Source organism: Streptosporangium sp. NPDC000239 (genome assembly GCF_040300765.1).
Classification (GTDB): Bacteria; Actinomycetota; Actinomycetes; order Streptosporangiales; family Streptosporangiaceae; genus Streptosporangium.
Window position 1 is genome coordinate 1 of record NZ_JBEPEI010000001.1, and the last position, 57,292, is coordinate 57,292.

General features: G+C 70.5%; 46 protein-coding genes and 1 rRNA gene (1 of these 47 cut by a window edge). 22 read left to right on the top strand and 25 right to left on the bottom strand.

The window, feature by feature from the left end:
• The first annotated feature begins 208 nt into the window (after positions 1 to 208).
• Positions 209 to 325, top strand: a 5S ribosomal RNA gene (gene rrf, locus ABT340_RS00010).
• Positions 326 to 749: 424 nt separating this feature from the next.
• Here rrf and ABT340_RS00015 read toward each other — a convergent pair.
• The 3 genes from ABT340_RS00015 to ABT340_RS00025 all read right to left on the bottom strand — a co-directional run bounded on the left by ABT340_RS00015 (position 750) and on the right by ABT340_RS00025 (position 4,463).
• Complete coding sequence (locus tag ABT340_RS00015) at positions 750 to 2,213, bottom strand: phosphodiester glycosidase family protein (protein WP_352008387.1); 1,464 nt, start codon at positions 2,211 to 2,213, stop codon at positions 750 to 752.
• Positions 2,214 to 2,432: 219 nt separating this feature from the next.
• Complete coding sequence (locus tag ABT340_RS00020) at positions 2,433 to 2,828, bottom strand: cupin domain-containing protein (RefSeq protein ID WP_352008388.1); 396 nt, start codon at positions 2,826 to 2,828, stop codon at positions 2,433 to 2,435.
• Between the two features lie 9 nt (positions 2,829 to 2,837).
• Positions 2,838 to 4,463: a PucR family transcriptional regulator gene (locus tag ABT340_RS00025; RefSeq protein WP_352008389.1), complete on the bottom strand. Its 1,626-nt coding sequence runs from the start codon at positions 4,461 to 4,463 to the stop codon at positions 2,838 to 2,840.
• A gap of 196 nt (positions 4,464 to 4,659) precedes the next feature.
• On the opposite strand from ABT340_RS00025, the gene ABT340_RS00030 reads away from it, so the two are divergent.
• Positions 4,660 to 8,589, top strand: coding sequence for a hybrid sensor histidine kinase/response regulator (locus ABT340_RS00030; RefSeq protein WP_352008390.1), 3,930 nt, complete (start codon positions 4,660 to 4,662; stop codon positions 8,587 to 8,589).
• A 6-nt stretch (positions 8,590 to 8,595) separates the two neighbouring features.
• Here the strand turns inward: ABT340_RS00030 and ABT340_RS00035 are convergent, their stop codons facing one another.
• Positions 8,596 to 9,309 (bottom strand): TetR/AcrR family transcriptional regulator C-terminal domain-containing protein, encoded by a 714-nt coding sequence (locus tag ABT340_RS00035; RefSeq protein ID WP_352008391.1) that lies wholly within the window; start codon positions 9,307 to 9,309, stop codon positions 8,596 to 8,598.
• Between the two features lie 507 nt (positions 9,310 to 9,816).
• Here ABT340_RS00035 and ABT340_RS00040 point away from each other — a divergent pair.
• From ABT340_RS00040 to ABT340_RS00055, 4 genes are all read left to right on the top strand, one after another.
• Positions 9,817 to 11,115, top strand: coding sequence for an aspartate aminotransferase family protein (locus ABT340_RS00040; RefSeq protein WP_352008392.1), 1,299 nt, complete (start codon positions 9,817 to 9,819; stop codon positions 11,113 to 11,115).
• Positions 11,112 to 12,623: a CoA-acylating methylmalonate-semialdehyde dehydrogenase gene (locus ABT340_RS00045; RefSeq protein WP_352008393.1), complete on the top strand. Its 1,512-nt coding sequence runs from the start codon at positions 11,112 to 11,114 to the stop codon at positions 12,621 to 12,623. The genes ABT340_RS00040 and ABT340_RS00045 overlap by 4 nt, the downstream gene beginning before the upstream one ends.
• 121 nt (positions 12,624 to 12,744) lie before the next feature.
• Positions 12,745 to 13,932 (top strand): extracellular solute-binding protein, encoded by a 1,188-nt coding sequence (locus tag ABT340_RS00050; protein ID WP_352008394.1) that lies wholly within the window; start codon positions 12,745 to 12,747, stop codon positions 13,930 to 13,932.
• 161 nt (positions 13,933 to 14,093) lie between these two features.
• Complete coding sequence (locus ABT340_RS00055) at positions 14,094 to 15,320, top strand: saccharopine dehydrogenase family protein (protein WP_352008395.1); 1,227 nt, start codon at positions 14,094 to 14,096, stop codon at positions 15,318 to 15,320.
• A 19-nt stretch (positions 15,321 to 15,339) separates the two neighbouring features.
• On the opposite strand, the gene ABT340_RS00060 is transcribed toward ABT340_RS00055, so the two are convergent.
• Together ABT340_RS00060 and gabT are read right to left on the bottom strand one after the other, a co-directional pair.
• Entirely contained in the window at positions 15,340 to 15,585 is a 246-nt protein-coding gene (locus ABT340_RS00060) for a hypothetical protein (protein ID WP_352008396.1), read from the bottom strand.
• A 179-nt stretch (positions 15,586 to 15,764) separates the two neighbouring features.
• Complete coding sequence (gene gabT, locus ABT340_RS00065; RefSeq protein ID WP_352008397.1) at positions 15,765 to 17,117, bottom strand: 4-aminobutyrate--2-oxoglutarate transaminase; 1,353 nt, start codon at positions 17,115 to 17,117, stop codon at positions 15,765 to 15,767.
• Positions 17,118 to 17,215: 98 nt separating this feature from the next.
• Here gabT and ABT340_RS00070 point away from each other — a divergent pair, with 98 nt between their 5' ends.
• On the top strand, positions 17,216 to 18,697 hold the full coding sequence (locus tag ABT340_RS00070; protein ID WP_502992423.1) for a PucR family transcriptional regulator: 1,482 nt from the start codon (positions 17,216 to 17,218) through the stop codon (positions 18,695 to 18,697).
• Between the two features lie 16 nt (positions 18,698 to 18,713).
• Here ABT340_RS00070 and ABT340_RS00075 read toward each other — a convergent pair whose 3' ends face one another.
• On the bottom strand, positions 18,714 to 19,340 hold the full coding sequence (locus tag ABT340_RS00075) for a TetR/AcrR family transcriptional regulator (RefSeq protein WP_352008399.1): 627 nt from the start codon (positions 19,338 to 19,340) through the stop codon (positions 18,714 to 18,716).
• 214 nt (positions 19,341 to 19,554) lie between these two features.
• Here ABT340_RS00075 and ABT340_RS00080 point away from each other — a divergent pair, with 214 nt between their 5' ends.
• Positions 19,555 to 20,982 (top strand): aldehyde dehydrogenase family protein, encoded by a 1,428-nt coding sequence (locus ABT340_RS00080; RefSeq protein ID WP_352008400.1) that lies wholly within the window; start codon positions 19,555 to 19,557, stop codon positions 20,980 to 20,982.
• A 45-nt stretch (positions 20,983 to 21,027) separates the two neighbouring features.
• Here the strand turns inward: ABT340_RS00080 and ABT340_RS00085 are convergent, their stop codons facing one another.
• On the bottom strand, positions 21,028 to 22,146 hold the full coding sequence (locus ABT340_RS00085; RefSeq protein ID WP_352008401.1) for a trypsin-like serine peptidase: 1,119 nt from the start codon (positions 22,144 to 22,146) through the stop codon (positions 21,028 to 21,030).
• Between the two features lie 124 nt (positions 22,147 to 22,270).
• On the opposite strand from ABT340_RS00085, the gene dxr reads away from it, so the two are divergent.
• From dxr to ABT340_RS00105, 4 genes are all read left to right on the top strand, one after another.
• On the top strand, positions 22,271 to 23,455 hold the full coding sequence (gene dxr, locus ABT340_RS00090; RefSeq protein WP_352008402.1) for a 1-deoxy-D-xylulose-5-phosphate reductoisomerase: 1,185 nt from the start codon (positions 22,271 to 22,273) through the stop codon (positions 23,453 to 23,455).
• A 34-nt stretch (positions 23,456 to 23,489) separates the two neighbouring features.
• Positions 23,490 to 24,659, top strand: a complete 1,170-nt coding sequence (gene ispG, locus ABT340_RS00095) for a flavodoxin-dependent (E)-4-hydroxy-3-methylbut-2-enyl-diphosphate synthase (RefSeq protein WP_352008403.1) — start codon at positions 23,490 to 23,492, stop codon at positions 24,657 to 24,659.
• 40 nt (positions 24,660 to 24,699) lie between these two features.
• The gene (locus ABT340_RS00100) at positions 24,700 to 25,203 is read left to right on the top strand and encodes a GNAT family N-acetyltransferase (protein WP_352008404.1); all 504 of its coding nucleotides are present in this window, start codon (positions 24,700 to 24,702) and stop codon (positions 25,201 to 25,203) included.
• A 201-nt stretch (positions 25,204 to 25,404) separates the two neighbouring features.
• Positions 25,405 to 25,866 (top strand): hypothetical protein, encoded by a 462-nt coding sequence (locus ABT340_RS00105; RefSeq protein ID WP_352008405.1) that lies wholly within the window; start codon positions 25,405 to 25,407, stop codon positions 25,864 to 25,866.
• Between the two features lie 83 nt (positions 25,867 to 25,949).
• On the opposite strand, the gene ABT340_RS00110 is transcribed toward ABT340_RS00105, so the two are convergent.
• Positions 25,950 to 26,333: a RidA family protein gene (locus ABT340_RS00110; protein WP_352008406.1), complete on the bottom strand. Its 384-nt coding sequence runs from the start codon at positions 26,331 to 26,333 to the stop codon at positions 25,950 to 25,952.
• A gap of 132 nt (positions 26,334 to 26,465) precedes the next feature.
• On the opposite strand from ABT340_RS00110, the gene ABT340_RS00115 reads away from it, so the two are divergent.
• Positions 26,466 to 28,025: an alpha/beta hydrolase gene (locus ABT340_RS00115; protein WP_352008407.1), complete on the top strand. Its 1,560-nt coding sequence runs from the start codon at positions 26,466 to 26,468 to the stop codon at positions 28,023 to 28,025.
• A gap of 82 nt (positions 28,026 to 28,107) precedes the next feature.
• Positions 28,108 to 28,950, top strand: a complete 843-nt coding sequence (locus ABT340_RS00120; protein WP_352009434.1) for a GNAT family N-acetyltransferase — start codon at positions 28,108 to 28,110, stop codon at positions 28,948 to 28,950.
• 9 nt (positions 28,951 to 28,959) lie between these two features.
• Here the strand turns inward: ABT340_RS00120 and ABT340_RS00125 are convergent, their stop codons facing one another.
• Entirely contained in the window at positions 28,960 to 29,337 is a 378-nt protein-coding gene (locus ABT340_RS00125) for a DUF3037 domain-containing protein (RefSeq protein WP_352008408.1), read from the bottom strand.
• Positions 29,334 to 30,155: a HipA family kinase gene (locus ABT340_RS00130; protein ID WP_352008409.1), complete on the bottom strand. Its 822-nt coding sequence runs from the start codon at positions 30,153 to 30,155 to the stop codon at positions 29,334 to 29,336. Before ABT340_RS00130 ends, ABT340_RS00125 begins: the two co-directional genes overlap by 4 nt.
• Before the next feature lie 154 nt (positions 30,156 to 30,309).
• Here ABT340_RS00130 and ABT340_RS00135 point away from each other — a divergent pair, with 154 nt between their 5' ends.
• The gene (locus ABT340_RS00135; RefSeq protein ID WP_352008410.1) at positions 30,310 to 32,106 is read left to right on the top strand and encodes a trypsin-like peptidase domain-containing protein; all 1,797 of its coding nucleotides are present in this window, start codon (positions 30,310 to 30,312) and stop codon (positions 32,104 to 32,106) included.
• A gap of 8 nt (positions 32,107 to 32,114) precedes the next feature.
• On the opposite strand, the gene ABT340_RS00140 is transcribed toward ABT340_RS00135, so the two are convergent.
• Positions 32,115 to 33,785, bottom strand: a complete 1,671-nt coding sequence (locus ABT340_RS00140; RefSeq protein WP_352008411.1) for a CHAP domain-containing protein — start codon at positions 33,783 to 33,785, stop codon at positions 32,115 to 32,117.
• A 315-nt stretch (positions 33,786 to 34,100) separates the two neighbouring features.
• Complete coding sequence (locus ABT340_RS00145) at positions 34,101 to 34,703, bottom strand: TetR/AcrR family transcriptional regulator (RefSeq protein ID WP_352008412.1); 603 nt, start codon at positions 34,701 to 34,703, stop codon at positions 34,101 to 34,103.
• 100 nt (positions 34,704 to 34,803) lie between these two features.
• On the opposite strand from ABT340_RS00145, the gene ABT340_RS00150 reads away from it, so the two are divergent.
• A complete protein-coding gene (locus ABT340_RS00150) occupies positions 34,804 to 35,742 on the top strand; it encodes a zinc-binding dehydrogenase (protein WP_352008413.1) in 939 nt (312 codons plus the stop codon).
• Here the strand turns inward: ABT340_RS00150 and ABT340_RS00155 are convergent.
• The 6 genes from ABT340_RS00155 to ABT340_RS00180 all read right to left on the bottom strand — a co-directional run bounded on the left by ABT340_RS00155 (position 35,727) and on the right by ABT340_RS00180 (position 42,486).
• Positions 35,727 to 36,092 (bottom strand): VOC family protein, encoded by a 366-nt coding sequence (locus ABT340_RS00155; RefSeq protein WP_352008414.1) that lies wholly within the window; start codon positions 36,090 to 36,092, stop codon positions 35,727 to 35,729. The genes ABT340_RS00150 and ABT340_RS00155 overlap by 16 nt on opposite strands.
• Entirely contained in the window at positions 36,089 to 38,392 is a 2,304-nt protein-coding gene (locus ABT340_RS00160) for a serine/threonine-protein kinase (protein WP_352008415.1), read from the bottom strand. Before ABT340_RS00160 ends, ABT340_RS00155 begins: the two co-directional genes overlap by 4 nt.
• Positions 38,393 to 38,497: 105 nt before the next feature.
• Positions 38,498 to 39,772 carry a serine hydrolase domain-containing protein gene (locus tag ABT340_RS00165; protein ID WP_352008416.1) on the bottom strand — a complete coding sequence of 425 codons (1,275 nt, stop codon included), beginning with the start codon at positions 39,770 to 39,772 and terminating at the stop codon, positions 38,498 to 38,500.
• Between the two features lie 84 nt (positions 39,773 to 39,856).
• Positions 39,857 to 40,126, bottom strand: coding sequence for a winged helix-turn-helix domain-containing protein (locus ABT340_RS00170; protein ID WP_352008417.1), 270 nt, complete (start codon positions 40,124 to 40,126; stop codon positions 39,857 to 39,859).
• Between the two features lie 81 nt (positions 40,127 to 40,207).
• A complete protein-coding gene (bluB, locus tag ABT340_RS00175) occupies positions 40,208 to 40,834 on the bottom strand; it encodes a 5,6-dimethylbenzimidazole synthase (RefSeq protein WP_352008418.1) in 627 nt (208 codons plus the stop codon).
• Positions 40,835 to 41,049: 215 nt separating this feature from the next.
• Positions 41,050 to 42,486 carry a BTAD domain-containing putative transcriptional regulator gene (locus ABT340_RS00180; RefSeq protein WP_352008419.1) on the bottom strand — a complete coding sequence of 479 codons (1,437 nt, stop codon included), beginning with the start codon at positions 42,484 to 42,486 and terminating at the stop codon, positions 41,050 to 41,052.
• A gap of 335 nt (positions 42,487 to 42,821) precedes the next feature.
• Here ABT340_RS00180 and ABT340_RS00185 point away from each other — a divergent pair, with 335 nt between their 5' ends.
• On the top strand, positions 42,822 to 44,120 hold the full coding sequence (locus tag ABT340_RS00185) for an alpha/beta fold hydrolase (RefSeq protein WP_352008420.1): 1,299 nt from the start codon (positions 42,822 to 42,824) through the stop codon (positions 44,118 to 44,120).
• Positions 44,121 to 44,145: 25 nt separating this feature from the next.
• Here the strand turns inward: ABT340_RS00185 and ABT340_RS00190 are convergent, their stop codons facing one another.
• The 5 genes from ABT340_RS00190 to ABT340_RS00210 all read right to left on the bottom strand — a co-directional run bounded on the left by ABT340_RS00190 (position 44,146) and on the right by ABT340_RS00210 (position 50,320).
• Positions 44,146 to 45,564 (bottom strand): ATP-binding protein, encoded by a 1,419-nt coding sequence (locus tag ABT340_RS00190; protein ID WP_352008421.1) that lies wholly within the window; start codon positions 45,562 to 45,564, stop codon positions 44,146 to 44,148.
• A gap of 10 nt (positions 45,565 to 45,574) precedes the next feature.
• Positions 45,575 to 47,260, bottom strand: a complete 1,686-nt coding sequence (locus tag ABT340_RS00195; protein WP_352008422.1) for an NAD(P)/FAD-dependent oxidoreductase — start codon at positions 47,258 to 47,260, stop codon at positions 45,575 to 45,577.
• 77 nt (positions 47,261 to 47,337) lie between these two features.
• Positions 47,338 to 48,189: a TrmB family transcriptional regulator gene (locus ABT340_RS00200; RefSeq protein ID WP_352008423.1), complete on the bottom strand. Its 852-nt coding sequence runs from the start codon at positions 48,187 to 48,189 to the stop codon at positions 47,338 to 47,340.
• A gap of 282 nt (positions 48,190 to 48,471) precedes the next feature.
• Complete coding sequence (gene glnII, locus ABT340_RS00205; RefSeq protein WP_352008424.1) at positions 48,472 to 49,485, bottom strand: glutamine synthetase; 1,014 nt, start codon at positions 49,483 to 49,485, stop codon at positions 48,472 to 48,474.
• Positions 49,486 to 49,651: 166 nt separating this feature from the next.
• Positions 49,652 to 50,320, bottom strand: coding sequence for a MerR family transcriptional regulator (locus ABT340_RS00210; protein ID WP_352008425.1), 669 nt, complete (start codon positions 50,318 to 50,320; stop codon positions 49,652 to 49,654).
• 154 nt (positions 50,321 to 50,474) lie between these two features.
• Between ABT340_RS00210 and ngcE the strand changes: the two genes are divergently transcribed.
• From ngcE to ABT340_RS00230, 4 genes are all read left to right on the top strand, one after another.
• On the top strand, positions 50,475 to 51,842 hold the full coding sequence (ngcE, locus tag ABT340_RS00215; protein WP_352008426.1) for an N-acetylglucosamine/diacetylchitobiose ABC transporter substrate-binding protein: 1,368 nt from the start codon (positions 50,475 to 50,477) through the stop codon (positions 51,840 to 51,842).
• A gap of 6 nt (positions 51,843 to 51,848) precedes the next feature.
• A complete protein-coding gene (locus ABT340_RS00220) occupies positions 51,849 to 52,763 on the top strand; it encodes a carbohydrate ABC transporter permease (protein ID WP_352008427.1) in 915 nt (304 codons plus the stop codon).
• Positions 52,760 to 53,626: a carbohydrate ABC transporter permease gene (locus ABT340_RS00225; protein WP_352008428.1), complete on the top strand. Its 867-nt coding sequence runs from the start codon at positions 52,760 to 52,762 to the stop codon at positions 53,624 to 53,626. The genes ABT340_RS00220 and ABT340_RS00225 overlap by 4 nt, the downstream gene beginning before the upstream one ends.
• Before the next feature lie 80 nt (positions 53,627 to 53,706).
• Positions 53,707 to 54,582 (top strand): chitosanase, encoded by an 876-nt coding sequence (locus tag ABT340_RS00230; protein WP_352008429.1) that lies wholly within the window; start codon positions 53,707 to 53,709, stop codon positions 54,580 to 54,582.
• A gap of 9 nt (positions 54,583 to 54,591) precedes the next feature.
• On the opposite strand, the gene ABT340_RS00235 is transcribed toward ABT340_RS00230, so the two are convergent.
• A complete protein-coding gene (locus ABT340_RS00235; protein ID WP_386190096.1) occupies positions 54,592 to 55,275 on the bottom strand; it encodes a TetR/AcrR family transcriptional regulator in 684 nt (227 codons plus the stop codon).
• 589 nt (positions 55,276 to 55,864) lie between these two features.
• Here ABT340_RS00235 and ABT340_RS00240 point away from each other — a divergent pair.
• Positions 55,865 to 57,292, top strand: the 5' portion of a protein-coding gene (locus ABT340_RS00240) for a glycoside hydrolase family 3 protein (RefSeq protein WP_352008431.1). 78 nt of this gene lie beyond the right edge of the window; 1,428 of the gene's 1,506 nt are visible here — the first part of the coding sequence; it begins with the start codon at positions 55,865 to 55,867; its stop codon lies off the right edge, out of view.

Below are 57,292 nucleotides of genomic sequence, written 5' to 3' on the forward strand. Positions count from 1 at the left end.
GGTTGATAGGCCGGGTGTGGAAGCGCGGTAACGTGTGGAGCTGACCGGTACTAATAGGCCGAGGACTTGACCTCAAGGTTTCTTTTGTGTCCATCGCAGACCATGGCTTTGGTTGTGGTGTGGTGGGGTTTTGCTCGCGTCCACTAGGCAATTCTGAGGCAACAGACACCCGTGTTGGCACGGTGGTTGTTTGTGTGTTTCATAGTGTTACGGCGGTTATGGCGAAGGGGAAACACCCGGTTACATTCCGAACCCGGAAGTTAAGCTCTTCAGCGCCGATGGTACTGCACCGGGGACGGTGTGGGAGAGTAGGTCGCCGCCGGACAATCTTTTGTGGGGGGTCATCCTTTGGGGTGGCCCCCCTTTTTTTGTTTGTGCCTGGCCTGGGAGTTGGTGCCTGGCCTGGGAGTGCGGGGGTGGTTGAGGGGTAGCGGGGCTGCCCCTTTTTTGTGCCTGGCTCCGGGGTTTTCGGGGGTGTTTGGTGCGGGTGGGGTTGCGTTCCAGGCGGGGTGCCTGGGGCGCGGGGTGGCCGGCGACTGCCCCCTTTTTTTTCGTGTTTGTGCCCGGCCTGGGAGTGCGGGGGTGTTTGAGGGGCGGCGGGGGCCGCCCCTTTCTGGGTTTCGAGGGTGGGCAGTGGGAGGGTTGGGCGGCGCCGTACGGGGTGTGCTCCGGTGCTTGGAGGAGTGCTTCTCGTAGCGGAAATGACAACGCCCTGGTCGGAGCGACCAGGGCGTTGAAGTCAAACAGGTTCAGGGGGTGACGAACAGGCCGTCGCCGACCGGACGTTCGGCACCGTCCGAGGGCTGGTTGACGACCTTCCCACGGACCACCATCGCGCTCGATCCGCCTCCGTCGAGATTGATGGCCTGCTTGGCGCCCAGCCAGCGCATCAACTGAGCGGCCTCGACCATCGACGCTCCCACGGTGACGCCCGGGATGCGGCCGTCGATGGTGGCCAGGATCAGTCCGCCGTTCTTGGTGACGCCCGCCATCGTCCGAGGGTGACGGCGGAGCATCATGTTGAGGGAGGCCTGCCCGTCGGCGAGAGCGGTGATGTGGATTCGGCCGTTCTTGACCAGGCCTACGCCGCCCGCCATGACGTATGTCTCGGGGGTGAGGGGAACGGCCCGCCGGGTCCGCAGATCGATGACCTTGGTGTCCACCTTCACCGTCGCGGTCTCCGCGGCGTGTTCGAGTAGCCAGTCGGACATGAGGCCGGTGCCGTGCAGTACGGAGAAACCGCGCGGGACGACGCCACCCGCCTGACGGGCCGAGACGACCCTTCCCTGGGGGTCGATCACGGCCTCGGTGCCGCCGTCGGCCGCGGTCTTGGTGCCGAACTCCTCGGTGTAGAGGACGAGTTCGTCGGCGGCCGGCGCCCGGTTGACTCCCTGGATCGCGGTCTTCTCCCCGTCGGATGAAGTGGCTGTGACAGCCGACCTCAACTCGGTGATCTTGACCTTCCTGCCGTTCAGGATCAGTCCGGTCCGGCCTTCCACGGCCTCGCTGAGGAGTTTGCCGCCGACCACGGAGATCCCCATCGGATCTCCCTTGATCTCCTTGACCGTGTGGATGTTGAAGAAGCCGCCGTTGACGCCGGCGATGGCACCGACGAGCTTGCCCATCGAACTGGTGGTCTCGCGCTTGGCGATGGACTTGCCGATGCTCGTTTTGAACGATCCCCGGAAGGTTCTGGGGTCGATCGTCAGCACACGCAGGTTCCAGGGGCCGGTCGTCTCCAGGCCGTCGTCACCGAGGTAGTCGGCCTTGGCCTTGATGTCGAATCCCTTGAGTTCCTTGACCACCTTGTCCGCCTCGGCGCGCTTCTTGAACGGCCACTGCCCGACGCGGACCAGATAGCGTTCCACGGAGGGGGCGTCAGCGGCGGCGGGTTGGACGACCTTCTGGACCTCCGGGGTGAATCCGGCGGACTCGACCTCGGAGGCCTTCGCCTGGGCGGTGGCCAGACTGCCGTCCTCGTGCCCGTTGGGCATCAGCACGGCCACGGTCCAGCCCTGGGTGGATGTGCCGTGCCTTACGGTGAAAAGGTCGACTCCGGGGGCCACGTTGCGTTGCTTCGTCACCGGGGCCACTCGTTCGCCGAGCGGGAACGCTGAGGAGGGGAAGGGCAGGGTCGCCTGTCCCGCCTGGGCGGGCATCGCTGTCGCTACGAGTGTGATGGCGGAAAGCCCGACGACGAGACGTCGTGACATGAATATCTCTCCCCGTTGGTGATCAGACTGCGGCGTACCATCGTGCCGAAGATCTACCTACCGGGGTGGGCGAAACACGCTAAACGTATTGAGAAAGTGTTCTTTCCCACACGGTGTCTTTGCGGGCGAAGCTCCTCAGACCCTCTGTTACGCGAGGGACCTGCGCCAAGCGAATGGGCCGTATGGAAATCCACTTTCCATACGGCCCGTAGCCGGGACTCAGGACACGGAGTGATACACCTTGCGAAGGGTCTCGTGGACGATCCAGGTCGTTTTGGTCCCTGCGGAGAGCAGGCAGACCGAGCCCGGAGTGAGTTCGATGCTGGTGCCGTTCTCGACTTCGAGGGTCGCGCGGCCGGCCAGGACCACGAAGATCTCGTCGTTCTCCACGTCGGTCACGGTTCCGGGGGTTATCTCCCAGATTCCCCGGCTCTGCGAGCCGTCGGGCGACGACCAGAGCTCCACGGAGGAGACCTGGGGCGAGCCCGCGAGGATCTGGGCGGGGTCCAACTCGTCGGGCGACAGCCGTACGTCTCCGGCGGGGACGGCGAAGACGCCTGCGGCGCCGACCATGCGGGCAAGGTCGGCGGCCTCGGGGACGAGGATCTCGGGCATGGGGGCCTTTCAGGTGCGGGGGTTGTCTCTCCGGAACGACTCCAGCGCCAGAAGCGCCACGTGGAGGGAGAGACAGGACTCGACATCGTCCAGGTCGATGTCGAGAACACGTTCCAGCCTACGGAGCCGGTCGTAGAAGGCGGGCCTCGACAGGTGGGCCTTCTGCGCGGCGACGGCCTTGTTGCGGCCCGCGGCCAGGTAGACGCGCAGGATTCCGGTCAGGTCGCCGCCGCGCTGGGCGTCGTGGGCCAGCAGGGAGCCGAGCTCGCGTTCGGCGAAGGTCTGCAGGCGGGCGTCGTCCCGGAGCAGGTGCAGAAGGCCACGTAGACGCAGGTCCGGCAGCCGGTAGAAGGGGCGTCCGTCGGGTTGTCTGACGGCCACGTCCGCGACCTGCTCGGCTTCGAGGAAGCTGCGCCGTACGTCGCGGAGCGAGTCGACCACGGATCCGGCGGCCAGGACGAAGGGTGTGGCGAAGGTCATTCGCAGGCGGTCGGCGAGTGCGGTCAGCGAGGGCTCGGCGAGGGTCCGCGGGGGCAGGGGGAGCAGGACGCCGACGCGGTCCTGGTCCAGGGCGCCGACAAGGGCGGGGAGGCGGGCGTCGCGGCAGGCGGAGGCGGCGGCCTCGGCCAGCTCGTCGAGCCTCACGAGCCGCTCCTGCCCTTCGAGGGAGTCGTCCTGTGGATCACACAGGCGTAGCACCACGCTGATCAGCTTGCGTCCGGTGAGCGGCACGCCGACCGCCCTGGCGCGGGCGGCGGCCTCCTCCGGGTCGGCGTAGGAGTGGGTCAGGATGCCGGTGATGATCGTGCCGTGGGCCTGGCGCTCAAGGGACTCCTGATGGCGTTCCAGCAGGCGGCCCAGGGCGAGGGTGGTCGCGGCGCGCTCGGCGAGCACGACGTCACGCGGCCCCGGGATGCCCTCGCAGAGCAGGATCAGGCGGCCCCAGTCCTGGCCGCGCGCGCCGACCGTGGTGACCAGCCAGCCGGAGGAGGAGTCGTAGGCGGTCCTGCCCTCGGGGGCGACCGCCCGTGAGCGGGTCTCCCAGCTGGCCAGCAGCGTCCCGGTGTCGCGGCCCGCCGTCTCACAGGCGAGCACCTGGTGGGCGAGGTTCTCCAGCAGCACGGGGCGCCCGGAGAGGCGTGCGACCTGGCTGAGGACCTCCGCCGGGGAGGCGCCCTCGACCGACAGCTCGGTGAACACCTCGTGGAGCTGCTCTGAGGCGCGCAGCTCCTCAAGCTGGATGTCGATGATCCTGGCGTGCACCGACTCGGTGATCTGCACGAAGGGGGTCTCGCGGGCGAGAGTGACCAGGGGCAGGCCGTGCTTCTCCGCGGCGTTGATCACCGATCGGGGCAGCTCCCTGATGAACTTGCGGCCCAGTTCGACGATCAGGCCGGACGCGCCGACGGCGGCCAGCTCGGCGACGTAGGCCGTCAGGCCCTCCTGGTCGTCGGGCAGCGCGATGCCGGTGGTGAGAACGAGTTCTCCGCCGCGCAGCAGGTGGGCGATGTCGGTGACCTCGCCGACGTGGACCCAGCGGACCCGGGTGCCGAGCCGGTCGGCTCCCGCGACCACCCGTGGGTTGCCCCGGCGGACGGTGTCCAGGGCGAGAACGTCGGCGATGGTTGGGAGCACTCGTTGAGAGTATCCGATCAGCCTGTAAGTTAGAATGCCGCCTGCTTTACAGCCTGAAAGGTCAACTCCCTCTTTGAGTGGACCTTTCTCTGCGTTCAGGCGGATTTCCCGCCTAATCATCAACCGCCCGGCCTCCCCGTCCACTGGCCTTAGGATGACTTGACCTTTTCTCGGCCGAACGAACGCGGTGGTGAACATGGTTGAGACTACGGACGGAACGAGACGTGGTTCCACACAGGCCGCCGGTGTGGAGGAGCTCGATCTGCGTCAGCTTCTGGCGGGGCTCACCGCCGTACGGGACGGTGACTTCGGCACCCGGTTGCCCGACGAGGGCGACGGTCTGCTCAAGGAGATCGCCACCGTCTTCAACGGGATGGTGGACCAGCTCTCCCTGTTCACCTCCGAGGTGACGCGGGTGGCCCGTGAGGTCGGCACGGAGGGCCAGCTGGGCGGGCAGGCCGAGGTGCCCGGCGTCTCCGGCACCTGGAAGGACCTCACCGACTCGGTCAACGCCATGGCGGGCAACCTGACCGACCAGGTCCGTGACATCGCCCAGGTCGCCACCGCCGTGGCCACCGGTGACCTCTCGCAGAAGATCACGGTGGACGTCCGAGGCGAGATCCTGGAGCTGAAGAACACCCTGAACACGATGGTGGACCAGCTGTCGTCGTTCGCCGACGAGGTGACGAGGGTGGCCCGTGAGGTCGGCACGGAGGGGCGGCTCGGCGGGCAGGCGGAGGTGACCGGCGTCGCGGGGACCTGGCGTGACCTGACCGACTCGGTGAACTTCATGGCGGGAAACCTCACCGACCAGGTGCGCAGCATCGCGCAGGTCACCACGGCGGTGGCCAGGGGTGACCTGTCGCAGAAGATCACGGTCTCCGCGCGGGGGGAGATCCTGGAGCTGAAGAACACCATCAACACGATGGTCGACCAGCTCTCCTCCTTCGCCGACGAGGTGACGAGGGTGGCCCGTGAGGTGGGTACCGAGGGGCGGCTCGGCGGCCAGGCGGACGTCAAGGGCGTCTCCGGCACCTGGCGCGACCTGACCGACTCGGTGAACTACATGGCGGGCAACCTGACCGACCAGGTACGGAACATCTCCCAGGTGGCGACCGCGGTGGCCAGGGGTGACCTGTCGCAGAAGATCACGGTCTCCGCGCGGGGGGAGATCCTGGAGCTGAAGGACACCATCAACACGATGGTGGACCAGCTGTCGTCGTTCGCCGACGAGGTGACGAGGGTGGCCCGTGAGGTCGGCACGGAGGGGCGGCTCGGCGGCCAGGCGGACGTCAAGGGAGTCTCCGGCACCTGGAAGGCGCTCACCGAGTCGGTCAACGTCATGGCCGACAACCTCACCGCGCAGGTGCGCAGCATCGCCGAGGTCACCACCGCGGTCGCCAAGGGCAACCTGTCGCAGAAGATCCGGGTCGACGCCAGGGGGGAGATCCTGGAGCTGAAGGACACCATCAACACGATGGTGGACCAGCTGTCGTCGTTCGCCGCTGAGGTCACGCGGGTGGCCCGTGAGGTCGGCAGCGAGGGACGGCTCGGCGGCCAGGCGGAGGTCGAGGGTGTCTCGGGCACCTGGAAGCGGCTGACCGAGAACGTCAACGAGCTCGCGGGCAACCTCACCCGTCAGGTCCGTGCGATCGCCGAGGTGACCAGCGCCGTGACCTCGGGCGATCTGACCCGTTCCATCACCGTGGACGCCTCGGGGGAGGTGGCCGAGCTCAAGGACAACATCAACTCCATGGTGAAGTCCCTGCGGGAGACCACCCTGGCCAACCAGGAGCAGGACTGGCTCAAGTCCAACCTGGCCCACATCTCCGGTCTCATGCAGGGTCACCGTGATCTCGCCGTCGTGGCCGAACTGGTGATGAACGAGCTGGCCCCGCTGGTCCGCGCGCAGCATGGCACGTTCCTGCTCGCCGAGGAGGCGGGTGGCCGCTCGGAGCTGCGGGTCGTCGGCGGCTACGGTCATCGGGACACCAGCCGCCGCTATGGCTTCGGGGAGTCGCTGGTGGGGCAGGCGGCCCTGGCCAAACGCCCCATCCTGGTCGAGGACATCGCCGACGGCTATCTCACGATCTCCTCAAGCCTGGGGGCGGCAGGGCCGGTCAACCTCATCATCCTGCCGATCATCGTCGAGGATCAGGTGCTCGGGGTGATCGAGCTGGCCAGCCTGAACAGGTTCACCCCGGTGCACCGGGCCTTCCTCGAACAGCTGGTCGGCACCATCGGCGTCAACGTCAACACCATCGTCGCCAACGCCCGTACCGACTCCCTGCTCGCCGAGTCGCAGCGCCTGGCCACGGAACTGCAGATGGGGCAGGAGGAACTCCAGCGTTCCAACGCCGAGCTTGAGGAGAAGGCCGAGCTGCTCGCCCGGCAGAACCGCGACATCGAGACGAAGAACAGGGAGATCGAGCAGGCCCGCCAGGAGCTTGAGGAACGCGCCAAGCAGCTCGCCCTGGCCTCCAAGTACAAGAGCGAGTTCCTGGCGAACATGAGTCACGAACTGCGCACCCCGCTCAACTCGCTGCTGATCCTGGCCCAGCTGCTGGCCCAGAACCCGGCCCGCAACCTCACCGCCAAGCAGGTGGAGTACGCCAACGTCATCCACTCGGCAGGCACCGACCTGCTGCAGCTGATCAACGACATCCTCGACCTGTCCAAGATCGAGGCCGGCAAGATGAACGTCAGCGTCGAGCCGCTGCCGCTGCGGCGCCTGCTCGACTACGTCGAGGCCACCTTCAGACCGCTGACCACGGAGAAGGGTCTCAGGTTCGACGTCACCATCGCCCCGGACGTGCCCGGAGAGCTGCTCATGGACGAGCAGCGGCTGCGCCAGGTGGTGCGCAACCTGCTGTCGAACGCGGTGAAGTTCACCGAGAGGGGTTCGGTCGGGCTGCGCATCGAGCTGATCGAGGAGACCGACCTGCTGGGGGTCCCGGGCCAGGAGGTGCTCGCCTTCCACGTCGTGGACACCGGGATCGGCATCGCCGAGGAGAACCTCTCCCAGATCTTCGACGCCTTCCAGCAGGCCGACGGGACCACCAGCCGCAGATACGGCGGCACCGGTCTGGGACTGTCCATCAGCCGTGAGATCGCGGCCCTGTTCAAGGGCGAGATCAGGGCGGTCAGCGTCCTGGGGCAGGGCAGCACCTTCAGCCTCCGGCTGCCGGTCGCGGACGTCGCCCCCCGCGGCCGTGACGTTCCGGCCGCCGGGCCCGTGGCGAGGGCGGTCGTCCCGCCGGGGGAGGAACAGGCCGGTGGGGAGGGGCGCCGCCTGCTCGTCGTCGAGTCACGCCGGGGCGGGCTGCTGTCCCAGCTCGCCGAGAGCGTCGCGGCCGACCTGGACGAGACGCACGGGCCGGTCAGGGTGGCCACGGCCAACGACCCCGTCACCGCGGTCGAGGCCCTGAGGCGGGACGACCATCACTGCATCGTGCTCGACCTCGGGATGTGGCAGGACGGGGCGGCGGAGTTCCTGCGCGGGCTTGAGGAGGACCCGGTGCTGCGTGAGCTGCCCGTGCTCGCCCACCACACCCGCACGCTCACCCGGCCGCAGGAGGACCTTCTCAAGGGTCGTTCGAATCCCCAGCCTCTGGAGCTCCTGCCGAGTCTCGACGAACTGCGCGAGCGCATCACGCTGCACCTGTCGGCCCAGGCGCGCGGCGCGGTTCTGCCACTGGTACGGCCTGACCTGGACGAGCGGCCCCACGCGCTCCGGGAGGCGGACGCCGTACTGGCCGACAAGAAGGTGCTGGTGGTCGATGACGACGTGCGCAACGTCTTCGCGCTGACCAACATCCTGGAACTGCACGGCATGCGGGTGCTGTACGCGGAGAACGGCCGCAAGGGCATCGAGATGCTGTCGTGCAACGAGGACGTCGACCTGGTCCTGATGGACATCATGATGCCGGAGATGGATGGTTACGCGGCCACCGCGGCCATCCGCAAGATGCCGCGCTTCGCGGACCTGCCGATCATCGCGGTCACGGCCAAGGCCATGCAGGGCGACCGGGAGAAGACACTGTCGGCGGGGGCGAGCGACTACGTCACCAAACCCGTCGACGCGCAGGAGCTGCTCACCCGCATCCAGCAGTGGATGTCGCCGTGAGCCCCCTCATCGCTGCTTGAGGCGCGCTTCGAGGCCGTCGAGGAAGCAGGTGAGCCCGAAGTCGAAGTTGACGGCGCGGAGGGCCTGCTGGTCGAGGTCGGCGTACTCGGAGTAGCGGGCGGCCAGTTCGGGATAGTCGTTCGCGGCACGGGTCACGATGTCCGTCATCGCCTTGACCAGGTCCTGCTCGTTCAGCCCGGATCGCCTGGTGGCGGACCGCCAGGCGATCTCCGGCAGGGTCGTGCCCAGCACGTAGGCCATCATCGTCGAGGCGGCGTGGTCCAGGCCCATGCCGGTGAACCCCGCCTTGGCGAAGGTGCGCATCAGCCCGTCGGACAGGCGCATGGCGTTGGGGCCGATGCTGGGCATGGTGCCGATGAGCACCGCGGACCAGGGGTGGGCGAAGAGCGCCTGGCGCACACCGTAGGCGAAGGCCGAGGCCGCGTCGCGCCAGCCGCTCGTCTCCGGGTCGAACGGCGGGACCTCGCTGAAGACCTCGTCGAGGACGAGTTCGAGAAGGTCGTCCTTGTTGGCCACGTGCCAGTAGATGCTCGTGGCCCCCGCCCCGAGTTTGGTGCCCAGGCGGCGCATGCTCAGCGCCTCCATCCCCTCGGCGTCGAGGATCTCCATGGCCGCGCGCACGATCTGCGCCCGGCTCAGCGTCGGGCTCTTCGAAGGACGCTTCTCACGGGTCCACACCGAGGACAGGGGCTGTTCCACATCCCTAAGCATACGGCTGATAATACGGTGTTCGATTTATCGCACAATGTGCGAGTGTCGAGGGCGGGCATCCGAGGGTGAGGGGGATGTCACGGAAGGGTGCCAAAAATTCATGTATTTCAGATTGCTTAAGTGGGAAATATGGGCGACGATGGTTCATGAGTCGCCCGAGCCCGTGGAGGTGGACATGGCCGGCACAGCCCGCGTCTGGCGAACGTCCGGGCGTGCCGGTGCGAGGGCCCGTGGCGTTCGGGGCCTTCGTGGCTCAGGCGACTCACGGCGTCCCGGTCTGGCCGGGGCCGCCTCCTCCGAGAAGCCCGGGCGGGGAACCTGGGGGGTGCTCCGCCCGGCATCCTGTACGGCTTGCGCCAACCGTCGCAGGGCGCAAGCCGTACAGGAACTCGGAGGTAGGACTGGAACGGCGTTCTAACAACATGACGGCTTTACCGGTCATATCCCGACAGTCTGGTGGTTTGAGCAGGTGAGGTAACCCGACATACTCGTTGTATGTCGGACCTTTTTGCACGCCACCGCGCGGTAATGCCCAACTGGTTGGCCCTCTACTACAACGAGCCCATCGAGATCGTCGGCGGCAAGGGCAACCGGGTCGTCGACGCCTCCGGTAAGAGCTATCTGGACTTCTTCGCGGGCATCCTGACCAACATGATCGGCTACGACGTGCCCGAGGTGCGCGAGGCCGTGGAACGTCAGCTCGCGACCGGCGTGGTGCACACCTCCACGGTCTATCTGCTCCGCGGCCAGGTCGAGCTCGCCGAGAAGATCGCCCGGCTCTCCGGCATCGAGAACGCCAAGGTCTTCTTCACCAACTCGGGCACCGAGGCCAACGAGACCGCGCTGCTGCTGGCGACCTACGCCCGCCGGTCCGACCAGGTCCTGGCCATGCGGCAGAGCTACCACGGCCGCTCCTTCGGGGCGATCAGCGTGACGAGCAACCGCTCCTGGAAGAACAACTCCCTGTCGCCGCTGAACGTGCACTTCCTGCACGGCGCCGACCGGCACCTGACCCAGTTCCGCGGCCTGTCCGACGCCGACTACATCGCCGCCTGCGTGGACGACCTGCGCCACGTGCTCGCCACCTCCGTCGGAGGCGACGTGGCCGCGCTGATCGCCGAGCCGATCCAGGGGGTCGGCGGCTTCAGCATGGCGCCCGACGGGCTGTTCGCCGCCTACAAGGAGGTCCTCGACGCCGAGGGCGTCCTGTTCATCTCCGACGAGGTACAGACCGGCTGGGGCCGTACCGGTTCGGCGTTCTTCGGCATCCAGAACCACGGCGTCACGCCGGACATGATGACCTTCGCCAAGGGGCTCGGCAACGGCTTCGCGGTCGGCGGCGTCGTGGCGCGGGGTGACCTGATGGACGGCCCGCACGCGGCCGGCCTCGCCACCTTCGGCGGCAACCCGATCTCCATGGCCGCCGCCAACGCCACCCTCGACTACGTGCTCGACCACGACCTGCAGGCCAACGCCGCCAGGACCGGCGCTCTGATCATCGACGGGCTCAGGCAGGCCGCGCCGCGTCTGCCGATCGTCGGCGACGTGCGGGGCAAGGGCCTGATGTTCGCCGTCGAACTGGTCGACCCGGCGACCGGGGCACCCTCTCCCGCGATCGCGGCCAGGTTCATGGAGGAGACGAAGAAGGCGGGCCTGCTGGCGGGCAAGGGCGGCCTGTACGGCAACGTGCTGCGGATGGCCCCGCCGCTCACCCTGACCCAGGACGAGGCCGCCGAGGGCCTCGGGATCATCGTCAACGCGCTCGAAACCGTCAACGCCGAGGTCACGTCGTGAAGAACATCACCCACTGGATCGACGGCGCCCTCACCGAGGTTCCCGAGGCGGGCCGTACGTCGGAGATCTTCGACCCGGCGACCGGCCGGGTGGCCGGGCACGTCCACCTGGCCTCGACGGAGGAGGTGGACGCGGCCGTCGCCTCGGCCGTGGCCGCCTACCCCGCATGGAGGGACTCCTCGCTGGTCAAGCGCTCACAGGTGCTCTTCCGCTTCCGTGAGCTCCTGAACGCCAACCGTGACGAGCTGGCCCGGCTCATCTCGGCCGAGCACGGCAAGGTCCACTCCGACGCGCTGGGCGAGGTCGCCAGGGGCATCGAGGTCGTCGAGTTCGCCTGCGGCATCCCGCACCTGCTCAAGGGCGGCTTCTCCGAGGGCGTCTCGACCCGGGTCGACTCCTACTCGATCCGTCAGCCGCTGGGCGTCGTCGCGGGCATCACCCCGTTCAACTTCCCGGCCATGGTGCCGATGTGGATGTTCCCGATCGCGATCGCGGCGGGCAACGCCTTCATCCTGAAGCCCTCGGAGCGGGACCCGTCCGCCTCCCTGCTGCTGGCCGGGCTCTGGAAGGAGGCGGGGCTGCCCGACGGTGTCTTCACCGTGCTCCAGGGTGACAAGGTCGCGGTCGACCGGCTGCTTGAGCACCCCGACGTGCGGGCAGTCTCGTTCGTCGGCTCGACCCCGGTCGCCCGTTACGTCTACGAGACCGGCAGTGCGGCGGGCAAGCGGGTACAGGCGCTCGGCGGCGCGAAGAACCACATGCTCGTGCTGCCCGACGCCGACCTCGACCTCGTCGCCGACGCGGCGGTCTCGGCGGGCTTCGGCTCCGCGGGGGAGCGGTGCATGGCGATCTCCGTCGTGCTCGCCGTCGACCCGATCGGGGACGAGCTGGTCGACAAGATCGTCTCCCGAGTCTCGGCGCTGACCGTCGGCCCCGGCGACGACCCGGCCTCCGAGATGGGACCGCTGGTCACCGGGGCACACCGCGACAAGGTGGTCTCCTACCTCGACCTGGGGGTGTCAGAGGGGGCCAAGCTCGTCGTGGACGGCCGCCTGACCCCGGTGCGCGGTGGCACGACGGCCGAGGAGACCCCCGGTTTCTGGCTCGGCCCGACGGTCCTGGACCACGTCCCGGCCGACTCCCGCGTCCATCGCGAGGAGATCTTCGGGCCGGTGCTGTCGATCGTGCGCGTCTCCTCCTACGAGGAGGGGCTCGGCCTGATCAACAGCGGTGAGTACGGCAACGGCACCGCCGTCTTCACCAACGACGGCGGCGCGGCCAGGCGCTTCCAGAACGAGGTCGAGGTCGGCATGGTCGGCATCAACGTGCCGATCCCGGTGCCGATGGCCTTCTACAGCTTCGGCGGCTGGAAGGCGTCACTGTTCGGTGACAGCCACGTCCACGGCACGGAGGGCGTGCACTTCTACACCCGGGGCAAGGTCGTCACCTCCCGCTGGCTCGACCCGAGCCACGGTGGGGTCAACCTCGGATTCCCGACCAACCGGTAGCCGCGCGGGCGGTGACGGGACGGCCCCGCGGGAAGATCTCCCGTGGGGCCGCTCCGTATGTGGACGGGGCTCCGCGGGCGGCCGATAGGCTCCGGACAGATCGAGTCGTAGGGGGAGCTGCGTGAGCGGGGACAGGTTCCGGCGTACACGTCTCGGCGCACTGGCCGGTGTTGTGGCCCTGACGGTCTGTCTCCCGGTCGCGACGGCCCCCGGCGCGCTCGCCCGGCGGGCGGCCGTTCAGGACACGCGGTCCCCGACACCGAGCCCGAAGCCTTCGGCGTCGATCGGCAGGGGGGAGGGCACCCTGCAGGTGCTCACCTACCAGGGCCACGTCGAGTACGGCGGCGCGACCGCGAGCGCCGACTGGCTCTCGCCCTTCGAGAAGCTCACCGGGTGCAGGGTCAGCAGGCTCGACCGGGTCCACTCCGGCGAGGAGATGGCGGAGAAGGTCCGTTCGGCCTCCTACGACGTGATCTCGGCCTCCCCCGACCTGGCCGGCAGGCTGATCGCGGACGGCGCGGTCAGGCCGCTGGACACCACGCTCCTGCGGTCCTACAAGGACATCCCCCGGCGGCTGCGTGAACTGCCCGCCACCCGGGACGCGAGCGGCAAGGTCTACGGAGTCCCCTATCTGTGGGGGACCAACCAGGTCATACGCGAGCCCGGCGCCCCCGACGGGCCGGACGCGGTCTACCGGACGGAGCAGTCGGCCGTCAGGGACACCCCGCTGAGCATCGCCGACGCCGCCCTGGCACTCAGGCGGACCAGGCCGGAGCTGGGGGTCAAGGACCCCTACCAGCTCACCCCCGCCCAGCTCGACGCCGCCGTCGGGCTGCTGGCCGAGCACGACGGGCCCCGCCGGGTGTACTGGACGAGCACCCTGGAGGTGATCCAGGCCTTCTCGACGGGGGAGGCGCACGTGGCCCAGGCGCTGCCGTACCACCTGGATCTCTTCGAGCGCGCGGGCAGGACGGTCGAGCGGGAGAAGGGGCCGGTGACCGGGTGGGCCGACGCCTGGATGGTCGGGACCGGCGCCACCAGCCCCAACTGCGCCTACAAGTGGCTCAACTGGGTCGGCTCCGCGGACACGCAGCACTCGGCCGCAGCCTGGACGGGGCTGGCCCCCGCCAACGTCAAGGCCTGCGACGGCGAGGTCCGGAGGCTGTGCGACGCCTACCACGCGCGTGACGACCGCGAGCTCGGGCGTGTCCTCTTCGCCACGCGTCCGACGAGGGACTGCGGTGGTTCGGGCGGGGAATGCACTGACTACACCGAATGGGAAAAAAGGTGGAAGGACCTGGTGAAGTGAGCGGGGCGGCCACCGCCCGCGGCTGAACGGGACGTCCCCCTCCGTCCATGTGTGAGGCGGCCACGGTTTCCGTGGGGGCGTCCGTCACCCGCGACGAATCCGGTGGTGAAATCACGTCCCGAATATCGACTGGTTGACCAGTCAGTGGATAGGATCCCGCCATGAGAATCCTTCTTGTGGGAGCGGGCGGGGTCGGCTCGGCCGTCGTCCCCATCGCGGCGCGCCGAGATTTCTTCGAACACATCGTGGTGGCCGACTCTCAACAGAGCCGGGCCACCGCCGCGGTGGCCAGAGCCGGTGACCCGCGGTTCAGCGCGATCACGCTGGACGCCTCCGACCAGGAGGCGGTCGAGGCCGCCCTGGCCAGGCACCGCTGCGACGTGCTCCTCAACGCCGTCGATCCGCGTTTCACCATGCCGCTGTTCAGGGCCGCGCTCAACGCGGGGGCGGACTACCTGGACATGGCGATGTCGCTGTCCCGCCCCCACCCGGGCAGGCCGTACGAGCTGCCGGGGGTGAAGCTCGGTGACGAGCAGTTCGCTCTGACCGGGCGGTGGCGGGACAGAGGTCGCCTCGCGCTGGTCGGCATGGGGGTCGAACCGGGGCTGGCCGACGTGTTCGCGCGCTACGCGGCCGAGCACCTCTTCGAGAGCATCGAGGAGATCGGTGTCCGCGACGGGTCGAACCTGGTGGTCGAGGGCTACGACTTCGCGCCGACCTTCTCCATCTGGACGACCATCGAGGAGTGCCTGAACCCTCCGGTGGTCTGGGAGGACGGCGCCTGGCACACCACCGAGCCGTTCAGCGAACCCGAGGTGTTCGACTTCCCCGAGGGGATCGGCCCCGTCGAGTGCGTCAACGTCGAGCACGAGGAGGTCCTGCTCGTGCCGCGCTGGATCGACGCCGGGCGGGTGACGTTCAAGTACGGTCTCGGCGAGGAGTTCATCGGCGTCCTGAAGACCCTGCGCAAGCTCGGCCTGGACAACGCGGGCAAGATCCGGGTCGGCGGTGTCGAGGCCTCACCGAGGGACGTGGTCGCCGCGGCCCTGCCCGATCCGGCGACGCTCGGCGAGCGGATGCGCGGCAAGACGTGCGCGGGCACCTGGGTGAAGGGCGTCGGCAAGGACGGCGCGCCCAGGGAGGTCTACCTGTACCACGTGGTGGACAACGCGTGGTCGATGCGGGAGTACGGCTGCCAGGCCGTGGTGTGGCAGACGGCGCTGCACCCGGTGGTCGCGCTCGAACTGCTGGCGAGCGGGGTCTGGGCGGGCTCGGGGGTGCTGGGACCCGAGGCGTTCGACGCGGTGCCGTTCCTGGACCTGCTCGATGACTACGGCTCGCCGTGGAGGATGCGGGAGCAGACGCACGGGGCGCTGCTGTCCGCCTGAGACGGCGCGGAGGCGAGCCTCAGAAGAAGGCCGCGCGGCGGGGCAGGTGGTAGATGTTCTCCTCGGTCTCCTGGACCAGTGCCTCGGCGCACTCGTCGCAGGCGAACAGCGGGGAGTCGTTGGGCAGCCTGCCGATCCTGATCCTTGGCCGGGGCCATCTCTTGTGGCAGGTAACACAGGCGTCGCCCTCGCACTGAGCCCGGGTGAGGCCCTCCGGGTCGAACGTCGCCGTGATCCGTGCCGCCCTGGTATGCCGCCAGTCCATCACGTCTCCCGTCTTGATCGCGAAGTCTTATACCGGAACCGTTATAACGCCGTTTCCGTCCGTGATCAGTGTGGTAAGTGTCAAGCGGTGGTTAAATCACTCCCTGTGCGCCTTCCATAACGCAATAAAAGGGGCACCCAGTCTTAAGCCGGGTGCCCCTTTTGCGGTGATCCAAACCGTTAGATCTCGCTGATGATCTTCTCCAGGATCGTCAGTCCCTCTTCGAGCAGGTGGTCGGGCATGACCAGCGGCGGAAGGAATCTCAGAACATTGCCGTAGGTGCCGGCGGTCAGCACGAGCAGCCCCTCCGCGTGGCACCTGGCGGCGATCTCGCCGGCCGCCGTCGGGTGCGGCTCCTTGGTGCCGGGGACGACCAGCTCGATCGCGATCATGGCGCCCCGGCCGCGCACGTCACCGATCACCGGGTTGCGCTCCGCCACAGCCCGCAGCCGGGGGAGCATGACCTCGCCGATGTGACGGGCCCTGCCGGTCAGGTCCTCGGCCTCGATGGTCTCGATCACACCCAGCGCCGCCTCGCAGGCCAGCGGGTTGCCGCCGTAGGTGCCGCCGAGACCGCCGACGTGGACCTTGTCGAGCAGCTCGGCCCTGCCGGTGACGGCCGACAGGGGCAGGCCGCCCGCGATGCCCTTGGCGGTGACGATGATGTCGGGGACGACGCCCTCGTCCTCACAGGCGAACAGGTGGCCGGTGCGCGCGAAACCGGTCTGGACCTCGTCGGCGATGAAGACGATGCCGTTCTCCCGGCAGAACTCCGCGATCCTGGGCAGGAAGCCCTTGGCCGGCTCGATGAAGCCGCCCTCGCCCGCGATCGGCTCGATCACCACGGCGGCCACGTTCTGCGCGCCGATCTGCTTGCCGATCTGGTCGATCGCCTGGGCCGCGGCCTCCTCGGCGCAGTTCTCCGGGCCGGTCGGCCAGCGGAAGGGGTAGGCCAGCGGCATCCGGTAGACCTCGGGGGCGAACGGCCCGAACCCGTGCTTGTACGGCATGCTCTTGGCCGTCAGCGTCATCGTCAGCAGCGTGCGGCCGTGGTAGCCGTGGTCGAAGACGACGACCGCCTGGCGCCCCGTGGCGTGCCGCGCCACCTTGACCGCGTTCTCCACGGCCTCGGCGCCGCTGTTGAGCAGGAAGGTGCGCTTCTCGTGGTCACCCGGGGTCAGCTCGTTGAGCCTCTCGCAGACCCGGACGTAGGACTCGTAGGGAGTGACCATGAAACAGGTGTGCGTGAAGTCCGCGACCTGCCTGGTCACCCGCTCGACCACGCGCGGGGCGGAGTTGCCCACGCTGGTCACCGCGATGCCGGAGCCGAAGTCGATCAGTGAGTTGCCGTCGGCGTCGACGACCACACCGCCCCCGGCCTGCGTCACGAAGACGGGCAGCGTGGTGCCGATGCCCGGAGGAACGGCGGCCTGCTTGCGCGCGAACAGCTCGCGGGATTTGGGGCCGGGAATCTCGGTGACGACCCGGCGCTCCTGAGGAAGCGAGGGGCCGCCCTGGGTGACGGTGCTCATGCTGTGACGGTATGTCGCGCGTACCGGGATGCGGATGATGCACTATGGCAAAATTACCGACGGCACTCTTGCCGTAACGTACAAATCCGGGGGTGATCGTGGCACCGACGCTCCGCACCGTCGTGCGGCGTCTGCCGCTCAAACTCGCCGTGCTGGCCGGGCACGACGCGCTCGACAGTCAGGTCCGCTGGGTCGCGGTCAGCGAGCTTGAGGACCCCACCCCCTTCCTTGAGGGCGGCGAACTGGTGCTGACCACCGGTATGCGCCTGCACGAGGCGGACGCGGCCCCCTACGTCGGCAGGCTCGTGGCCAGGAACGTCACCGGTCTCGGCTTCGGCGTCGGCCTCGGGCACGAGGAGATCCCCGCCGGGCTGGTCGAGGCCGCGGCGCTGGCGGGCCTGCCGCTGATCGAGGTGCCCCGCGACACCCCGTTCGTGGCCATCAGCAAGCTGGTCAGCGACCTGATCGCCGCCGAACAGTACGAGGAGATCAGCCGCGCCTTCGCCGCCCAGGGACGCCTGACCCGCGCCGCGCTCCGCCCGGAGGGGGCCGCCGCGGTGATCGACCGCCTGGCCCACGAACTGGGCGGCTGGGCCGCACTGCTCGACGAGGCGGGGGCCGTACGGCACGCGGCGGGCAGGGACGCCTCCCACGTCACCAGGCTGCTGCCCGAACTGGAGCGGCTCAGGAAACCCGCGGGACGCGGCGCCCCGGCGAGCCTGGCGCTGTCCACCCCGGCCGAGCACATCGTCGTGCAACCACTCGGCGCCCGCCGGGTCAGGGGGTTCTTCGCGGTCGGCGCGGAGCGGCCGTTCACACCGGTCGCGCACACCGTGGTCAACGCCGCCGGGTCGCTGCTGACGCTGGTCATCGAGCACGGCAGGGAACATCTGGCCGCCGAGCGCAGGATCCGCGCGGCCGTGCTGCGGTTGCTGCTGGCCGGGCAGGCCGAGGCAGGGCGGGAGGTCCTGGACCTGCTGGGGGAGACGTTGCCCGTGGACCGGCTGGTCGTGCTGGCCGTCCGCGGCGACCGGGAGGCGGTGCTCGACGCCGTCGCGGCGGGCTTCGCCGGGGCCCCCACCGGAGTCTTCGCCGCGCCGGACGCGGAGCGGGTGGTCGTCCTCGCCCCCGAGGGCCTCGCGGACGAGGTGGCCCAGGCACTCGCCGAGTACGGCGAGGTCGGTCTCGGCGCCCCGGTCGGTCTCGACGACCTGCACGCCGGACTCGGCCAGGCGGACCGGGCACTGGCCGCGGCCGGTCGCGGCACCGAGCGTGTGACGCGCTTCGCCGACCTGGCGGGCCAGGGTCTGCTGTCCCTGCTGGACGCCGAGGCGGCCGAGGCGTTCTCCGCCGCGCTGCTCGCCCCCCTGCGCGAGTACGGCTCGCGCGCCGACCTGCTGGAGTCCCTGCGCGCCTACCTGGCCTGCAACGGCCACTGGGACGCCGCCGCGCAACGGCTCGGCGTGCACCGGCACACCCTGCGTTACCGTATGCGCCGTGTCGCCGAGCTTCTCGGCCGCGACCTCGACGACCCCGGCGCCCGCGCGGAGCTCTGGGTCGCGCTGACCACGGCGGGATGACCACGTCCTCCGCAGGTCACGGCTTCTCGGTCAGATAACGGGAGATGGTGGCGTAGGTGACCGCGTTGTAGGTCTCGCCGTCCCGCAGGTGACCTGACCGCTCCAGGCTGATGGCGCCCTGCGCGGCGGCCCAGAGGGCGTCGGCGATCCTCCTGGGCTGGGTCGGGATGATGTATCCGGCGGAGATGCAGTCCGCGATCACCCGGTCGAGGATGTTGAGCGCGGCCCTGGCCAGGGTCCTGGCCCGCTCACTCGGCACGAAACCGGGGATGGCCCGCTCGAACATCAGGGCGTAGTAACCGGGCTCGGCCAGGGCGGCCTCCCGGTAGGCGGGACCGAGCGCGGTGAGGTGCTCAAGGGCGTTCCTGCGCGGAGGCACGGCCTCAAGGCGCCGTCTGAACCGCTCGAACCCCTCAAGGTAGAGCGCCTCGGCCAGCCCTTCCTTGCTGCCGAACATGGTGTAGACGACCGTCGTCGAGCACCCGGCCTCGGTGGCGATGCGGCGCATCGACAGGCTTTCCGGGCCGACGGTGACGAGAAGCTGACTGGCCACGTCGAGGAGCCGTCCGCGAAGCTCGTCCTGGCCCGCCCGTTCGCCGAGGTGATAGGCACCCTGCAGCCCGCGCGGCGCCGGAGAGGTCATGCGGCCACGCCCTTCCGCTGTGAGGGAGTTGCAACCGTGACTTAGCCAGAGCGAAGATCGTTCAAACCGTCGTCATATAGGAATATCCATAAAGCGGGCCGGTTTCGTTACAGCCCCCAAGAGAGAAGAGGACATACGGAACGGCGCATCGCGCTGACCGTCTTGTACGCCCTGGAGTAACGCCCCGTCGCGGCGGTTGGCATACCGTCTGAGCATGGACGTGCGCCCCTTCTGGCTCGCCGGCCGTCCCGCCACCGGGGACGCCGAGCTCACCGTGACCAACTCACACGACGGCCGTGTCGTCGGCCTCTGCTCAGTGCCGACGGCCGACCAGGTCGAGGAGGCCGTCGCAGCGGCGGTGGCCGTGCGCGGGCAGGCCGCCGCGCTCCCCATCCACGTGCGGGCCGACGCCCTCGCCCACGTCTCGCGCCGCCTGGCCGAGCGCGCCGAGGAGCTCGCCCGGCTGATCATGGAGGAGAACGGCAAGCCGATCTTCTGGGCCCGTGGCGAGGTCAACCGCGCGATCTCCACCTTCAGGTTCGCGGCCGAGGAGACCCGCAGGCTCAGCGGCGAGGTCATGCGCCTGGACACCGAGGCCGGCTCCGCGGGCCGTCTCGCCTACATCTCGCGCGTCCCGCACGGCCCGGTCCTGGCGATCACGCCGTTCAACTTCCCGCTCAACCTGGTGGCCCACAAGGTCGCCCCCGCCATCGCGGTCGGCGCGCCGGTCATCGTCAAGCCGGCCCCCGCGACCCCGCTCTCCGCCCTGGTGCTCGGCGAGATCCTGGCCGAGACCGACCTGCCCGAGGGCATGTTCTCCGTGCTGCCGGTGCCCAACGACCGCGCGGGCGCCCTGGTCGAGGACCCGCGCCTGCCGGTGGTCTCCTTCACCGGCTCCGGCCCCGTCGGTTACGCGATCATGGACCAGGTGCCGCGCAAGCACGTCACCCTGGAGCTCGGCGGCAACGCCGCCGCGGTCGTGCTCGCCGACGCCGACCTCGACTGGGCGGCTTCGAGGGTCGCGCTGTTCTCCAACTACCAGGCCGGGCAGAGCTGCATCGCCGTCCAGCGTGTGATCGTCGAGGAGTCCGTGCGTGAGGACTTCCTGGCCAGGCTGGTGCCCGCGGTCGAGGCCCTGGTCGTCGGCGACCCCGCCGACGACCGGACCCAGGTCGGGCCGCTGGTCTCGGTCGAGGCCGCGGAGCGCGTCGAGCAGTGGGTCAAGGAGGCCGTGGCGGCCGGTGCCCGGCTGCTGGCGGGCGGCACCCGCGAGGGCGCGACCGTCGCCCCGACCGTGCTCGCCGACGTCCCGCACGACGCCAAGGTCTCCTGCGAGGAGGTCTTCGGCCCGGTGATGATCGTCCAGTCGGTCTCCGGCGTGGACGAGGCGTTCGCCACGGTCAACGACTCCAAGTACGGTCTGCAGGCCGGGGTGTTCACCCGCAACCTGGACGTCGCCTTCCGCGCCAACCGCGAGCTCGAGGTGGGCGGCGTGGTCATCGGGGACGTTCCGTCCTACCGCGCCGACCAGATGCCCTACGGCGGCATCAAGGAGTCCGGCGTCGGCCGCGAGGGCATCCGCTCCGCCATCGCCGACTTCACCTACGAGAAGGTCATGGTCCTGACCGGGCTCTCCCTGTAGGCCCCAGAGAGGTACGGCCCGCACCCTGGGGTGCGGGCCGTACCCTCATGATCTCTGGGCGACGGCGTAGAGCCGTCTGGCGGTCTCACCGAAGTAGGGGCCGTACATCGTGCCGCGGTCGTCGCTGTACTTGAAGCTGCTCACCGAGGTGACCGTGCCGTGCCCGGTCACGGGGTCGAAGCCGCTCAGCCAGGGGCCGCCGCTCGACCCGGCGGTCATGTCGCAGCGCAGGCCCTGGTCGCTGGTCTGGCCGTGCGGGTCGTCACGGACCGTCCCCGCGCAGAAGACCAGGTTCTCGCCGTCGTAGGGCAGGTCGGCGGGGAAGCCGAAACCGTGGGTCTGACGGCCCCTGGCGGTGTCGAAGGCGATGTCCTGGACGCCGACGACCTCGGCCAGGTGCCTGCCGCCCCGCGGGTTGACCGCGACCATGCCGATGTCGTGGCTGTCGTCACCGCCCCGCGCCCACGCGCCCGTCACGAACATGCGCCGGGCCGTGAACTGCCCGTACGGCCGTCGCCCCCGGTCGTAGCCGGGCACGAAGACCCAGTTGTCCGCCCACGCGCCCGTGCCGTTCTTGACGCAGTGGCCCGCGGTGACGACCAGGTCCGCGTTGGCGCTCCTGACCGAACTCGCCGAGCACACGAAGTCGGTCCCGCCGAGGGTCATGAACACGCGCCCCGTCGTACGGGCGACCTGCCCGCCCGCGCCCCAGCGTGCACCGCCGACCCGCGCGCCGTACCGGGTGCGGGTCGCGCCCGGCGGGGCCTTGACGGACCGCACGGCGGACCTTCCGCCGGGTCTCGCGGCGAGTCTCACGACGGAGGGTCTCGTGCCGGGCGTTTCGAAGGAGGCCTTCAGCCCGAGCAGGCCGGTGACCGCGCCGAGCACGCCGGTCACCGGCCCGAGCAGGCCGATGGGGGCGGCGGCGGCCATCCGGCGGGGCGTCCAGTAGGCGAGCACACGGCGCTGCTCGGCGGAGTTTCCCGCGCCCGTGTGCCCGGCGACGCCGGTGTCGTCTCCACCCGGGGTCGCCGGCTGTGCGAGGTGTTCGGCCAGTCCGTGCGAGGTCTGCCGGTGTTCGGGGGCCGTCGTGCCGGTCGCGGGGGCGCCGAGCAGCCCGGCGACGAGCACGGCACCCAGGAGCAGGGGGAGGCTCGAAGTCATGGGCCGAGTTTGCACTACCAGATGTGTTCTTGTTGCTACTTTCGGTGAAAGTCGAGGGTTGTCGGCGCTCTGCGTACCCTCGGCGGCGGTCCGACCGGGAGGGGCCATCCGGGAGAATGGGCCCGTGCAGCCAGACACCACGCGTTCGGTCGCCCTGCTCGGCTCTACCGGCTCGATCGGGACCCAGGCCCTCGACGTCATCGCCCGCAATCCCGCCCGGTTCCGGGTCGTGGCCCTGGCCGCGGGGGGTGGCAGGGTCGACCTGCTGGCCCGCCAGGCGGCCGAGTTCGGGCCCGACGTGGTGGCCGTCGCCGATCCGGCCGCCCTGCCCGAGCTGCGGCGGGCACTGGCCGGGCACGGGGTGAGCCCCACGGTCCTGGCCGGGCCAGAGGGGGTCGCCGAGGCGGCGGCCTGGCCGTCCGACGTGGTCCTCAACGGCGTCACCGGGGCGCTCGGACTGACCTCGACGCTGGCCGCGCTTGAGGCGGGCCGGGTGCTCGCCCTGGCCAACAAGGAGTCGCTGATCATCGGCGGTCCCCTGGTCAAAAGGCTGGCCAAACCCGGGAGACTGCTGCCGGTCGACTCCGAGCACTCCGCCCTGGCCCAGTGCCTGTGGGCCGCGGGTCCGCAGGGGCCGGACGCCTCCGCCGTACGGCGGCTGGTCGTCACCGCCAGCGGCGGCCCCTTCCGCGGCAGGCCGAGGGAGCAGCTCACCGGGGTGACCCCGGAGCAGGCCCTGGCGCATCCGACCTGGTCGATGGGGCCCGTCGTCACGGTGAACTCCGCCACACTCGTCAACAAGGGCCTTGAGGTCATCGAGGCCCATCTGCTCTTCGACATCGGCTTCGACCGGATCGAGGTGGTGGTCCACCCGCAGTCGGTCGTGCACTCGATGGTCGAGTTCGTCGACGGCTCGGTCGTCGCCCAGGCCAGCCCGCCCGACATGCGGCTGCCGATCGCGCTGGCCCTCGGCTGGCCGGAACGGGTCCAGGCCGCGGCTCCTCCGGTCGACTGGACCAGGGCCCACACCTGGACCTTCGAGCCCCTCGACGACGAGGCGTTCCCCGCCGTCGCGCTGGCCCGTCACGTCGGCTCCGCGGGGGGTACGGCCCCGGCCGTCTACAACGCCGCCAACGAGGTCTGCGTCGAGGCCTTCCTCACCGGACGGCTGCCGTTCACCGGCATCGTGGACACCGTGGCCGCGGTCGTCTCCGAGCACGCCGTGACCTCGGCGGAGACGGTCGCAGAGGTGCTGGACGCTGACGAATGGGCACGGATTCGGGCACGGGAGCTCACGGCTACTGCCTAGACTGGAGATGTCCCCGACTCATCAAGGGCTGAAAATGACTTCTGTTGCTCTCGGGATCCCGTCCGTGAGGACCAGGCCGATCGCCGAGCGACGCAAATCCCGTCAGATCATGGTTGGTTCCGTTCCTGTCGGCGGTGACGCGCCGGTCAGCGTGCAGTCGATGACCACCACGCTCACCGCGGACGTCAACGCGACGCTCCAGCAGATCGCCGAGCTGACCGCGTCCGGCTGCCAGATCGTCAGGGTCGCCGTGCCGTCCCAGGACGACGCCGACGCGCTGCCGATCATCGCCAGGAAATCCCAGATCCCGGTCATCGCCGACATCCACTTCCAGCCGAAGTACGTCTTCGCCGCGATCGAGGCGGGCTGCGCGGCGGTCCGGGTCAACCCGGGCAACATCAAGAAGTTCGACGACAAGGTCGGTGAGATCGCCAGGGCCGCCGCCGACCACGGCGTGCCGATCAGGATCGGCGTCAACGCCGGCTCCCTGGACCCCAGGCTGCTGCAGAAGTACGGCAAGGCCACCCCGGAGGCGCTGGTCGAGTCGGCGCTGTGGGAGTGCTCGCTGTTCGAGGAGCACGGTTTCCAGGACATCAAGATCTCGGTCAAGCACAACGACCCGGTCGTGATGGTGCAGGCGTACCGGCTCCTCGCGCAGCGCTGCGACTACCCCCTCCACCTGGGCGTCACCGAGGCGGGGCCCGCCTTCCAGGGCACGATCAAGTCGGCCGTGGCCTTCGGCGCCCTGCTGGCCGAGGGCATCGGCGACACGATCCGGGTCTCGCTGTCGGCCCCTCCGGTCGAGGAGGTCAAGGTCGGCGCCGCGATCCTGGAGTCGCTGAACCTCCGCGAGCGCGGTCTGGAGATCGTCTCCTGCCCCTCGTGCGGACGCGCCCAGGTCGACGTCTACACCCTGGCCGAGCAGGTCCAGGCGGGCCTGACCGGCCTGAAGGTCCCGCTGCGGGTCGCGGTGATGGGCTGCGTGGTCAACGGTCCCGGCGAGGCGCGGGAGGCCGACCTGGGGGTGGCCTCGGGCAACGGCAAGGGCCAGATCTTCGTCAAGGGCAAGGTCATCAAGACCGTCCCCGAGTCGCAGATCGTGGAGACCCTCATCGAGGAGGCCCTGCGGCTTGCCGAGGAGATGGGTGTGGAGATCGACTTCGACGACGAGGACGCCCCCGGCCCCGAGGTCGTCGTCCGTTAATCCGTTGCCGTCCCTGCCCGGACAGGGCAGGGTTCACGTCATGATCGAAGTACGTGTCCTGAGCTCGGACGACTGGCCGCTGTGGCGGGAGCTGAGGCTGGCGGCCCTCGCCGAGGCGCCGGCCGCCTTCGGGGCGAGACTGGCCGACTGGCAGGGGGACGGCGACCGCGAGGACCGCTGGCGGGGACGCCTTGAGATACCCGGTTCGCACAACGTGGTCGCGGTCCTCGACGGAGTGCTCGCCGGAATGGCCAGCGGTGTCCCCGCCGGCGGTGCGGACACGGTCGAGCTGATCTCGATGTGGGTCGGCCCCCAGGCCCGGGGCCGGGGGGTCGCGGGCCACCTGATCCAGGAGATCGAGCGATGGGCGGCGCTGCGGAGCACCGCGACCCTGCGCCTGTGTGTGATGCCGGACAACGACGCGGCCATCGCGCTCTACCGGGGCCACGGCTTCAAGGACACCGGGGAACTCGGCGACCTGCTCGGCGACGGCAGGAGCAGGGAGATCGTCATGGCCAAGCCCCTGGGTGGCTCCGGAGGGTGACCGGACGGCCGGTGGAAAAGGTGAGATCTCCTGATCTCTGGGGCGAACGGGGCGAATGTGTCGGGTGAACAACCTGGGGCCATAACTCAGAGTCGCCATTGACTACCCTTGGTCGCTGGGCTTGATTTGGTTGCGGTCCTCACTCGTCGTCACGTTCCGCGACGGGGAGGCAAGGCGTCGTCCTCCGTTGAAAGGAAGCGCATGTTCCGCACCTCTGCCCGCGCGGCGACCCTGGCCCTGGCGGCTCTGACGGGTCTGGCCGGTCTCGTGCCCGCCTCCTCCGCCTCGGCCGCCGTGTCGAGTACCCCCGTCCACACCACCGTGGCGGGGGCCGACGACTGCGGTCGCGAGCTAGGCGAGTGGATCGACGGCGGCCACGCCGTCTACCGGGGAAACCTCCGTGCCGAGCTCAGTGACGAGACGGTCGAGGCGATCGTCTCCTTCCAGGACGACCGGGTCGAGGTCGTCCTCGACGGGCGCTCCTCCGGGTCGCGGCGCCACCGGTTCAACCCGGACCGGCCCGGCATCACCTGGACCACCTTCGGCTTCTCGGTCCTGCTCGACCGTCCCACCTGTGAACGGGACGGCGTGGGCGAGGCCAACCTCGCCCTGAGGGCCCCGGGCCTCGGGCGCCTGCAGGGCCAGGTCCACCGGGAGGAGTAGGTTCGCGGGCGGGTTGTCTCGTGGGGCGGTTCCGCGCGGGCGCGCGGGGCCGCCCCACGGCGTCTCCCGGACCGGCCAGGTGTTCAGGGGCGTCGCGCGTCCACCTCGATCTCTATCCTCATCCGCGGATCGGACAGGCCGCAGACGATCATCGTCGCCGCGGGCCGTACCTCGCCGAAACGGCGGCGCAGGGCGGGCCAGCACAGCTCGAAGTCCGCGCGGTCGGGCAGCATGTAGCGCACGCGCACGACGTCGGCGAACGAACAGCCCGCCTGGGTCAGCGCGCTCTCGATGTTGCGCAGGCACTGTTCGGCCTGCTCGACCACGTCATCCGAGATCGTCATCGTCGCGTAGTCGAACCCGGTCGTCCCGGACACGTGGACCCGGTCGCCGTCGACCACCGCGCGCGCGTAACCGATCTCCTCCTCGAAGGTGGAACCGCTCAAGATCGCATATCGCTCCGTCATGTGATGGATGCTAGCCAGGGCTCCCGGACGGCAACGTGACGGTCACGGGATGGCAAGGATCTCGTCGTACCGCCCGTGGCCGGGTCACCGGCTGGGAGACCATCGCCTCTGCCGTACGAGTAGGGGGAATTCGTGAAAAGGGTTGTCGGGGTCGCCGTGGGCTTCGCGGTGTTCGCCGCCATGGCCGGGCTACCGCAGGAGGCGGCGGCGCAGGAACGGGACGATCTGGTCTGGGGGCCCTGCGAAACACCGGGCAAGGCCTCGTCGGACGCGGACGCCTCCTCAGGGAGCGGTGAACAGGCGGGTGCGGCGGTCGAGTGCGCCTCCCTGAGGGTCCCGCTCGACTACGCCGATCCTGACCGGACCATCAGCCTGGCGCTGAACCGGGTCAGGGGCGGGGACTCGCGGAACCATCTGGGGGCGTTGCTGGTCAACCCGGGAGGGCCGGGGGCCTCCGGCCTCAGCCTGGCCAGGCGGGTCGCCGCCCAGCTTCCCCCCGACCTCGCCGGACGGTTCGACGTGATCGGGTTCGACCCGCGGGGGGTCGGCCACAGCGAACCCGCGCTGCGGTGCGTCGATCCCGCCGAGTACTACGCCCCGCCCCGCCCGGACAACGTTCCCGGCAACGCCGAACAGGAGGCGGTGCTGCTCGGCAGGGCCCGCCGGTACGCCGAGGCCTGCCAGAGCCGGTGGGACTGGATGCTGCCGCACCTGAGCACGGAGAACAGCGCCAGGGACATGGACGAGATCAGGAAGGCGCTGGGCGAGGAGAAGATCAGCTATCTGGGCTACTCGTACGGCACCTACCTCGGCGCGGTCTACGCCACCCTCTTCCCCGGCCGGGTGAGCCGGATGGTCATGGACAGCGTGGTCGACCCGAAGGGCATCTGGTACGGCTCCAACCTCGCCCAGGACGTCGCCTTCAACCGGCGCCACCGGGACTTCCTGCGCTGGACGGCCCGTCACAACGACGTCTACCGGCTCGGCCGGACGACCAGGATGGTCTCCTTCGCCTGGTACGCCATGCGCAACCGGCTGCGTGTCCGCCCGGCGGGCGGGGTGGTCGGGCCGAGTGAACTCGACGACATCTACACCCTCGGCGGCTACTCCGACCTCGTCTGGCCGCAGCTGGCCAAGGCCTTCTCCACCTACGTCAAGAAGGGGGACGACGCCCCGCTGCTCGCCGCCTACCACAGGTACGCCGAGAACGACGCCGAGGACGAGAACGGCTACGCCGTCTACCTGGGGGTGCAGTGCCATGACGCCGCCTGGCCCGGCCAGTGGAGCAAGTGGCGCGCCGACATGTCCAGGACGCACGCCAAGGCCCCCTTCCTGACCTGGTCGAACGCCTGGTACAACGCGCCGTGCGTGTTCTGGCCCGAGCGCGGGGGCACCCCGGTGACGCTCAAGGACAACGCCGGGCTGCCGCCCATCATGATCGTTCAGGCGGAGCGCGACGCCGCGACGCCGTACCGGGGGGCGCTGCGCATGCGGGCGGTGTTCGGGCGCTCCAGGATGCTGGCCGTGGCCGGGGGAAACCACGGGGCCACCTTCAGCGGCAACCAGTGTGTGGACCGCAGGCTGGCGGCCTACCTCAGGGACGGGACGCTCTTCGGCCCGGCCAGGCGGGCGGCGCGAGGACCGGACGCCCGCTGCGCCGCGACCTCGCAGGCACCGGCCGCGGCCGGGTGACAACACAGGCCACCCAGGGTAGATGACAGGCTCTGTGTTGGTTCCTGCCAAAATCGTGGGGGTCGCGTAGGCTGGGCGCGTGATGCTGCGCACAATGGCGTCGCGCGTGCTCGACGACAACGATCGTGACGAGGTGCTGGCGATCCTGGACGCCGACCCCGTCTCCAACGTTTTCGTCGCCTCCAGGGTTCGTGCCGTCGGTCTCAGCCCGGCCAGGCTCGGCGGCCAGATGTGGGGGTTCGGCCCGCGCGGCGGCCTCACCTCGCTCTGTTACGCGGGAGCCAACCTGGTCCCGGTCAACGCCGGCGCCGAGGCCGTGCACGCCTTCGCCGAGCGTGCCCGCAAGCAGGGACGCCGCTGCTCCTCGATCGTCGGCCCGTCCGACGCGGTCGAGCCGCTCTGGGAGCGGCTCGAACCGTACTGGGGGGCGGCCCGCGCGATCCGGTGGACCCAGCCGGTGATGGAGGCGACCGAGCCGTCCCCGGTCCCGGCCGACCCCCTGGTCAGGCGGGTCAGGCCGGAGGAGTTCGAGATCCTGCTGCCCGCCTGCGTCGCGATGTTCACCGAGGAGGTCGGCATCTCGCCCGAGGTGGGCGACGGGGGCGCGCTCTACCGGTCACGGGTCGCCGAGCTGATCCGGATCGGCAGGTCCTACGCCAGGATCGACGACGGCCGGGTCGTCTTCAAGGCCGAGATCGGCGCCGTGACCCCCCAGGCGTGCCAGATCCAGGGGGTCTGGGTCCACCCCGAGCTGAGGGGCAGGGGCCACGCGGTCGCCGGGATGGCCTCGGTGCTCAAGCACTCCCTCGAATGCTTCGCGCCGGTGGTCTCGCTGTACGTCAACGACTACAACGCCCCCGCGAGGGCGGCCTACCGCAGGGCGGGGTTCCGCGAGGTCGGCACCTTCATGTCCGTCCTCTTCTGAGGAGCGGGTTCACAGGGCCCGGACGAGCCTGGTCAGCAGGTGTTCCAGTTCGGCGCCGGGGTCGGCGGTGAGACCCGCGTGCACCGGGCCCGTCTGCACGATCGTGCTTCGCGGGGCGGTCAGCCAGCGGAACCGGCTGCCGAGCGACTCGCCCGTCAGCGGACCCTCCTCGCCGAGGCAGGAACGCCGGTAGGCGCCCAGAGCGTGTCGTACGCCCTCGACGTCGGCGTTCGCGTCGAGGGCCCGCAGCCTGGCCTCGTCAAGCTCGATCCCGGCGCACAGGTAGTCGCGCGGCTGGCAGTACAGCAGCACCCCGGCGTTGATCAGTTCGCCGCGTTCGACGCGGGGGACGACCCGGATCACGGCGTACTCGTAGACGTCTCTCACCGGTTGTCCTTCCAGAACGCGCCCACCGAGCCGGTCTTGCCGCCCTGCCGTGCCCCGGGAGCCCCCTGGGGAAGCTCCTGGGGGAGCCACCGCCTGGGGGCCTGCGCCCTTGCCAGCAGATGCTCCACATAGGCCTGCCGTACGGCCTCGGCCCCGTCGAAGCCGGGTTCGTCCTCAAGCCACTCGTCGGGGACCTCGTCGACGACTCCGTCGAGGAGGTCCCTGGTGATCGTCTCGCTCAGCTCGGCGTCGACCTCAGGGAGGAGGGTCGCGTGGGGGGCGAGCACGTGGTCGGAGCCGTCGAAGGGGCGCTCCGGGTCGGCGGCCGGCCAGTTGTGGTGGAACCACAGGGCGGCGCCGTGGTCGATCAGCCAGGTGTCGCCGTGCCAGACGAGGAGGTTCGGGTTGCGCCAGCTGCGGTCCACGTTGTGGATCAGGGCGTCGAACCAGAGCAGCCGGGAGGCGAAGCCGGGGTCGGGCGGCCAGGTGAGCGGCTCGAAGCCGAGGGCCGCGGGCAGGAAGTCGACCGCCAAGTTGAGCCCGGCGCTGGCCCGCAGCAGGTCCTGGATCTCCTCGTCGGGCTCCCGCACGCCGAGCTGCGGATCGACGTCGATCACCTTCAGGTCGGGGGTGCGGAAGCCGAGGCGGCGGGCCAGCCCGGCGGCGATGATCTCCGCGACGAGCACCCTGCGGCCCTGCCCCGCGCCCCGGAACTTCACGACGTAGGTCCCGAGGTCGTCCGCCTCGACCACGCCGGGAAGCGACCCGCCCTCGCGCAGCGGGGTCACGTATCGGGTGGCCGTGATCTGTTCCAGCACTCCGCCAGGCTAGCGGATGGTCACGGTCCTCTATCGCCACTCGTGTCACGACATATGGGTAGCTGTTAACGAATGTCCCAGTCGCTTCCAAGTGCCCCCCAAGTGCGGCGGGCCATGCTCTCGCCTGGGAAGCGAGTTTGGGGAGAGTAAGAAAATGTGGCGAAGACTCAGCGCCGTCGCCGGACTGGCCATGGCCGGGGTGCTGGCCCTGCCGGGCGCCGCCATGGCCAAGCCGAAGGAACTGGACGTTCCCGTGGGAACGTGGCTCGCGGCGAGGACACATCCCGCCGTGCAGCTGACCTCGGTGTCCTACACCGCGGAGGTGGCCGTGCCGACGCCGGTCGCCAACCTGGACGCGATCAAGCAGCTGACCCAGCAGGGCATCTCCGCCGTCCAGTCGGGCAAGATCTCGGCGGACGAGAACAGCATCTACCGGTGGGTCGTCCAGCAGATGGCCAAGGAGCCGGGGCGTTACTTCTCGCCGGGCACGCCGGAGCGCGTCGTCGAGGCGAGCGCGGGCGGCCTGTGCACCGGCTGGTGGGTGACCCCCGACGGTTACATGGTGACCGCGGCGCACTGCGTCGGCCAGGAGGAGACCGAGCTGGCGCAGACCTTCGCGGAGCAGGCGCTCACCGAGGTCAACAAGAAGGACGCCGCCGACCTGATCGCCGATCTCGGCGACGCCGCCTCGGACGACGAGATCGTCAGGACCGCCTCCAAGATCTTCCAGGTCTGGAACGCGGACAACATCAAGATCCGCAACGTCCAGAGCTCACTCTCGTTGCTGCAGAGCCTGCCCGGCGGCGGGGTGGACAAGACGGCCAAGTCGGTCCCCATCGAACTGGTCGCCAAGGGCACGGTCTACCCGGGCAAGGACGTGGCGATCCTCAAGGCCAACGGGCAGAACAACCTGCCGACCGTTCCGCTCGGTCAGGACTCCGACGTCCGGGTCGGTGACACGCTCTACATCAGCGGGTTCCCCGGCACGGTGACGCAGACCTCGATCTTCAACGTCGAGTCCAAGCTCGACCCGGCCTTCACCGAGGGCCCCTACAACGCCAGCAGGCAGACCCCGGAGGGCGTGCCGTACATCCAGACGCAGGCCCCGTCCTACCCGGGCAACTCGGGCGGGCCGGTGTTCAGCAGGGACGGCAAGGTCATCGGCATCCTGGTCGGCGGTCTCATCCAGCAGGACGGCGGCTCGACCGAGGGCGAGAGCTTCGTGCTGCCGGTCAGCATCGTCAAGGAGAAGCTCAACGAGAAGAACATCAAGCCCGCAGAGTCGGCCACGACGAAGGCCTACAACGAGGCGCTCGACCTGTTCTTCGCCAACCACTACTCCGAGGCGCTGCCGAAGTTCCGTGAGGTCCAGGCGCTGCAGCCGAACCACCCCTACGTGGCCAAGTACATCACCGACTCCCAGCAGGCCATCACCGCGGGCAAGGACGAGAGCTCCTCACCGATCCTGCCGTGGGTGCTGTGGAGCGGTGGCGGGGCGGTCGCCCTGCTGGTGGTCGGCGCCCTGGTGGCCATGGCCGGTAAGGGCAGGCGCCGGGTGAAGACACCGCCCACCTCGTTCCCGCCCGTGTCCTACGGCGCCCAGCCCGGTCACTCGCCGCAGGGACCGGGGTACGGCCAGCCGTACGGCGGGGCACCCGGGGGAGCGCTCGGAGGGCCTTCCGCGGGGGCGCAGGCCTACCAGCAGCGGCCGCCCTACCCGTTGCCGCCCGGCTCTGAGGAGACCCGCTCGGTCCGCCCCCATGCCCAGCAGTACGGCGCGCCGCCCCAGATCCAGGGCCCCCAGGCTCAGGGTCCCCAGGCCCCTCAGGCTCAGGCTCCTCGGGCACAGGGGCAGGGGCCGGGGGCGAACACCCGCATCGCCGGGCTTGAGGCGGAACTTGAGGAACTGCGCCGCAGCATGGGGCAGCAGCGCCCGCCCGAGCGACGCTGACGCCTCCCTCAGACGGTGACCCTGGCCCTGCGCCGCCCCTGGTAGGGACGGCGCAGGGCCGGGTCGTCAGCGGGGAGCGGCGCCGTCAGTACGGGAACCGGCCCGTCCTGGACGGCGGCCGGGGTGGTCGCGGGACGGGCGTGCACGGGCCGGGTCGGCCGTGTGGACCGCATGGTCGTGCTGACCGGGGTCTCGGGCCTGCGGTGCCGCCTGCCCCGCAGCGGGGCGTCCTGCGCGAAACCGGGCGACAGGGTGGAGGACTCGGTGACCGGGTGCTCGCGCAGGCGGCGCCTCCCCTGGTAGGGCAGGCGGGGGCCGTCGTAGCGGCGGACCGTGCCCGGCTCCGTGGCGCGGAGCGGATCGGTGTGGGGCCGCGTGTGCCGTCCGTCGCCGGGGAGGTCGAGGACCTCCGGCTCCTCGACACGCGCGGGTGGAGCGGTGACCGAGGGGAACCCCGTCGTCTGGGCGGACCTGAACGTGGTCTCCGCGACGGCGGGCGCCGTGGCGGACAGCCCGGCGGGAACCGTGGCCGACACAGGGGCAGGCACGGGAACGGCCGCCGTGACAGGCGCCGTGGTGGCCATCACGGCGCCTGTCACGGTGGGTACGGCAGGTGCTGTGGCAGGTGCTGTGGCGAGGGCCGTGACGGGCACGGCGCGGGTGACGCGGCGGCGTCCCGGGGCGCGACGGCGGCCGGGCGCCCGGCGGGTGCCGGCCGTACTCCCGGCACCGGCCATGGCGAGCGCTGGGCGTGCCTTCAGCTGCCTGGTCTTGGCGTGGGCGATGAGCGCGACGGCGGTCAGCAGGACCGGCGCGAGGATCGCGGGGGTGCCGAGCTGGGGGGCCTCCGAGGGCAGGCGCAGGCTCGTGGCGGCGGGGGCGGCGGCGATCGCGTTGGTGTCCGCGGTCGCGGGCTTGGCGTGCTTTCCGGTACGGCCCGCGGCCTGCGTGGTGGCGGGCGGCGCGGTCTTCGCGGTCTGCTTGGCGGGAGGCTGGGACTTCGCCTGTGCCGCTGAGGGGTCCTTCGCGTGGGCCCCGGTCTCCGGCTTGGCGTGTTTGGGGCCGGTCCCGACCGGTGGGGAGGGCGGCAGGTTCTCCCGCACCGTGGCGGGCGGGGCCTGCGACAGCAGGTCGGGGTTACGGGTGAGGGCGACGGAGTTGTCCGGGCGGGGGGACGCCGTGACGATCTCCTGCTGCTGGGCGGCCTCCTCGTCCAGACGGGCCTTGATCTTCTCGGGGTATCCGTATCCGACGACCTTGTCGGTGTCGCGCACCTTGCGTTTGGCGACGCCGCCGTCGATGTTGCCCTCGATGGTGTGGATCTTCTTGCCCTCGACCCGGGTGACGATCCCGACGTGGTCGATGCCGTCGAGCTTCTTGCCGCCGCTCCAGTCGAAGAAGACGAGGGCGCCGGGCTTGGGGACGGTGCCCCAGGCGTCCTGCTGGCGGAACCACTTGGCGTGGTGGACGGTGTAGGCGAACTGCCCCACCCAGTCTTCGTAGCCGAGCTTCTTGGCCGCCCAGGACAGGTACATGTCGCACCAGGGGGCCGTGCTGTAGTCGGCGTCGAACTCGACGGTGTTGTACCAATCGCCGAACTTGGTGTAGCCGCTGCCCCGCTCGGAGTACCCGAGCTGGCTCTCCAGCAGTTCGATGAACTTGTACGTCTCAGGTGTCATCTGGAAGTTTCCGGTCATCCTCCGACGGCCGTCGAAGCATGGTCGCGCCGCCCTCGCGACCTGGCCGCCGGAAGACGGGGGTCGAGCGATGGTGCGTCACGGGACCGACCGGCGAGGCGGCCGAGACACGTGTGGCGGCACCATTGGCCAGTTGTCTTCCGTGACGAGGGAGGTTACCTCCCTTAAAGGGAAGGTCAAGACGGTCCGGGACCCGCTCCGGAACGAGCTATGGTGCACCGGACGGCAAAAGCCGACGTCAAAGGCGTTTTCATGATTTTTCCACTGTAAACGCCCAGCCAAAAAAGATCTGGCGAATCACGAAATCCGCGGTGGGGCGGGGGCGTCGAGCAGGGCGAGGGCCAGTTCGGTGACGGACCGGGTGAAGCGCCGGGGCTCCTCGGGCGACGCCGTCCGCCGGACCAGTTCACCGTCGAACACGGCGAGCAGGGCGTGGGCGAGGAAACCCGCGAAGTCCGCGTCGAGGCCGGGACGCGCCTCGGCCACCAGGGCCGCGATGTGGCCGTGCCAGAACAGGTAGCTCGGCTCGGTGTACTTGGCGTCGGCGCACGCCTGCTCGTGCGCGGTCAGCAGGGCGGCGTTGGCCTCGGCGATCCCGCAGAGCCCGTCGAGGAAGGCCGTCAGGCGCTCCCGCGCGGGCGCGCCCGGCCCCAGGGGCGGGGGGCCGTCCACGATCGCCTCACGCAGCGCGAGCGAGCGCTCCTCAAGGAGGGCGCGCAGCAGGCCGGTTCGGCTGCCGAACCTGCGGAAGACGGTCCCCTTGCCGACCCCCGCCTCGGCCGCGACCCGGTCGAGGGAGACGTGGTCGCCGCCGTGCTCGGCCACCAGCCGTTCGGCCGCCCGCAGGACGGCTCTCCGGTTGCGTGCGGCGTCGGCGCGTTCCTGACGCTGCTCGGCCATGGGCTCTCCCGTTGACAAGCGGACCGATGGTCCGAATATTCTAGCGTCCAGGTAAGCGGACCAACGGTCCGCTGCAGTGATCCCCACGGAGGGAAGTCCCATGACCGTTCGCGCCGTCGTCACCGACCCCCGGGCACGGGCCGCGCTGCGGATCGCCGAGGTCGCCGACCCCGAACCACGTCCCGGCCAGGTCCTGATCGACGTGCGGCACATCTCACTCAACCGGGGCGAGGTGGCCTTCGCCGGGAGTCTTCCCCCGGGAACGGTGTCCGGCTACGACGCCTCGGGCGTCGTGGCACGCGCCGCCGCGGACGGCAGCGGGCCCGCGGAGGGCACCCGCGTCGTCGCCTTCGGGCCCGGCGCCTGGGCGCAGCGCGTCGCGGTGGACACCGACGCGGTCGCCGAGGTCCCCGACGCCGTCGACCTGGCCCACGCCGCGGCGCTGCCGATGGCGGGGGTCACCGCGCTGCGGGCGCTGCGGACCCGCCCGATCCTGGGCCGCAGGGTCCTGGTCACCGGGGCGGCGGGAGGGATCGGCCGGTTCGCGGTGCAACTGGCCGCGCTGGGCGGGGCACACGTCGTGGCCTCCGTCGGCTCCGCGGCACGCGGGGAGGGGCTGACCGGCCTGGGCGCCCGCGAGGTGGTGGTCGGCCTCGACGGGATCGACGGCTCCTTCGACCTGATCCTGGACAACGTCGGCGGGGCGCAACTGGTCGCCGCCTGGCCGTTGCTGGCCCCCGGAGGCGACCTCCAGAGCATCGGCTGGGCCTCGGGAGAACCCGCCGTGTTCGCGCCGGGCTCACTGTTCTTCCTCGGCCGGTCGAGGACGATCAGCACGTTCGGCGACGCCACGGCCTTCGGTCCCGACCTGGCCACCCTGCTCGGCCTGGCCGCCGAGGGCAGGCTCTCCGCCGAGATCGGCCTGCGAGACACCTGGGAGCGCCTCGCGGAGGCCGCCGAGGCCCTGCTCGGACGCCAGGTCGCGGGCAAGGCCGTACTGGACGTCGAACCGTGGCGGGCGGGTCAGAGCGGGGCGTAGAGCACCAGGACGTTGCCGGAGGGGTCGCGGAGCACCGCCCTGACCTCGTGCGGCCCCCTCTCGGGCCCCTGGACGACCTCGGCGCCCGCCCCGGTCAGCTCCCGTACGGCCAGCGCCACGTCCGCCACCCGGTAGGAGGGCGCGGTGACGTCGCCCGCGACCCGCTCGGCCGCCCCGACCAGCGCGACCGTGACGCCGCCCCCGTCGAGGGCGGCGAACCGGTCGCCGTCACGGAAACGCACCGCGAGACCGAGCGCACCCGAGTAGAAGGCGATCGCCCCGTCCATGTCCTCGACGGGGACCAGCACGTTGCCGAGCCTGCTCACACCGGCCTCCAGGGGAGAGGTCATCCCGGCTCCCCGGGAACGGAGGGGACGTCCTGCGGCGCCTCCGAGGGGTCGGAGGGGCCGGGCTCCTGCTCGCAGGGCGGCAGGTCGACCCGGGCCTGGCTCGAACGGCTCTCACCCGCGGGCACCGTGGTGATCGTCACGGTGCGCCGGGCGTACTGCCCGCACTCGGGCAGCGTGGCGAACTCGCCGGTCACCGTGCGCGTGTAGTCGGTGCGGCCGGACAACTCGATCGTCTTGGCGCTGCCGGTCGTCCCGCCGTCGGCGCCGGGGACCTGCTGGGTGAAGGCCAGCCGTACGGTCACCGGGGAGGTGCCGGAGGCGCGCACCCGGAAGCCGACGGAGGTGCCGTCGAAGGAGGTGATCGTGACGGCGGGAGGCGCGCACTCCTCACCCTCGACCACCGTCTGGGCGTACTGGGCGCCGTTGCCCGCGGGACGGTCCGTGGTGACCGTGACCCCGAGCACGGCCCGCCCGCCGCACGGCACCTCGGCCGGGGGAGCGGGAAGTTCGACGGAGTAGCCGGTCTCCCCGGACAGGGTCCTGGTCACGGTGTCCAGCGTGCTGACGCCGCCCTCGTCGTCCTTGCGGGTGAAGGACGCGGTGAGCCGTACCCTGCCCGGACCGCCCGCGCGGACCTTGACGACGGCCGTCTCGCCGTCCCAGGAGGTGATCTCCGCGTTGCGCACCTCGGGGGCCGGGCACGGGCCGCCCCTGACCTCGACCGTACGGCTCAGCTCCCCGCCGGAGAACCGGGGCGAGGTCGAGGCCGTGACCCTGCGGTAGAGGGTCTGCTCGCAGGCGGGGGCGGTGAAGGCGTAGGGAACGGGCTGGGAGTGGACGCCGTTGCCCCTGAGGGTGAAGCTCCGCGTGGCCACCTTCGTCAGGTCGTCACGCTCCTCACCCTGGGCGAAGGAGACGGTCAGCACGACGGAGGCCGGGGTCGAGGAGCGCAGGCTGAGCGTCGCCCCGCCCGCGTCGAACCGGGTGATCGCGAGGTCGTCGACCCCCGGGCTGGAGGTCGGGGTGGGGGACGGCGTCCGCGACGGGTCGGTGATCGGGGTCGGCCGCGCGCTCGGGGACGACGTCGGGGTCCTGCGCGGCGTCGGGTGGGCCTTCGGGGGCGTGCTCTCCGACCTGGCCGAGGTCCGTTCCGTTCCGGTGTGCGGCCGTTTGACGGGAGGCCGGGCCGGTTCCGGCGGGGGAGAGCCGCCCGCGCCGTCCGGCGGGGTCTTCCCGGCCCCGGGCACATGCGCGGGCGGAGTGAAGATCGAGTTCGCCGAGAGCCTGTCGGCCGACCGCCCCGAGGCGACCAGCCCGACGGTGACCGCGACGGTGATCACGACGACCCCGGCGAGCAGCCTGGGGCCGAGACGGGGACGGCGCCTGCCACCGCCCCTGCCGAGCACGGTGCTCGCCAGCGAGGTGCTCGCCCGCTGGGCCGGCCTGGCCAGCGGGAACGACAGCGCCAGCAGGGTGGCCAGCTCTGCCAGGTGCCGCCGCCCCCGCTGCTCCCACTCCGGTCCGTACGCGGCGGTCGCGGCGGCTTCGAGTTCGAGGACGAACGCCTCCGCCGTCGCGGGCCGGTCCGCCGGATTCTTCGCCATGCCCCGCGCGACCAGGCCCCGCACCGAACTCGGCACGGCCTCGATCGGGATCGGCGCCCGCTGGTGCTGGTGCATCAGCGCGGCCCCGTTCTCCGCCCGGTAGGGCCGGTGCCCCGTGAGGCACTCGAAGAGCACACAGGTGGCCGCGTAGACGTCGCTCGCCGGGGTGGCCGGATGCCCGGCCCACTGCTCGGGGGCCATGTACGGCGGGGTGCCCTGGGGCGCGTCGGAGGCCCCGGTGCGGGCGGCGATGCCGAAGTCCGTCAGCTTGCTGGCGCCGTCCGCCTGGATCAGCACGTTCTCGGGCTTGTAGTCGCGGTGCACGATCCCCGAGGAGTGCGCGAACGCCAGTCCGAGCAGCGAGCCCTTGAGCACGACGAGCGCCGCCTCGGGGCTGGTGGTGCCGTGCTCGGCCAGGATCCTCCTGAGGGAGACGCCGTCGACCAGCTCCATGACGATCGCGGCGTCGCGGGTGTCCTCGTAGTACTCGTAGAACTGGACCACGTTCGGGTCGTACAGCTCGACCATGACGCGCGCCTCCTCGCGGAAGCGCGCCAGGAACCTGTGGTCGCCCCGCAGGGCCGCGTTCAGATACTTGATCGCCACGTAGGCGCCGGTCGCGGTGTAGGTGGCCAGCACCACCCGGCCGCCGCCTCCCGCACCGAGGTCTCGAACCTCGTGGTATCCCGGAACCAATGGAGTCCCCCTCCGAGCGCCGTCGCTTGTTCGACGGTCTCACCCCTGCCGTCGGTTGTCACGGTTCGCGAATTTCGTAAGGAAATCGCTATGTGGGAGACCGGTCTAAAGAGACGCGTAGACGGCCTCGGCGAGCCGGTGGGCACGAGGGCTGCCGGCGACGGCGTCGGTCATCCTGTTCATCGTGTACGCCATGCCCAGGCCGTGTTCCACGTCGCCGAGGCTGAGGAAACCGCCCATGCCGGTGTGGCCGAAGGCGGTCCGCATCCCCTGCTCGGGGACCCGGAAGGCCTGTGCGGGCCGCATGTAGCCGAGGCCGAAGGAGCTGTCGAGGAGCAGCACCCGGTCGGGGCCGGAGACCCGGGGCCTGACGGCGTCCCGCAGGGTCTCCGGGCGCAGGATCCGCCCGGCGACCAGATGACGGTAGAACCCGGCCAGGCCGAGGGCGGTGGCGACGACCCCGATCGCGGGCCAGCCCGCGCGCAGGACGACCGGGTGGTTGGCGCCGCCGCGCAGCTTGGTGACCTGCGGGTTTCCCATGGCGCGGCCGGTCAGGCTCTCGCCGTCCCGCATGGCCCTGCCGAGCGCCTCCCCGGCGTCGGCACCGGGGTTTGTCACGTTCCCGGGCGCCGCCGGGGTTCCCGAAGCCGCCGGTTCCCCGGGTGCCGCCGGTTCCCCGGGTGCCGCAGGCTTCCCGGGTGTCGCCGGCTTTTCCGAAGTCGCCGGTGTCGAGGCCCCGAGACGCAGCCCGCCGGACAGCCGGGCCGCCCGCGCCGCCACGTCGTCCGGCGCGCCGAGCCAGAGTTCGAGCCCCAGCGGGTCGGCGATCTCGGCGGCCACGAACTCACCCGCCCGTTTGCCGGAGACCCGGCGGATCACCTCGCCCAGCAGGAAACCGTAGGTCAGCGCGTGGTAGCCGTGCCCGGTCCCCGGCTCCCACAACGGCGCCTGCCCGGCCAGCCGGTCGGCGATGGCCTCCTGGTCCTCGAACTCCTCGACCGGCACCGGCTCCTCGATCACCGGCAGCCCCGCCTGGTGGGTGAGCAGGTGCTCGACGGTGACACGCTCCTTGCCCGCGCGGGCGAACTCGGGCCACACCTCGGCGACCGGTGCCGTGACGTCCAGCAGACCGCGCTCGGCCAGCAGCAGCACCGCCGTCGCGGTCACCGCCTTGGTGCACGAGTAGACCAGCGTGGGGGTGCCACGCTCCCAGGGACGCCCGTCACGGCGGTCGGCCACACCACCCCACAGGTCCACGACAGGCCTGTCGTCAAGGAAGACGGAGAAGGCCGCGCCGAGCTCCCCGTCACCGGCGAAATTCTGGCGGAACACCTCGCGCACCCGCGAGAACCGAGGATGGCACCATCCGTGAACCGCCATCGTCCACTCCTGTGAAAACGCATGTGAGCGCGGAAGACCCGCCGGGCGTTGAGCCTAACAACGCCCGGGAGCGACCCGGGACCCTCAGCCCCCGCCGGTCTCCTCCGCGCGGGAGGACACGTAGGCGCCCCCGCCCTCCACGGTGTAGACGAGGCCCTCGTCGGACAGGACCTGGATCGCGCGCCGTACGCTGCCCGGATCGAGGCCGTAGCTCCGCTGGAGGCTCTCCTCCGAGGGGAGCGGGCGGTCGAGCTGGAGCTCACCGCTCGTTATCCGCGCACGGAGGATGCCCGCGAGCCGCAGGTGGGCGGGGACGGAGTCGCCCGGGTCACCGGGCTCGATGGTCGCGGCCATATGTCCTGGATGCCCGCCGTACGGCTTCGTGTCCCAGGTGTGCCGTAACAGGGACGACGGTTGACAGACGTTTTGTACGGCTCAGCGTCCCCGCCAGCCGTCCCGATGGAGGAGGTCGGCCAGGGGGACGCGTCCGCGCCACCCCTTGCGTTCGAGGTCGGGCACGCGCTCCCGGTGCGTCACCGGTCCCAGACAGAGCCAGGCCACCGGGCGGACCCCCTCCGGGATGCCGAGCAGGTCGCTGACGAACTCCTCCCGGTAGAAGGACACCCAGCCGACCCCCAGGTCCTCCGCGGTGGCCGCGAGCCAGAGGTTCTGGATCGCCAGGCACACCGAGTAGAGCCCGGCGTCCGCGATCGAGTGGCGGCCGAGGACGGCCGGGGCCCCGCGCGCCGGGTCGTAGGTGACGACGACGGAGAGCGTCGACTCGCGCACCCCGTCCACCTTGATCGTGGCGAACGTCGCGGCCCGCTCGGCGTCGAGGGTGGCCGCGAAGACGGCGCGCTCCCGCTGGACATGGCCGGCGAAGGCCTCGCGGATCTCCCGGTCGCGGACCACGATGAAGTCCCAGGGCTGGGAGAGGCCGACGCTGGGCGCGGCGTGAGCGGCCCCCAGGATCCGTAGCAGGACCTCCTCGGGCACGTCCTTGCCGGTGAACTCACCGCGCACGTCCCGTCGTTCGAAGATCACGTCGTAGAACTCAGGCATGATCGCCAGCATCTCGTGTCGCGCCGCGCACCGGTACGCCCGCCGTACCTCTTCTCCCGGCCACGCCCCCGTGGGCCCCCGCGCCCTCTCGTGGCCGGAGAAGAGGTACGGCGGACGCGCCCCCCTTCAGCCGAGGGCGACACCACCGCAGTCAGCCTGCCGGGCGGCCCTGCACGTTTCCTGTACGGCGGGCACGGGCCGAGTGAAGGCCCAGGTCAGGGCACCACCGTGACGTCGAAGAAGATGCCGCTGAGGTGGGGCATGTACTGGTTGCCGTCCACGTCGACCATCTTCCAGTAGACCTTGCACCGGGCCGGTTCCTTGGGGGCCCGCACCTCGACGCTCACCAGCGCGGACTCGCCGGGCTCCGTGTCGGGGATGCGCACACTCCTGTGCTCGGTCTGGCACAGGTCCTCGCCGTCCCACGGCCACTGCCGGTACAGGTAGCGGTCCCGCCACGGGACCGTGCCGATGTTGTCGATCTGCCAGGTCTTGACGAACGTCTCACCGACCCGGACCGTGCTGCCGTCGGGGTAGGTCACGTCCTTGGCGAGCCGTGACCGGTCGCCGGGGATGGGCCGGACCAGATGGGTCTCGGGGGGCAGTTCCTCGGGGCGCGGCAGCCACAGCCACAGGGCCGCTCCGAGGAGCAGGCAGACGACCACGGCCACGACGGCCGTCAGCCGCGCCCGTTTTCCGGAGAACCGTCTCCTGAGAAGCACCCCCCAGGGAACCGTCTCCTTGAAGGACCACCCCCAGGACCCGTCCGCCAGGACCGCCGGGATCGTGGACCCCACCGGGGGCGCGGGGTCCACGGCCTCCACAGGCTTCGCGGGCGGCGCCGGGTCGGTCGCGGACCCGGTCTCGGCAGGCTCAGGACGGGGTTCCACGGTCTTCGCGCCGTCGGAGCCGGAGGCCAGGATCTCCCGGTGCAGGTCGCGCAACTCGGGACCGGGGTCGGCGCCGAGTTCGTCGCGGAGGGTCCTGCGCAGCCGTTCGTAGAGCGTGAGCGCCTCGGCCGACCGACCGGTCGCGTGCAGGGCGCGCATCAGCCGGTGGTGCAGCGTCTCGCGCAGCGGGTTACGGCTCGTCAGTTCGGCCAGCTCGGCGACCAGGGTCCCCAGGGCGGCCTCTCCGGAGAACGTCAGCTCGGCGTAGAGCTCCATGGCGGACAGCCGCAGTTCCTGCGCGTGCGCCGCCCGTTCGAGGACGCACGGTGTCTGCGGGACGTCGCTGAACGGCTCCCCGCGCCACAGGTCGAGCCCCTCCCGCAGGGTCTTCGCCGCCGCCTCCGGGTCGCGCTCTTCACCGGCCAGGGACAGCGCCCGCTGCATCCGCGCCAGGTCGGTGCCGGTCTCGCCGAGGTTGAGCCCGTAGCCGCCCGCCCTGCTGTACAGGACGGGTTCCGTCTCCACGGGTCCGGTGAGGGAGCGAAGCAGGGCACGTAGCCGGGAGGCCCGGACCTGGACCGCGTTGGCCGGGTCGGCGGGCAGCCGGTCGGGCCACAGCGCGTTGGCGAGGTGCTCGGTCGAGACGGTCTCGCCGGGGTGGGCGAGCAGTTCACCGAGGAAGGCACGATCCTTGGCGGCGGTGGGGGCGGTGGACTGCCCCTGGTGCGTGATCGTCAGGTTCCCCAGCACGAGAAAGTCCACGCGGTGGAGTATGGCAGCTTTCGTCCAGTATTCGTCTGCCCTTCGGCGTGCTGTCAGAGACAACGCGAGGAGGTATGGTTCGGACGCGCCGATGTCGAAGGCATCGTGCAGGGAAGCCGTCGGTTCAGGGCTGCCGAGTCCGTGCCACCGTCAGGCGTCGGGAAGAAGCAGGGTCTGACGCTTCGGCGCCGTGTGTGAAGGGTTTCGGCTTGGGCGCGTCGGTGTCTGGACTGAGGAGCGAAGGAGCGCAGCGGATGAGCGACGAGGGAAGACACCGACCCGAGGCGCCCAAGCCCGCGGTGCCGGAGGCGCCGCGAAGAGGCGCAGACACCGACTTGAGAGCGCCCAAGCCCGCGGTGCCGGAGGCGCCGCGAAGAGGCACAGTCCACCTGCCCGGGGTGGCGCTCACCGACCATGTGTTCACCGTGCCTCTCGACCACGCCGATCCCGGCGGGGAGACGATCGAGGTCTTCGCCCGTGAGGCGGTCGACCCGGCCAGGCGGGGGGACGACCTGCCGTGGCTGGTCTTCCTCCAGGGCGGTCCCGGCGGTAAGTCGCCCCGGCCGCACGCGGCGGACGGCTGGCTGGCACGCGCGCTGCGCACCCACCGGGTCCTCCTGCTCGACCAGCGGGGGACGGGCCGCAGCACCCCGATGACCGCCGCGACGCTGACCGGGACCGACGCCGAGGTGGCCGCCAGGCTGCGGCACTTCCGCGCCGACGCGATCGTCGCCGACGCCGAGCTGATCCGGCGGGAGCTGGCCGGTGACCGGCCGTGGGAGACCCTTGGGCAGAGCTACGGCGGGTTCATCACGCTGACCTACCTCTCCAGGGCGCCCGAGGGGCTGGCGGCGTGTTACGTGTGCGGTGGGCTGCCGGGGCTCGCGGCGGACGCGGCGGAGGTCTACTCCCTCACCTACCCCCGGGTCCGCGCCAAGGTCGAACGCTTCTTCGCCCGCTATCCCGGGGACTCGGCCAGGCTGGACGCCGTCGCCGACCGGCTGTGCGAGGAGGAGGTCAGGCTTCCCGACGGGGACGTGCTGACCGTGCGCCGTCTGCAGAGCCTGGGCATGTGCCTGGGGATGAGCGACGGCGCCGAGTACCTGCACTGGCTCCTGGACGAGGCGTGGACCGGGCGGGAGCTGTCCGACCTGTTCCGCTACGAGGTCATGATGGCCACCGGGTTCGTCGGCAACCCCCTCTACGCGGTCATGCACGAGTCGATCTACGCCCAGGGGGCGGCGACCGCGTGGGCCGCGCACCGGCTGCTGCCCGCCGAGTTCGCCGAGGACGCCCGGCCCCTGCTGCCGACCGGGGAGATGATCTACCCCTGGATGTTCGAGGAGATCGCGGCCCTGCGTCCCTTCAGGGGCGCGGTGGAGATCCTCGCCGCCGACGACTCCTGGCCTCACCTGTACGACCCCGTACGGCTGGCCGCCAACCGGGTCCCGGTCGCCGCGGCCGTCTACTACAACGACATGTACGTCGACGAGGGCCTGTCCATGCGGACGGCCGCCGAGGTCGGTGAGGTGCGGACCTGGGTGACCAGCGAGTGGGAGCACGACGGCGTGCGGGTCTCGGGCGAACGCGTGCTCGCCCGCCTGATGGACACGAGGACGGGCGTGTACGGCTGAGACCGGGGCACCCCTCTCCTGGGGCTCAGGGGGAGAGGACCTCGGTCAGCGGCAGCCGTACCTGGAAGCGGGTGTCGCCGGGCACCGACTCCACGCGCAGGTCGCCGCCGTGGCGTCCGGCGACGATGCGGTAGGAGATGTCCAGGCCGAGTCCGGTGCCCTCCCCGACGGCCTTGGTGGTGAAGAACGGCTCGAAGATCCGGTCGCGCAGGTGTTCGGGCACTCCGGGCCCGGTGTCGCAGATCTCGATGAGGGCGGTCGTGCCGTGTTCGAGGCGGGTGCGGACGGTGAGGGTCCCCTCGCCCGCCATGGCGTCGAGCGCGTTGTGGACCAGGTTGGTCCACACCTGGTTGAGCTCTCCGGCGTAGCCGGGCAGCGGTGGCAGCTCCGGGTCGTAGTCGGTGGCCACGGTGATTCCCGGCGGGATCTTGCCGCGGAACATGGTGAGCGTGCTGTCCAGCAGTTCCCGCAGGTCGACCCGCTGGTACGGCGCGCGGTCCATCTGGGAGTACTGCTTGGCCGAGGCGAGCAGCGTCGAGATCCGCTCGGTCGCGTCGGTCACCTCGTCGAGCATCTGGGAGATCTCGACGGCCTCCGCCAGCCAGCGCACCGCGCCGGCCAGGTGCTCCTCCCCGATCTTGGCCCTGACCTTCTCCAGGCCCTCCTGGCCGAACCCGGCGCTCACCAGTGGCGCCGCGATCTCCCAGGCGTCCTCGACCCCGGCGGCCTCCAGGGCGTCGCCGAGTTCGTCCTCGGCGTCGGAGGTCTCAAGCGGGGTGCGGGCGGGCACGTTCCCGACGCTCTCCGCGCAGCCCTCCTGCAGGTCGACCAGCGCGCGCAGCCGCTCGGGCGGGATGCCCGCCTCGGTGAGGTCGGCCAGCTCCCGCCGCGCCGACTTGATCTTCTCCCGCAGCTCGCCGACCGCGCGTACGGCCGCGGCGGCCGGATTGTTGAGCTCGTGGGTGAGCCCGGCGGTGATGGTGCCGAGCGCGGTCAGCCGCTGCCGCCTGTCGATGAGCTCGCGCTGGGCCAGACCGCCCAGACGCACCCCGTCGAGCAGGTGGACGGCCATCGGGAACCACTCGGCGACCATCTTCCCGTACTTCCTGGCGGGCAGGACGAACAGCCGGGAGGGCTTGGTGGCGCGCAGCGAGTGGGCGTAGGTCTCCGGGGCGCGCTCGCCCAGGTAGGCCGAGGTCGCCCCGGCGTAGACCCCGACCTGGGAGGTGGGGGTCATGGTCACCACACCGGCCGGGGTCTCGGTGGACATGACGATCTCGCCGTCGATGAGGACGACGAAGTGCTCGGCGGGCTCGCCCTGCCGGATGATCGTCCCGCCCGCGCCGAACTCACGCTCCTCGCCGTGCGAGGCCAGCCACCGCAGCTTCTCCTCGTCGAGCTTCTCGAACAGGAACAGCCCGCGGAGCACGTCGATGTCGATCATGCGGCCTCCGTCACGTCTTCTCCAGGTAGCGGTGCACCAGCGCGACGGCCATGGCCCCCTCGCCGACCGCGGAGGCGACCCGCTTGATCGAGTCCGCCCTGACGTCCCCGGCGGCGAACACCCCGGGCACGTTGGTCTCCAGGTGGTACGGCTCCCGCCGCAGCGGCCAGTTGCGCGGCCGGTTCTCCGCGGCGGTCAGGTCGGGGCCGGTGAGGACGAAGCCCCTGCGGTCGCGTTCGACCGTGTCGCCCAGCCAGTCGGTGAACGGCTCGGCGCCGATGAAGACGAACAGCCACTCGGTCTCGGCCGTGCGCTCGCCCTCGGGGCCCTTGAGCGTGAGCCGTTCCAGGTGGTCGTCGCCCCCGGCGCCGACGACCTCGGTCTCGGTGTGCACCTCGATGTTCGGGATCTGGGAGATCTGCTCGATCAGGTAGTGCGACATGGACTTCTCCAGCCCCTCGCCCCTGACGACCAGGTGGACCTTGCAGGCGTACCCGGACAGGTAGACCGCGCCCTGCCCGGCGGAGTTGGCGGCGCCGACGACGTAGACCTCGCGGTCGCGGCACTCGGGGGCCTCGGTCACCGCGGCACCGTAGTAGACGCCCCTGCCGACGAAGTCGTCGAGACCGGGGGCGCTCAGCCTGCGGTAGGAGACGCCGGTGGCCAGGATCACGGTGTGCGCCGCGATGCTGCCGCCGTCGGCGAACCCGACGACCTTGGCCTGTCCCCTGACCTCCAGGCTGGTGACCGTACGGGCGGTGAGCAGTTCGGCGCCGAACTTCAGGGCTTGGCGGCGGGCGCGGTCGGCGAGCTGGGCGCCGGAGACGCCGTCGGGGAAGCCGAGGTAGTTCTCGATGCGGGAGCTCTGGCCCGCCTGCCCGCCGGAGGCGTGCTGCTCGACCATCACCGTGCGCAGCCCCTCCGAGGCCCCGTAGACCGCGGCGCCGAGGCCGCCGGGACCGCCGCCGATGACGATCAGGTCGTAGAAGTCGGTCGCGGGGGCGGTGGACAGGCCGACGGCGGAGGCCAGCGTCGAGGTGTCCGGGGCGACGAGCTTGGCGCCCTCGCCGGTGACGACCAGCGGCAGTCTGGCCGGGCTGACCTCGTGGGCCGCGTCCTCCTCCCCGGTCCGCTCGCCCGCCGCGGTCAGGAGCTGGACACCCTCGGGGGAGTCGGCCAGCAGCCAGCGGTAGGGGACCTGGTTGCGGGCCAGGAAGTCGCGGACCTCGTAGGACCTGGCCGACCAGCGGGCCCCGACCACCCGCAGCTCGTCGGAGTCGCGCCGCTCGGCGCGCTGCCAGGCGTCGAGCAGCGAGTCGAGCACCGGGTAGAACTTCTCCTCGGGCGGGTCCCACGGCTTGAGCAGGTAGTGGTCGAGGTCGACCACGTTGATCGCCTGGATCGCGGCGTCGGTGTCGGCGTACGCGGTGAGCAGCACCCGGCGGGCGTACGGGTACAGGTCCATGGCCTGTTCGAGGAACTCGACGCCGTTCATCTGGGGCATCCGGTAGTCGGCGAGGATGGCCGCGACGTCGTCGCCGCGCAGCCGCATCTCGCGCACGCTGTCCATGCCCTGTGTGGCGCTGTCGGCCCTGACGACCCGGTAGGACTGGCCGTACCGGCGTCTGAGGTCGCGTGCGACGGCCCGCGAGACGCCCGGATCGTCATCGACAGTTACGATGACCGGTTTGTCCATGACCAGCCTTCCCCCGAAGCGTGACATCTTCCTCCGAAGAATGTCATATCCCCCTGCAGTGGCCGACCACCGCGGTCTCAGTGGTCGGGCATGCCCACGGCGCGCAGCAGGGCCGCGGGGTGGCCGTGGGCGGCGCGCAGCCGCATCAGCTCCGGATCGCTGCTCCAGAAGTCGGTCAGCGTGCCGTGCCCGATCCGGTCGGCGATGATCTGCAGGGCGATGTCGTGCTTGATGTACTCGACCGCCATCAGAACGACGGCCGGGTCCTCGGTGTAGACGCCCCAGGCCGAGCCGTTCACGAACCCGCCGATCAGGACCTCGCGGCCGTCGCCGACGACCACCAGCAGGCCGCAGCCCAGGTTGTCGGCCACCGAGTCGGGCACCGGGAAGCGGTGCTCGTACAGGTAGCCGACCTGGGTCTCGGCCGGGCCGAAGTGCACGACCGACACCTCGACCCCGCGCTCGGCCGCCCGTCCGACCAGCGGGGAGAGCTGCTTCATCTCCTCCGGCCAGATCGACAGGAACAGGTCGGTGCGCGCGGCGGCGACCACGTCCTCCGCCCGTGCGAGGACGGCCTCGGTGCCCTTGAGGTTGTGGATGATGTGCGCCCCGGGAGGCGCGACGATCGTGGGCAGCGAGGACTGGAGCGACTCGATCGAGTCGTCGAACTCCCTGCGCATGCGTTCGAGCAGGGACCTGGGCGGCAGCGGCAGGTAGCCGACCGCCTCCTCGGGGCCGCGCAGCTCGTAGGCCGCGCCCTTGGACACCAGCTTGCCCAGCGTCTCGTAGACGGTGCTTCGTGGCACGCCGGAGCGCTTGGCCACCTCGTAACCGTTGAGGGGTTGCCCGGCGACGACCAACGTCACATAGGCCTTGGCCTCGTAACCGGACATGCCCAGGCGCTGCAACTGCTCCACGACGTCCCGCATCGGAGTTATGGTACGGCTCGCCATGCCTGTTGGGCGTTGTCGTAACGAACATTATTTAGTACGAAATTAATCGTTTTGGAGTGTTTCCCAATGGAGTGTGGAAAAAGTTGCCGCTGACCAGCGCTTTTTCCAATCGTGCCGGTGAAGGCCGGACCGGCGACCAACTTCATCGGGATTCAGAAAACGTTCCGCACGCTGGAACACGGTGGGCCATGTCCTGGGAACGCGGAAGGGCCGCGCCCGCCCCTTCCGGGTGGACGCGGCCCCGCGCGGACGTGCCTGTCAGACCTGGCCGGCCTTCTCCAGGGCGGAGCAGCAGGTGCTGACGATGAGACGGGTCACCAGATACGGGTCGACGTTGGCGTTGGGGCGACGGTCCTCGATGTAGCCCTTCTTCTCCACCTCGACCTGCCACGGGATGCGCACGGAGGCGCCGCGGTCGGAGACGCCGTAGCTGAACTCGTTCCAGGGGGCGGTCTCGTGGTGGCCGGTGAGGCGCTCCTCGATGCCCGCGCCGTAGTGCTTGACGTGCTCCAGGGCGTTCGCCGCGAGGGCGTCGCAGGCGGTGATGATCGGGTCGTAGCCCTCCCGCATCGCCTTGGTCGAGAAGTTGGTGTGCGCGCCCGCGCCGTTCCAGTCGCCCTTCACCGGCTTGGCGTCGAGCGTGGCGGCGATGTTGAAGTCCTCGGCGACGCGGTAGAGCAGCCACCGGGCGATCCAGAGCTGGTCGGCGACCTCGATCGGGCCCGCCGGGCCGACCTGGAACTCCCACTGGCCGGGCATGACCTCGGCGTTGATGCCGGAGATCGCCAGACCGGCCTCAAGGCACAGGTCGAGGTGCTTCTCCACGACGTCGCGGCCGAAGACCTCGTCGGCGCCGACGCCGCAGTAGTAGCCGCCCTGCGGGGCGGGGAAGCCGCCGATCGGGAAGCCGAGCGGACGGCCCTCCTTGAAGAAGGTGTACTCCTGCTCGATGCCGAACCAGGACTCCTGCTCGGCGAACCGCTCGGCCACCTCGACGAGGGCGGCGCGGGTGTTGCTGGAGTGCGGGTTCATGTCGATGGTGAGGACCTCGCACAGGACCAGCACGTTGTCGCCGCCGCGGATCGGGTCGGGGCAGGTGAACACCGGCTTGAGCACGAGGTCGGAGGCGCCGCCGTCGGCCTGGTTGGTGCTGGACCCGTCGAAGCCCCACAGCGGCAGTTCGGCGCCGTCGGCGAGGATCCTTGTCTTCGAACGGAGCTTGGCGGTCGGCTCGGTGCCGTCGATCCAGATGTACTCAGCCTTGAAGGTCATCGCCGGAGTCCTTGCTAGGGGAGGGGTCTGCTGCCCCAAAGACTCGCAAGTCGCGATTTCGCATCTGTTGCCCTTATGTGAACGGGATGTTACTCAGGTCCGGTTCGCCCGGCACGGTGTTCACATTCCCGTGAAAACAGGGGCTGAGCTGCGGAAACGGAGATCGTCACGGGGTCGTGTGAGCCTTGTCACCGTCGTCGCCGGGCTCTATCCCGAAGAAACGGGCCGAGGCGGACTCGTGGGCCAGGCGGCGCAGCACGTCGAGGACCCGGCCGTGCATGACGGTGCCGATGACCAGGGTCTCGACCGCCGTCTCGCGGGGCCCGTCCAGGGGGAGGACGCCGAACTCGTGCTCGACCAGCGTCTCCGCGGCCCGCGCGTAGGGGCGCAGGGCCTCCTCGTCCATCGGCATGCCGAGCCGGGCCAGGGCGTACAGGGCCTGGGCCAGCTCGTCGAGCGCCGGGGCCCAGGGCTCCGTCCGCCAGCCGAGGCCGGAGATCAGCCGGTCGGCCTCGGCGCGGGCGCGGCGCCACTCCTCACCGTCGGGCCGGGGCGCGGGCGCGGGGGCGATGGCGTAGTGGGCGGTGCCCAGCACACGGTGCATGCTCAGTTCCTCGTCGTCGACCGCGGCCAGCACCTTGGCGATGGAGGCGATCGGCAGCCGCCCGACCTCAAGCAGTGCGCGGATCAGCCGCAGCCTGCGCACGTGGGCCTCGCCGTACTCGGCCCTGGTCGCCGAGGTCTGCTCGCCGGAGGGGAGCAGACCTTCCCGCAGGTAGTACTTGATCGTGGGGATGGGCACGCCCGTCTCGGCGCTGAGCTGGGAAATCCGCATAGTCGGATAGTACAACTACCCAATAGGTGCGTCGTTGTTCCCGTCGGGGGCGGAGGGTAGCGTGACGGTCACCGTACGTCATGAAAGGGTGATCGTGAACTCCCCCTCTCTCCCTTCCGGGTGGCGAGCCGGGCGGCGAACCGGGTGGCGGGGCGTGTCCCGGCGCGAGCTGCTGCGCGGCGCCCTGGCCGGGCTCGGCCCGCTGGCCCTGTCCTCCTGCGCCTTCCCCGTCGGCGGCGCGCCTCCGACGTCCACCGCGGGCGCGCCCCGTCTCGACGAGGACGGTCCCCTGGAGATCTGGATCTTCGACGGGGGGCTCGGCGACGACTACGCCAGGACCATTCACGAACCGCTGGTCGCCGCCCGCTTCCCCCGCCTCAGGATCAGCCACAACGCGACCAAGGAGATCTCCAGGACCCTCCAGCCGCGTTTCGTCGGAGGGGACCCGCCCGAGGTCGTGGACGACTCCGGGGCCGGGGCCATGGACCTGGGTGCCCTGGTCCAGGACGGCCAGCTCACCGACCTGACACCGTTGTACGACGCGCCCAGCTGGGACGACCCCTCCGTCACGGTGCGCGAGACCGTCGATCCCATGGCGATCGAGCTGGGCGGCTACGGCGGCAGGCCGTACGTCATGAACTACACCAACACCGTCTGGGGCATCTGGTACTCGCGGCCGCTCTTCGAGGCCAGGGGGTGGCGACCGCCCAGGACGTGGGCGCGTTTCCTCGACCTCTGCGAGGAGATCAGGCGTTCGGGGATGGCGCCGTTCACCTACGCGGGCACCCACCCCCAGTACATCTACGAGCCCATCCTCACCCTCGCGGCGAAGATCGGCGGCAGGCGGGTGCTGACCGACATCGACAACCTCGCCGAGGGCGCCTGGCAGGCCGAGCCCGTACGGCGGGCCGCCGCGGCGTTCGCGGAGATCGGGGCCAGGCACCTCCTTGAGGGCACCGCGGGCCTCGACCACGTCCAGACCCAGATCGCGCAGAACCGCGGGCTGGTCGCCATGCTGCCCTGCGGTTCCTGGCTGGAGAACGAGCAACGCGGCTCAGCCCCGGACGGCTTCGGCTACGCGATGTTCCCGCTGCCCGACTTCGGCCCCTCGGACGCCATGCCGTACGGCACGCTGCACGCCCAGCCGGGTGAGGAGTACATCGTGCCCGCGCGCTCGGCCAACCCCGGGGCCGGGCTCGAATACCTGCGGGCCATGCTCTCCCGGCGGGCGGCGGGGAGGTTCACCGAGGCCGTCTCGACGCTCACCGTCGTCAGGGGGGCGGCCGACGGTCTCAGGCTCGAACCCGGCCTGGAGAGCGCCCGCGCCGCCCTCGCCGCCGCCGGCGGCAACGTCGTCACCTTCATGTTCCGCAGGTGGTACTCCGAACTGCACGACGAGGTCGCCGCGGCCTCGGGGCAGCTGATGAGCGGGGCGATCAGCGCCGACCGGTGGGCCGAGCGGGCCCAGCGCAAGGCCGACGCGCTCAGGGCCGACCCCTCGGTGCGGAAGTTCACGAGGTAGCCGCCGATGAACCAGCACAGGAGACGGTTCGTCGCCGGGTTCCTCGCCGTCCCGGTCACGCTGTACACGGTCTACGTGCTCTCCCCCTGCGCGCAGGCCCTCGTCATCGCGCTCACCGACTGGCGCGGGGTCAACGCCGTCCCGCGCTTCGTGGGGGCGGACAACTTCCGCAGGCTCCTCGGCGACGAGGTCTTCCTGCGGGCCGCCGGCCACAACCTGCTGCTGCTGGCGCTGGTGCCGCCGCTGACGATCGGGCTCGCCCTGCTGTTCGCCTGGCTGCTGACCGGCGACGGGGCGGCCGGGCGCACGGGCGGGGGAGCGGTCAGGGGAGCGGGGTTCTACCGGGTGGTCTTCTTCTTCCCGCAGGTGCTGGCCGTCGTCCTGGTCGCCGTCCTGTTCCGGCAGATCCTCAGGCCGGACAGGAGCGGGATGCTCAACGGCCCGCTGACCGCCCTGGGGTTCGAGCCGGTCGGGCCGCTGGCGGAGACCCGCCTGGCGCTGTGGGCCGTGCTGTTCGTGCTGGTCTGGCAGGCGGTCGGGTTCTACGTCGTGCTCTTCTCCGCGGCCATCGTCTCCATCCCGCGCGAGCTGTTCGAGGCCGCGGCCATCGACGGCGCCAGGGGCGGACGGCTGTTCCTGCGGATCACCCTTCCCCTGCTGCGGGACACGGTCCAGGCGGGCTGGGTCTATCTCGGCGTCGCCGCGCTCGACGTCTTCGCCGTCGTGTGGGTGATGACGGCCGAGCAGGGCGGTCCCGACCACTCCACGACGGTGATGGCGGCGGAGGTCTACCGCAACGCCTTCCACTACTCCAGGTTCGGTTACGCCTGTGCGATGGGTGTGGTGCTGTTCGCGCTCACCACCGGGTTCGCGGTGCTGGTCCTGCGGCTGACCCGGCGCGAGCGGATCGAGTTCCGGTGAGCGCGGCCCGTGCCCGCCTCACGGCGCTCCTCTCGCACGCCGTCCTGCTCTGGTGGACGCTCCTGGTCACGGTGCCGATCGCGTGGACCTTCCTGGCCTCGGTGAAGAGTGAGCGGGAGATCTTCGGCGACGCCTGGTCGCCGCCGGCCACGATCCGCCTCGACAACTGGGCGCGTGCCTGGCAGCAGGCGCACGTGGGCCGCTACATGCTCAACAGCGTCGTCGTCGTGGCGTGCGGTACGGCGGGCACCATGCTGTTCGGCGCGATGGCGGCCTACGTGCTGGCCCGCTACCGCTTCCGCGGCAGCCGGATCGTGCACGCGCTGTTCGTCGCGGGACTGGCCCTGCCGGTCTACCTGGTGCTGACCCCGCTGTTCTTCGTCGTCAGGAACACCGGGGCGCTGCCGCTGGTCGGCCCGTTCATCGGCCTGAACACCCACGGCGGGCTGATCCTCGTCTACATCGCCTTCTCCCTGCCGTTCACGGTGTTCTTCCTGACCGCCTTCTTCGGGACCCTGCCGGAGACGGTCGCGGAGGCCGCCTTCGTGGACGGCGCCTCGCACACGCGGGTGTTCTTCCAGATCATGCTTCCGATGGCCAGGCCCGGTGTCGTCAGCGTGACGGTCTTCAACGTGCTCGGCCAGTGGAACCAGTACCAGCTTCCCCTCGTGCTGCTGCCCTCCGACCGGGACAGCTGGCTGCTCACGCAGGGCATCGCCGACATCTCGACCACGGCGGGCTACGACGCCGACTGGGGCGCGCTGTTCGCCGCGCTCGGTATGGCGATCATCCCGATGATCGTCGTCCACGCGCTCCTTCAGGGGCAGATCCGCAGGGGGCTGACCGCGGGGGCGTTCAAGTAGATCGGATTTTGCCGTTCACGGAGATTGGGTTAACTGTTGGAGTGACACTGACGACATATCGGGCAACCGACACCCTGTCTGTGACCTCCTCCGCCCGCCTCGGCGGGCGTCGACGTCTTCTCGGGCTGTTCCTGGCGCCCGTGGTGGCCGCCGGGGCCGCCGTCCCGCTCGCCCCGGGCCAGGCCGCGCACGCCGCCCCGGCACGTTCCACGGTGATCTCCGAAGTCTCGGCCTCGGCTTCGGCACCGGGGCTCGACGACCCGGCCAAGAAGGAGATCGCGATGAAGCTGGTCTCCAGCGCGGAGAACTCCTCCCTCAACTGGCGGGCACAGTACAAGTACATCGAGGACATCGACGACGACCGCGGCTACACGGCGGGCATCGTCGGCTTCTGCTCGGGCACCGGGGACATGCTGGACCTGGTCAAGCTCTACACCCGGTACAAACCGCACAACCCGCTGGCCAAGTACCTCCCCGCCCTGCGCCGGGTCAACGGCACCGACTCGCACAAGGGCCTCGACCCCGGCTTCACCAAGGCCTGGGCCCGTGCGGCGAAGGACAGGGCCTTCAGGAAGGCGCAGAACCACGAACGCGACCGGCTCTACTTCCGCCCCGCCGTACGGCAGGCCAAGAAGGACGGCCTGCGTGCCCTCGGCCAGTTCGTCTACTACGACGCCATCGTCATGCACGGCGGCGGCGACGACTCGCTCAGCTTCGGGGCGATCCGCAGGAACGCGCTGAAGAAGGCCAAGCCGCCGTCGCAGGGCGGTGACGAGACCGCCTACCTCAACGCCTTCCTCGACGCCCGCAAGGTCGCCATGAAGGCCGAGTCGGCCCACGAGGACACCAGCAGGGTGGACACCGCACAGCGGGTCTTCCTCAGGAAGGGCAACCTCGACCTGAACACGCCGTTGTCGTGGAAGGTCTACGGCGACTCCTACCGGATCAAGAAGTAGCCGTCCGGCTCAGGCCCGCTCGCCGGTCGTCAGGCCGTCGAGGAGGACCGTGATGTAGTGGTCGGCGAGTCCCGCGGTGTTCAGGCGTCCCCCCGGCCTGAACCAGCGGACCGTGACCCAGATGCTGTCACGGACCATACGGTAGGTGAGCTTGGGGTCGATGTCCCCGCGGAGCTGCCCGGCGGCCTGGCCGCGCCTGATCTGCTCGACCCACATGCGCTCGACCTCCTCCTCGGTCCTGACCAGGTAGTCGAAGCGGTCGCCGGGCAGGGAGCGCAGGTAGTTCCAGTCGTTCTGCATGACGGTGATCGCCGCGCGGTGTGGTTCGAGCGTGCCGAAGGCGACGCGGACCATCTCCGACAGGGTCGTGCGGGGGTCCTCCCGCCGGTCGAGCACCGTGCGGTAGCGGCCGACGAGGTCGTCGAGGAAGGTGGTCAGCACCTCGTCGACGATCGTCTCCTTGGAGTCGAAGTGGTGGTAGAGGCTGCCGGACAGGATGCCGGCCTCCTCCGCGATCTCGCGGACGGTTGTCGCCTGGAATCCCTTGCGGGCGAAGAGGTCGGCGGCGAGTTTCACGAGGTGTTCGCGGCGCTCCGAGGCGGAGCCGGATGAGGCCGCGCGCCTGGTCGCACCCTGGCGTCTGACGGAGGTGGTCGTGGCGCCGGAGTTCTTTCTCGTGTTCACGTCCTCCATTATGAGTCTTTGCGTAATCGCTTGTTCGCGCGAACGAACCAGCTCATCGCGGCATTCGCCCCGTGCCGGGCGCCTGTCCGGAACGGCGTGACGGGGCCGCTCTCCGGCGCCGCGCCGTACGGCTCGTGCCCGGGTGGGCGCGGGATGGGTTTCGGTTTTCCGTAAGGGGAGGGGAAAGCCTTCCCTTACCGACAAAACTCATAAACGTCACTTCTCTGGACATGCCTCCTCTTTCTTGGAGCGCGTCCGGCCTCCGGAGGGGGCTCGTGACGGATCCGGCTTCGCTGGCGCGCGCCACACGGATGGTTTCGCTCAAAGATCGCCCATGGTGACGCACCCGGCACGTCCCGTGGCTTCCGGTGACCGTTCCCCCTGCCGCCCCTGGAGCGTTCCCGGGTACCAGGTGTCACTCCGGATTGCAGGATCTTGACGGAAGGCCCATGGTCAGCCCCCTAGCGATAAAGAAAGTTTCCTATTAGATTTGCGCGCAAGGCCGATGGGAGCGCTTCCTCCCACGCCTGTGAACACAACATGGTGTCCGCGTGTCCTCGGCATGAGATGCCGGCCGGCCATGAGGCGAGGAGGGTGCATGAAGCGCGGCCAAGAGCTGCTTCGTCTGGCGGACACGGTTGTTCTCCCGGGATTCGAGGGCAAGTCACCGCCCGACTGGGTCCGCAGACGCCTGAGCGAGGGCCTGACCGGGGTGGTGCTCTTCTCCAGGAACATCGCCACCCCCTCCCAGGTCGCCGACCTCACCGCGGCGCTGCGCGCGGAGAACCCGCAGGTTCTCGTGGGCATCGACGAGGAGTCGGGAGAGGTGACCCGGCTTGAGGCGGCGGCAGGGAGCACGCGCCCCGGCAGCTTCGCCCTCGGAGTCGTCGACGACGTCGCGCTCACCGAGGAACTCGCCGCCGACCTCGGCCGCGATCTGGCGCTGACCGGCGTCAACCTCAACTTCGCACCCTCGGCCGACGTCAACTCCAACCCCGACAACCCGGTCATCGGCCTGCGCTCCTTCGGCGCGGACCCCGACCTGGTCTCCCGGCACACCGCGGCCTGGATCCGGGGCCTGCAGTCGGCGGGCGTCGCCGCCTGCGCCAAGCACTTCCCCGGGCACGGGGACACCTCGGTCGACTCCCACCACAGCGTCCCGCTGGTCACGGCGACCGCCGAGGAACTGCGCGAGGTCGCGCTGCGGCCCTTCCGCGCGGCGATCGCCGAGGGCGTGCGCACGGTCATGACGGCCCACCTGCTGGTCTCCGCTCTCGACCCGGGCGTGCCCGCGACGCTCAGCGGCAAGGTGCTGCACGACCTGCTCCGTGTCGAACTCGGCTTCGAGGGCGTCATCATCACCGACGGCATCGAGATGACCGCCGTCTCGGGCCCGTACGGCATCGGCGGCGCCTCGGCGCTGGCCATCGCCGGAGGCGCGGACGCGATCTGCATCGGTGGCCAGAACTCCGACGAGCAGACCGCCATCGACGTCCGCGACGCCATCGTGGACGCGGTGATCGAGGGCAGGCTTCCCGAGGAGAGGCTGGCCGACGCCGCACGGCGGGTGTGCGAACTGGCCCTGTGGGCGGCCTCGGCCCCCAGGCGGCAGGACCCCGCGCCCTCGCGTCCGGGAGACGTCTCCATCGGCCTTGAGGCGGCCAGGCGGGCGCTGCGGATCACCCGCCGCTCGGCGAGTGCCTCCCTTCCCCTGGCCGCCCCGCCCCACGTGCTCGAACTGGCCCCCGAGATGAACCTGGCCATCGAGAAGGACACGCCCTGGGGCGTCGGTGAGCCGCTCGGCAAGCTGCTGCCCGGCACCACGGTGACGCGCCTGGACGCCTCCGGGGCGACCGGGAGCGCGGTAGAGGGGGTGCTGGCCGCCGCCACCGACCGGCCGCTGGTCGCCGTCGTCCGCGACGCCCACCGTCACCCCTGGCAGATGGACGCCCTGCAGCACCTGCTGGCGGCGCGCTCCGACGCCGTCGTGGTCGAGATGGGCCTGCCGGGACGCTCCGACCTCGGC

Bases quoted from the DNA above. Each gene is read 5' to 3' on its own strand.
- ABT340_RS00015 (WP_352008387.1), bottom strand. From the start codon at position 2,213: ATGTCACGACGTCTCGTCGTCGGGCTTTCCGCCATCACACTCGTAGCG.
- ABT340_RS00020 (WP_352008388.1), bottom strand. From the start codon at position 2,828: ATGCCCGAGATCCTCGTCCCCGAGGCCGCCGACCTTGCCCGCATGGTC.
- ABT340_RS00030 (WP_352008390.1), top strand. From the start codon at position 4,660: ATGGTTGAGACTACGGACGGAACGAGACGTGGTTCCACACAGGCCGCC.
- ABT340_RS00040 (WP_352008392.1), top strand. From the start codon at position 9,817: ATGTCGGACCTTTTTGCACGCCACCGCGCGGTAATGCCCAACTGGTTG.
- ABT340_RS00055 (WP_352008395.1), top strand. From the start codon at position 14,094: ATGAGAATCCTTCTTGTGGGAGCGGGCGGGGTCGGCTCGGCCGTCGTC.
- ABT340_RS00060 (WP_352008396.1), bottom strand. From the start codon at position 15,585: ATGGACTGGCGGCATACCAGGGCGGCACGGATCACGGCGACGTTCGAC.
- gabT (WP_352008397.1), bottom strand. From the start codon at position 17,117: ATGAGCACCGTCACCCAGGGCGGCCCCTCGCTTCCTCAGGAGCGCCGG.
- ABT340_RS00075 (WP_352008399.1), bottom strand. From the start codon at position 19,340: ATGACCTCTCCGGCGCCGCGCGGGCTGCAGGGTGCCTATCACCTCGGC.
- ABT340_RS00080 (WP_352008400.1), top strand. From the start codon at position 19,555: ATGGACGTGCGCCCCTTCTGGCTCGCCGGCCGTCCCGCCACCGGGGAC.
- ABT340_RS00085 (WP_352008401.1), bottom strand. From the start codon at position 22,146: ATGACTTCGAGCCTCCCCCTGCTCCTGGGTGCCGTGCTCGTCGCCGGG.
- ispG (WP_352008403.1), top strand. From the start codon at position 23,490: ATGACTTCTGTTGCTCTCGGGATCCCGTCCGTGAGGACCAGGCCGATC.
- ABT340_RS00100 (WP_352008404.1), top strand. From the start codon at position 24,700: ATGATCGAAGTACGTGTCCTGAGCTCGGACGACTGGCCGCTGTGGCGG.
- ABT340_RS00105 (WP_352008405.1), top strand. From the start codon at position 25,405: ATGTTCCGCACCTCTGCCCGCGCGGCGACCCTGGCCCTGGCGGCTCTG.
- ABT340_RS00110 (WP_352008406.1), bottom strand. From the start codon at position 26,333: ATGACGGAGCGATATGCGATCTTGAGCGGTTCCACCTTCGAGGAGGAG.
- ABT340_RS00120 (WP_352009434.1), top strand. From the start codon at position 28,108: ATGCTGCGCACAATGGCGTCGCGCGTGCTCGACGACAACGATCGTGAC.
- ABT340_RS00135 (WP_352008410.1), top strand. From the start codon at position 30,310: ATGTGGCGAAGACTCAGCGCCGTCGCCGGACTGGCCATGGCCGGGGTG.
- ABT340_RS00140 (WP_352008411.1), bottom strand. From the start codon at position 33,785: ATGACACCTGAGACGTACAAGTTCATCGAACTGCTGGAGAGCCAGCTC.
- ABT340_RS00145 (WP_352008412.1), bottom strand. From the start codon at position 34,703: ATGGCCGAGCAGCGTCAGGAACGCGCCGACGCCGCACGCAACCGGAGA.
- ABT340_RS00150 (WP_352008413.1), top strand. From the start codon at position 34,804: ATGACCGTTCGCGCCGTCGTCACCGACCCCCGGGCACGGGCCGCGCTG.
- ABT340_RS00155 (WP_352008414.1), bottom strand. From the start codon at position 36,092: ATGACCTCTCCCCTGGAGGCCGGTGTGAGCAGGCTCGGCAACGTGCTG.
- ABT340_RS00165 (WP_352008416.1), bottom strand. From the start codon at position 39,772: ATGGCGGTTCACGGATGGTGCCATCCTCGGTTCTCGCGGGTGCGCGAG.
- ABT340_RS00170 (WP_352008417.1), bottom strand. From the start codon at position 40,126: ATGGCCGCGACCATCGAGCCCGGTGACCCGGGCGACTCCGTCCCCGCC.
- bluB (WP_352008418.1), bottom strand. From the start codon at position 40,834: ATGCCTGAGTTCTACGACGTGATCTTCGAACGACGGGACGTGCGCGGT.
- ABT340_RS00190 (WP_352008421.1), bottom strand. From the start codon at position 45,564: ATGATCGACATCGACGTGCTCCGCGGGCTGTTCCTGTTCGAGAAGCTC.
- ABT340_RS00195 (WP_352008422.1), bottom strand. From the start codon at position 47,260: ATGGACAAACCGGTCATCGTAACTGTCGATGACGATCCGGGCGTCTCG.
- ABT340_RS00200 (WP_352008423.1), bottom strand. From the start codon at position 48,189: ATGCGGGACGTCGTGGAGCAGTTGCAGCGCCTGGGCATGTCCGGTTAC.
- glnII (WP_352008424.1), bottom strand. From the start codon at position 49,485: ATGACCTTCAAGGCTGAGTACATCTGGATCGACGGCACCGAGCCGACC.
- ABT340_RS00210 (WP_352008425.1), bottom strand. From the start codon at position 50,320: ATGCGGATTTCCCAGCTCAGCGCCGAGACGGGCGTGCCCATCCCCACG.
- ABT340_RS00220 (WP_352008427.1), top strand. From the start codon at position 51,849: ATGAACCAGCACAGGAGACGGTTCGTCGCCGGGTTCCTCGCCGTCCCG.
- ABT340_RS00235 (WP_386190096.1), bottom strand. From the start codon at position 55,275: ATGGAGGACGTGAACACGAGAAAGAACTCCGGCGCCACGACCACCTCC.